60 protein-coding genes (1 of these 60 only partly in view) are annotated in these 53,676 nt (G+C 61.4%); 31 read left to right on the forward strand and 29 right to left on the reverse strand.

Annotated elements, in window-relative coordinates; all coding sequences use genetic code 11:
• Positions 1-107 precede the first annotated feature (107 nt).
• Together NA8A_RS20160 and NA8A_RS20165 are read right to left on the reverse strand one after the other, a co-directional pair.
• Positions 108-794 carry an HAD family hydrolase gene (locus tag NA8A_RS20160; RefSeq protein WP_009452241.1) on the reverse strand — a complete coding sequence of 229 codons (687 nt, stop codon included), beginning with the start codon at positions 792-794 and terminating at the stop codon, positions 108-110.
• Between the two features lie 97 nt (positions 795-891).
• Positions 892-1,542 carry a hypothetical protein gene (locus tag NA8A_RS20165; RefSeq protein WP_009452242.1) on the reverse strand — a complete coding sequence of 217 codons (651 nt, stop codon included), beginning with the start codon at positions 1,540-1,542 and terminating at the stop codon, positions 892-894.
• A gap of 193 nt (positions 1,543-1,735) precedes the next feature.
• On the opposite strand from NA8A_RS20165, the gene NA8A_RS20170 reads away from it, so the two are divergent.
• From NA8A_RS20170 to ptsP, 5 genes are all read left to right on the forward strand, one after another.
• Positions 1,736-2,173, forward strand: coding sequence for a transcriptional regulator GutM (locus tag NA8A_RS20170; protein ID WP_009452243.1), 438 nt, complete (start codon positions 1,736-1,738; stop codon positions 2,171-2,173).
• 79 nt (positions 2,174-2,252) lie between these two features.
• Complete coding sequence (srlA, locus tag NA8A_RS20175) at positions 2,253-2,993, forward strand: PTS glucitol/sorbitol transporter subunit IIC (protein ID WP_009452247.1); 741 nt, start codon at positions 2,253-2,255, stop codon at positions 2,991-2,993.
• A gap of 11 nt (positions 2,994-3,004) precedes the next feature.
• A complete protein-coding gene (gene srlE, locus NA8A_RS20180; RefSeq protein ID WP_009452248.1) occupies positions 3,005-4,018 on the forward strand; it encodes a PTS glucitol/sorbitol transporter subunit IIB in 1,014 nt (337 codons plus the stop codon).
• Positions 4,019-4,087: 69 nt separating this feature from the next.
• Entirely contained in the window at positions 4,088-4,468 is a 381-nt protein-coding gene (locus NA8A_RS20185) for a PTS glucitol/sorbitol transporter subunit IIA (protein ID WP_009452249.1), read from the forward strand.
• A 32-nt stretch (positions 4,469-4,500) separates the two neighbouring features.
• The gene (ptsP, locus tag NA8A_RS20190; protein WP_009452250.1) at positions 4,501-6,495 is read left to right on the forward strand and encodes a phosphoenolpyruvate--protein phosphotransferase; all 1,995 of its coding nucleotides are present in this window, start codon (positions 4,501-4,503) and stop codon (positions 6,493-6,495) included.
• Positions 6,496-6,515: 20 nt separating this feature from the next.
• Here ptsP and NA8A_RS20195 read toward each other — a convergent pair whose 3' ends face one another.
• The gene (locus tag NA8A_RS20195) at positions 6,516-7,256 is read right to left on the reverse strand and encodes a hypothetical protein (protein ID WP_009452251.1); all 741 of its coding nucleotides are present in this window, start codon (positions 7,254-7,256) and stop codon (positions 6,516-6,518) included.
• A gap of 129 nt (positions 7,257-7,385) precedes the next feature.
• Here NA8A_RS20195 and NA8A_RS20200 point away from each other — a divergent pair, with 129 nt between their 5' ends.
• The 3 genes from NA8A_RS20200 to amaB all read left to right on the forward strand — a co-directional run bounded on the left by NA8A_RS20200 (position 7,386) and on the right by amaB (position 11,217).
• Positions 7,386-8,408: a sugar-binding transcriptional regulator gene (locus NA8A_RS20200; protein WP_009452252.1), complete on the forward strand. Its 1,023-nt coding sequence runs from the start codon at positions 7,386-7,388 to the stop codon at positions 8,406-8,408.
• A 144-nt stretch (positions 8,409-8,552) separates the two neighbouring features.
• On the forward strand, positions 8,553-9,449 hold the full coding sequence (locus tag NA8A_RS20205; RefSeq protein WP_009452253.1) for a LysR family transcriptional regulator: 897 nt from the start codon (positions 8,553-8,555) through the stop codon (positions 9,447-9,449).
• 253 nt (positions 9,450-9,702) lie between these two features.
• Entirely contained in the window at positions 9,703-11,217 is a 1,515-nt protein-coding gene (gene amaB, locus NA8A_RS20210; RefSeq protein ID WP_009452254.1) for an L-piperidine-6-carboxylate dehydrogenase, read from the forward strand.
• Between the two features lie 140 nt (positions 11,218-11,357).
• Here the strand turns inward: amaB and NA8A_RS20215 are convergent, their stop codons facing one another.
• From NA8A_RS20215 to NA8A_RS20225, 3 genes are all read right to left on the reverse strand, one after another.
• Positions 11,358-11,621: a DUF2312 domain-containing protein gene (locus tag NA8A_RS20215; protein ID WP_009452255.1), complete on the reverse strand. Its 264-nt coding sequence runs from the start codon at positions 11,619-11,621 to the stop codon at positions 11,358-11,360.
• A gap of 147 nt (positions 11,622-11,768) precedes the next feature.
• Entirely contained in the window at positions 11,769-12,077 is a 309-nt protein-coding gene (locus NA8A_RS20220) for a DUF1244 domain-containing protein (protein ID WP_009452258.1), read from the reverse strand.
• 3 nt (positions 12,078-12,080) lie between these two features.
• Positions 12,081-12,887 (reverse strand): N-formylglutamate amidohydrolase, encoded by an 807-nt coding sequence (locus NA8A_RS20225; protein ID WP_009452259.1) that lies wholly within the window; start codon positions 12,885-12,887, stop codon positions 12,081-12,083.
• Between the two features lie 193 nt (positions 12,888-13,080).
• Here NA8A_RS20225 and NA8A_RS20230 point away from each other — a divergent pair, with 193 nt between their 5' ends.
• Positions 13,081-13,563 carry a DUF1036 domain-containing protein gene (locus NA8A_RS20230; RefSeq protein ID WP_040673234.1) on the forward strand — a complete coding sequence of 161 codons (483 nt, stop codon included), beginning with the start codon at positions 13,081-13,083 and terminating at the stop codon, positions 13,561-13,563.
• On the forward strand, positions 13,560-14,996 hold the full coding sequence (gene pyk, locus NA8A_RS20235) for a pyruvate kinase (protein WP_009452261.1): 1,437 nt from the start codon (positions 13,560-13,562) through the stop codon (positions 14,994-14,996). Before NA8A_RS20230 ends, pyk begins: the two co-directional genes overlap by 4 nt.
• Positions 14,997-15,064: 68 nt before the next feature.
• On the opposite strand, the gene NA8A_RS20240 is transcribed toward pyk, so the two are convergent.
• Together NA8A_RS20240 and ykgO are read right to left on the reverse strand one after the other, a co-directional pair.
• On the reverse strand, positions 15,065-15,658 hold the full coding sequence (locus tag NA8A_RS20240; protein WP_009452262.1) for a tetratricopeptide repeat protein: 594 nt from the start codon (positions 15,656-15,658) through the stop codon (positions 15,065-15,067).
• 70 nt (positions 15,659-15,728) lie between these two features.
• On the reverse strand, positions 15,729-15,854 hold the full coding sequence (gene ykgO / locus NA8A_RS20245) for a type B 50S ribosomal protein L36 (protein ID WP_009452263.1): 126 nt from the start codon (positions 15,852-15,854) through the stop codon (positions 15,729-15,731).
• 188 nt (positions 15,855-16,042) lie between these two features.
• On the opposite strand from ykgO, the gene NA8A_RS20250 reads away from it, so the two are divergent.
• Complete coding sequence (locus NA8A_RS20250; RefSeq protein WP_009452264.1) at positions 16,043-16,450, forward strand: lysozyme inhibitor LprI family protein; 408 nt, start codon at positions 16,043-16,045, stop codon at positions 16,448-16,450.
• On the opposite strand, the gene NA8A_RS20255 is transcribed toward NA8A_RS20250, so the two are convergent.
• The 3 genes from NA8A_RS20255 to NA8A_RS20265 all read right to left on the reverse strand — a co-directional run bounded on the left by NA8A_RS20255 (position 16,437) and on the right by NA8A_RS20265 (position 18,479).
• Positions 16,437-17,516, reverse strand: coding sequence for a 5-(carboxyamino)imidazole ribonucleotide synthase (locus NA8A_RS20255; protein ID WP_009452265.1), 1,080 nt, complete (start codon positions 17,514-17,516; stop codon positions 16,437-16,439). The two genes, NA8A_RS20250 and NA8A_RS20255, sit on opposite strands and share 14 nt — an antisense overlap.
• A 7-nt stretch (positions 17,517-17,523) precedes the next feature.
• The gene (gene purE / locus NA8A_RS20260) at positions 17,524-18,024 is read right to left on the reverse strand and encodes a 5-(carboxyamino)imidazole ribonucleotide mutase (RefSeq protein ID WP_009452266.1); all 501 of its coding nucleotides are present in this window, start codon (positions 18,022-18,024) and stop codon (positions 17,524-17,526) included.
• A 203-nt stretch (positions 18,025-18,227) separates the two neighbouring features.
• Positions 18,228-18,479, reverse strand: coding sequence for a YdcH family protein (locus NA8A_RS20265; RefSeq protein ID WP_009452267.1), 252 nt, complete (start codon positions 18,477-18,479; stop codon positions 18,228-18,230).
• 187 nt (positions 18,480-18,666) lie between these two features.
• On the opposite strand from NA8A_RS20265, the gene NA8A_RS20270 reads away from it, so the two are divergent.
• Positions 18,667-18,846, forward strand: a complete 180-nt coding sequence (locus NA8A_RS20270; RefSeq protein ID WP_009452268.1) for a YdcH family protein — start codon at positions 18,667-18,669, stop codon at positions 18,844-18,846.
• Between the two features lie 78 nt (positions 18,847-18,924).
• Here the strand turns inward: NA8A_RS20270 and NA8A_RS20275 are convergent, their stop codons facing one another.
• Together NA8A_RS20275 and NA8A_RS20280 are read right to left on the reverse strand one after the other, a co-directional pair.
• Positions 18,925-20,199, reverse strand: a complete 1,275-nt coding sequence (locus NA8A_RS20275) for an MFS transporter (protein ID WP_040673224.1) — start codon at positions 20,197-20,199, stop codon at positions 18,925-18,927.
• Positions 20,200-20,353: 154 nt separating this feature from the next.
• The gene (locus tag NA8A_RS20280; RefSeq protein WP_009452270.1) at positions 20,354-20,548 is read right to left on the reverse strand and encodes a DUF1192 domain-containing protein; all 195 of its coding nucleotides are present in this window, start codon (positions 20,546-20,548) and stop codon (positions 20,354-20,356) included.
• Positions 20,549-20,682: 134 nt separating this feature from the next.
• On the opposite strand from NA8A_RS20280, the gene NA8A_RS20285 reads away from it, so the two are divergent.
• Positions 20,683-21,690: an NAD(P)H-quinone oxidoreductase gene (locus NA8A_RS20285; RefSeq protein WP_240532829.1), complete on the forward strand. Its 1,008-nt coding sequence runs from the start codon at positions 20,683-20,685 to the stop codon at positions 21,688-21,690.
• Between the two features lie 108 nt (positions 21,691-21,798).
• On the opposite strand, the gene NA8A_RS20290 is transcribed toward NA8A_RS20285, so the two are convergent.
• Positions 21,799-23,997, reverse strand: a complete 2,199-nt coding sequence (locus NA8A_RS20290) for an esterase-like activity of phytase family protein (RefSeq protein ID WP_009452272.1) — start codon at positions 23,995-23,997, stop codon at positions 21,799-21,801.
• Positions 23,998-24,220: 223 nt separating this feature from the next.
• On the opposite strand from NA8A_RS20290, the gene NA8A_RS20295 reads away from it, so the two are divergent.
• Positions 24,221-24,925, forward strand: coding sequence for a DUF1013 domain-containing protein (locus NA8A_RS20295; protein WP_009452273.1), 705 nt, complete (start codon positions 24,221-24,223; stop codon positions 24,923-24,925).
• A gap of 122 nt (positions 24,926-25,047) precedes the next feature.
• On the opposite strand, the gene NA8A_RS20300 is transcribed toward NA8A_RS20295, so the two are convergent.
• On the reverse strand, positions 25,048-25,743 hold the full coding sequence (locus tag NA8A_RS20300) for a DUF4336 domain-containing protein (RefSeq protein WP_009452274.1): 696 nt from the start codon (positions 25,741-25,743) through the stop codon (positions 25,048-25,050).
• 51 nt (positions 25,744-25,794) lie between these two features.
• Between NA8A_RS20300 and NA8A_RS20305 the strand changes: the two genes are divergently transcribed.
• The gene (locus NA8A_RS20305; protein WP_074896707.1) at positions 25,795-26,373 is read left to right on the forward strand and encodes a TetR/AcrR family transcriptional regulator; all 579 of its coding nucleotides are present in this window, start codon (positions 25,795-25,797) and stop codon (positions 26,371-26,373) included.
• A gap of 35 nt (positions 26,374-26,408) precedes the next feature.
• On the opposite strand, the gene NA8A_RS20310 is transcribed toward NA8A_RS20305, so the two are convergent.
• From NA8A_RS20310 to NA8A_RS20330, 5 genes are all read right to left on the reverse strand, one after another.
• Positions 26,409-27,119, reverse strand: coding sequence for a helix-turn-helix transcriptional regulator (locus tag NA8A_RS20310; protein ID WP_009452276.1), 711 nt, complete (start codon positions 27,117-27,119; stop codon positions 26,409-26,411).
• A 12-nt stretch (positions 27,120-27,131) separates the two neighbouring features.
• The gene (locus NA8A_RS20315; protein ID WP_009452277.1) at positions 27,132-27,506 is read right to left on the reverse strand and encodes a VOC family protein; all 375 of its coding nucleotides are present in this window, start codon (positions 27,504-27,506) and stop codon (positions 27,132-27,134) included.
• A gap of 98 nt (positions 27,507-27,604) precedes the next feature.
• On the reverse strand, positions 27,605-28,192 hold the full coding sequence (locus NA8A_RS20320) for a DJ-1/PfpI family protein (protein WP_009452278.1): 588 nt from the start codon (positions 28,190-28,192) through the stop codon (positions 27,605-27,607).
• A gap of 32 nt (positions 28,193-28,224) precedes the next feature.
• Positions 28,225-29,019 (reverse strand): SDR family NAD(P)-dependent oxidoreductase, encoded by a 795-nt coding sequence (locus NA8A_RS20325; RefSeq protein WP_009452279.1) that lies wholly within the window; start codon positions 29,017-29,019, stop codon positions 28,225-28,227.
• Positions 29,020-29,140: 121 nt separating this feature from the next.
• Positions 29,141-31,042: a propionyl-CoA synthetase gene (locus tag NA8A_RS20330; protein WP_009452280.1), complete on the reverse strand. Its 1,902-nt coding sequence runs from the start codon at positions 31,040-31,042 to the stop codon at positions 29,141-29,143.
• A 158-nt stretch (positions 31,043-31,200) separates the two neighbouring features.
• Here NA8A_RS20330 and NA8A_RS25310 point away from each other — a divergent pair, with 158 nt between their 5' ends.
• On the forward strand, positions 31,201-31,359 hold the full coding sequence (locus NA8A_RS25310) for a hypothetical protein (protein ID WP_009452281.1): 159 nt from the start codon (positions 31,201-31,203) through the stop codon (positions 31,357-31,359).
• A 122-nt stretch (positions 31,360-31,481) separates the two neighbouring features.
• Here the strand turns inward: NA8A_RS25310 and NA8A_RS20335 are convergent, their stop codons facing one another.
• From NA8A_RS20335 to tkt, 5 genes are all read right to left on the reverse strand, one after another.
• Positions 31,482-32,504, reverse strand: coding sequence for a class I fructose-bisphosphate aldolase (locus NA8A_RS20335; RefSeq protein WP_009452282.1), 1,023 nt, complete (start codon positions 32,502-32,504; stop codon positions 31,482-31,484).
• Positions 32,505-32,659: 155 nt separating this feature from the next.
• Entirely contained in the window at positions 32,660-33,862 is a 1,203-nt protein-coding gene (locus NA8A_RS20340; RefSeq protein WP_009452283.1) for a phosphoglycerate kinase, read from the reverse strand.
• Between the two features lie 109 nt (positions 33,863-33,971).
• On the reverse strand, positions 33,972-35,780 hold the full coding sequence (locus NA8A_RS20345; protein ID WP_009452284.1) for a potassium/proton antiporter: 1,809 nt from the start codon (positions 35,778-35,780) through the stop codon (positions 33,972-33,974).
• 150 nt (positions 35,781-35,930) lie between these two features.
• Positions 35,931-36,941 (reverse strand): type I glyceraldehyde-3-phosphate dehydrogenase, encoded by a 1,011-nt coding sequence (gene gap, locus NA8A_RS20350; protein WP_009452285.1) that lies wholly within the window; start codon positions 36,939-36,941, stop codon positions 35,931-35,933.
• A 136-nt stretch (positions 36,942-37,077) separates the two neighbouring features.
• Positions 37,078-39,072: a transketolase gene (gene tkt / locus NA8A_RS20355; protein ID WP_009452286.1), complete on the reverse strand. Its 1,995-nt coding sequence runs from the start codon at positions 39,070-39,072 to the stop codon at positions 37,078-37,080.
• Between the two features lie 464 nt (positions 39,073-39,536).
• Between tkt and NA8A_RS20360 the strand changes: the two genes are divergently transcribed.
• The 5 genes from NA8A_RS20360 to NA8A_RS20380 are packed head-to-tail and all read left to right on the forward strand — an operon-like array spanning position 39,537 to position 41,853.
• Complete coding sequence (locus NA8A_RS20360; protein ID WP_009452287.1) at positions 39,537-39,809, forward strand: DUF4164 domain-containing protein; 273 nt, start codon at positions 39,537-39,539, stop codon at positions 39,807-39,809.
• Positions 39,810-39,818: 9 nt separating this feature from the next.
• A complete protein-coding gene (locus NA8A_RS20365) occupies positions 39,819-40,193 on the forward strand; it encodes a cell division protein ZapA (RefSeq protein ID WP_009452288.1) in 375 nt (124 codons plus the stop codon).
• Positions 40,194-40,241: 48 nt separating this feature from the next.
• Entirely contained in the window at positions 40,242-40,802 is a 561-nt protein-coding gene (gene rimM, locus NA8A_RS20370) for a ribosome maturation factor RimM (protein ID WP_009452289.1), read from the forward strand.
• Complete coding sequence (trmD, locus tag NA8A_RS20375) at positions 40,799-41,506, forward strand: tRNA (guanosine(37)-N1)-methyltransferase TrmD (protein ID WP_009452290.1); 708 nt, start codon at positions 40,799-40,801, stop codon at positions 41,504-41,506. Before rimM ends, trmD begins: the two co-directional genes overlap by 4 nt.
• Positions 41,503-41,853, forward strand: a complete 351-nt coding sequence (locus tag NA8A_RS20380; protein WP_009452291.1) for a DUF4260 domain-containing protein — start codon at positions 41,503-41,505, stop codon at positions 41,851-41,853. The genes trmD and NA8A_RS20380 overlap by 4 nt, the downstream gene beginning before the upstream one ends.
• A gap of 28 nt (positions 41,854-41,881) precedes the next feature.
• On the opposite strand, the gene NA8A_RS20385 is transcribed toward NA8A_RS20380, so the two are convergent.
• Complete coding sequence (locus NA8A_RS20385) at positions 41,882-43,315, reverse strand: aldehyde dehydrogenase family protein (protein WP_009452292.1); 1,434 nt, start codon at positions 43,313-43,315, stop codon at positions 41,882-41,884.
• A gap of 641 nt (positions 43,316-43,956) precedes the next feature.
• On the opposite strand from NA8A_RS20385, the gene rplS reads away from it, so the two are divergent.
• Both rplS and leuC read left to right on the forward strand, forming a co-directional pair.
• The gene (gene rplS / locus NA8A_RS20390; protein ID WP_040673238.1) at positions 43,957-44,481 is read left to right on the forward strand and encodes a 50S ribosomal protein L19; all 525 of its coding nucleotides are present in this window, start codon (positions 43,957-43,959) and stop codon (positions 44,479-44,481) included.
• A gap of 340 nt (positions 44,482-44,821) precedes the next feature.
• Positions 44,822-46,237, forward strand: coding sequence for a 3-isopropylmalate dehydratase large subunit (gene leuC / locus NA8A_RS20395; RefSeq protein WP_009452295.1), 1,416 nt, complete (start codon positions 44,822-44,824; stop codon positions 46,235-46,237).
• Between the two features lie 77 nt (positions 46,238-46,314).
• Here leuC and NA8A_RS20400 read toward each other — a convergent pair whose 3' ends face one another.
• Positions 46,315-46,929: a hypothetical protein gene (locus NA8A_RS20400; RefSeq protein WP_009452296.1), complete on the reverse strand. Its 615-nt coding sequence runs from the start codon at positions 46,927-46,929 to the stop codon at positions 46,315-46,317.
• Positions 46,930-47,010: 81 nt separating this feature from the next.
• On the opposite strand from NA8A_RS20400, the gene NA8A_RS20405 reads away from it, so the two are divergent.
• Complete coding sequence (locus tag NA8A_RS20405; RefSeq protein ID WP_009452297.1) at positions 47,011-47,556, forward strand: DUF2975 domain-containing protein; 546 nt, start codon at positions 47,011-47,013, stop codon at positions 47,554-47,556.
• 3 nt (positions 47,557-47,559) lie between these two features.
• Complete coding sequence (locus NA8A_RS20410) at positions 47,560-47,784, forward strand: helix-turn-helix domain-containing protein (RefSeq protein WP_009452298.1); 225 nt, start codon at positions 47,560-47,562, stop codon at positions 47,782-47,784.
• A gap of 129 nt (positions 47,785-47,913) precedes the next feature.
• Here the strand turns inward: NA8A_RS20410 and NA8A_RS20415 are convergent, their stop codons facing one another.
• Both NA8A_RS20415 and NA8A_RS20420 read right to left on the reverse strand, forming a co-directional pair.
• Positions 47,914-48,714, reverse strand: a complete 801-nt coding sequence (locus tag NA8A_RS20415) for a COG3904 family protein (RefSeq protein ID WP_009452299.1) — start codon at positions 48,712-48,714, stop codon at positions 47,914-47,916.
• Positions 48,715-48,725: 11 nt separating this feature from the next.
• Positions 48,726-49,076 (reverse strand): hypothetical protein, encoded by a 351-nt coding sequence (locus NA8A_RS20420; RefSeq protein WP_009452300.1) that lies wholly within the window; start codon positions 49,074-49,076, stop codon positions 48,726-48,728.
• Positions 49,077-49,213: 137 nt separating this feature from the next.
• Between NA8A_RS20420 and NA8A_RS20425 the strand changes: the two genes are divergently transcribed.
• The 6 genes from NA8A_RS20425 to NA8A_RS20450 form a co-directional block, all read left to right on the forward strand.
• Positions 49,214-49,702, forward strand: a complete 489-nt coding sequence (locus NA8A_RS20425; RefSeq protein WP_009452301.1) for a GNAT family N-acetyltransferase — start codon at positions 49,214-49,216, stop codon at positions 49,700-49,702.
• A 6-nt stretch (positions 49,703-49,708) separates the two neighbouring features.
• Complete coding sequence (locus NA8A_RS25315; RefSeq protein WP_009452302.1) at positions 49,709-50,083, forward strand: hypothetical protein; 375 nt, start codon at positions 49,709-49,711, stop codon at positions 50,081-50,083.
• A gap of 339 nt (positions 50,084-50,422) precedes the next feature.
• The gene (gene sdhC / locus NA8A_RS20435; protein WP_009452303.1) at positions 50,423-50,830 is read left to right on the forward strand and encodes a succinate dehydrogenase, cytochrome b556 subunit; all 408 of its coding nucleotides are present in this window, start codon (positions 50,423-50,425) and stop codon (positions 50,828-50,830) included.
• Positions 50,831-50,832: 2 nt separating this feature from the next.
• Complete coding sequence (gene sdhD / locus NA8A_RS20440) at positions 50,833-51,216, forward strand: succinate dehydrogenase, hydrophobic membrane anchor protein (RefSeq protein ID WP_009452304.1); 384 nt, start codon at positions 50,833-50,835, stop codon at positions 51,214-51,216.
• An 8-nt stretch (positions 51,217-51,224) separates the two neighbouring features.
• Positions 51,225-53,057 (forward strand): succinate dehydrogenase flavoprotein subunit, encoded by a 1,833-nt coding sequence (gene sdhA, locus NA8A_RS20445; RefSeq protein WP_009452305.1) that lies wholly within the window; start codon positions 51,225-51,227, stop codon positions 53,055-53,057.
• Between the two features lie 12 nt (positions 53,058-53,069).
• Positions 53,070-53,676 carry the 5' portion of a succinate dehydrogenase iron-sulfur subunit gene (locus tag NA8A_RS20450; protein WP_009452306.1) on the forward strand. It continues 176 nt past the right edge of the window, so 607 of the gene's 783 nt are visible here — the first part of the coding sequence; its start codon is at positions 53,070-53,072; its stop codon lies off the right edge, out of view.

The following is a 53,676-nucleotide window of genomic DNA, read 5'->3' on the forward strand; positions in this document are numbered from 1 at the left end:
TGGCCATGCTGGTGTAGGGGGCACCCTGTTACGTTGACCGCGTAACTTCGGCGCTGTCCGGATCATCACGGACAGCGCCTTTTTTAAGCGATTAACGGGCTGGTCTGTTAGCTCTGGGCCGGTGCTTGCGCGATAAAGCCGCGAGCCGCCAATTCCTCCTCGACCTCTGTCCAGCTCGCGCATGCAGCATGGGCTCCGGCCGCCTTCAGTTTCTCAGCGTGGCCGGGGAAGGAGTGGCTGCCACCGGTGAAGCCAATCGCGGTCATGCCAGCGGCCACGGCACCCTGAATGCCGAAAGGCGAATCCTCGATGACGACCGAGGATGCCGGTTCCGCACCAAGCTTTTCGGCGGCGAACAGGAAGATGTCGGGAGCCGGCTTGCCGCGCTTCACCATGGAGGTGGAGAAGACATTCTCGCTGAAGAAATCGGCAATGCCCGTTACGTCCAGGCTGAGCGCTATGCGCTCCATGGACGATGACGAGGCAACGCATCGCGCACCCTCAAGCGCTCTGAGGAACGGCAGGATACCGCGTGTCGGCTCAAGTTCCTCGGCGATCAGTTCGCGGGTTTCCAGCCAGATATCGTCGGTGGCGTGCTCGGGGAAGGCATGGCCGGTCAGTTCCGCGATCCGTACGATGATGTCGGCCTGTTTCATGCCGATGCATTGACCGACGATATCGGTCGTAATCGTCATGCCGTGCTTGCGGTAAACGCGCTCATAGGCGATTGCGGCCAGCGGTTCGCTGTCGACGAGGACGCCGTCGCAATCGAATATGATCAGGGGACGCTTCATGGGTTCTCCGGTCAGTGGACGTGGTTCATCGGATAATGACAATTCCGGGGCGATCCGTGGCGCGAAGGCGTCACTGCCCTTCGGTTTCAGGCTGGGGTCAGAGCTTGTCTTCAGGGAAGATCGACGGCGCCTCGATGGATTTGCGCCCCGCATCTATGGCCAGGCGCATGGCAAGCCGTCCCTCGACAAGATCGGGTGCGACCCAGTTGGGCTCGGCACCTAAAAAGCGATCCAGGAAAGCGACTGCGGAAGCGGGCATCTCGCGGGTGTTCTCCTTGTAGGACCACCAGGTGCGTAAATCGTCCGCGCAGCGGTCCAGTTCGGGAGCTGCGCCGAATTCCTGCTCGAATATGGCAGCAATGGCGCAGACGCAATAGTTTGTATAGAGAAACCCTTCCGGCCAGAAGCGGACGATTTCCGCATTGCCTTCGAAGCGATTTTCAACGCTGCTTCCGGGAGCGACCGATGCAGGTTTGTGGCGGATCATCTCCTTCAGGCAAAGGCCAGCGGCATAGATGATGAAGTCGGCGCGATCGACCTGCGCATAGGCTTTGCGGGCGTCGATCTGCTCGACCCAGTCGAGAAAGACCCCGGTCAGCCTCTCTTCGTCGATATCGAAGGAAATGCCGTAATGGTTTGAAACGGCCCGCGCATTGCCGCGGAACGTGGCCCTGAACCAGCGCAACTGCCGCAGCCGATGCCGCAGGTCCGGCATGACAGCCAGCTCGTTCTTGAAATCGAGGTCCACGGGCGCACTCCTCCGCTCCCAGCATAGCATGCATGTGGCTGCTTCCAATCAAATAAGCCGCTTTGGCGCATGCTCCATGAATATACAATTTGACATTTCAAAAGACAAATGTTCTTACTTTCCCTTCCCGAAGCGTTCCGGCACTGTCGACGCGTCGAATGTTTCGGGATGTGTGGTTGGGAGGAGTAGCCTGATGGCGTTGTGGCAATGGGGGCTGTTGCTGCTGGCTCTGGTTTGGGCCTTGCAATCCTTTGGCGTCTGGTTGCAGATGCGCCATTATTCGGATGTTTTTAAAGGTATTACGCAGAAATTCACCGATGGCTACGTGGGAACGGGCGCATTTCACGGCCGTTTTCTGAAGAAGGGCGCCATCGCCATTGTCGTTGTGGGGCCGGATTTGATTGTCCGGCGCATCCTGACGATGGCAGGACGTTCCGTCTTCGCCAAATTTTCCAGACACGAAGCGTTTGAGGGCATGAACCTCGACAAGCTGCGCGCGGAGCCCGCGATCTTTGGCGACAAGGAGCCGGGGCTGACTTCTGCGATCACGCAAGCCGTGGCGCAGATCGACCGTACGCGAGGGGGCGAGGAGCCTTCGCTTCGCGAATCGCTGGCCAATGCCGGCGCATGACATGAGCTAAGGGGCCAATCGGGCATGGAGGCCCGAAAGGACAATTAGGAGAGGGAGGACAATGTCAGTTATTTCACTTATGGCGCAACATGCCGACACGGCCATGCAGGGACTGCATATGGCCGGCGCGTTGGCAGGCGACGCCGCCTTGCACGGCAAGCTCGCCGTCAAGGATGCGGCGCATGATCTCGTCGTTCTCGCGCAGTCGAGCAGCGACATCTCGGTTGAGGAGTTCCGCGAGAAGCTGAACACCGTCACCCAGGAAGAGCAGCTTGGATGGCTTACGGCCATCGGCAAATATTTTATCGGCATCTTCCAGAAGGGCGGCGAAGTGTTCGCCGGCTTCGTCACCGGCATCATCCCGACGCTGGTGGTGCTGATGACCGCGTTCTACGCCATCACCGAACTGGTGGGCGAGCAGCGCGTTCATGGCCTTGCACAGAGTGCCGGCCGCATCGCGCTGACGCGCTACACGGTTCTGCCGGTGCTGGCCGTGTTCTTCCTGACCAACCCGATGGCCTACACCTTTGGCTCGTTCCTGGAAGAAAAGCACAAGCCTGCCTTCTATGATGCGGCCGTGTCCTACGTGCATCCGCCGCTTGGCCTGTTCCCGCACATCAACCCGGGCGAATATTTCGTGTGGGGCGGCATTCTGGTCGCGCTGCTCGAGCTTGAGCGCAACGGCACCGTGCCTTCCGGCTACCACATCACGGTGGCCATCTGGTACGCGCTGGTCGGCCTCGTCGTCATCCTTCTCAAGGGCATGCTGACGGAAAAGATCACCGCCATCATGGCGCGCCGTCAGGGCGTTGAGCTCTAGGGGAGGGGCACATGAAGACTTACAAGGCAGTCAAGATTTCGAAGGGCGCCAGCGGCTGGGGCGGCCCGCTGGTGATCGAACCCACCAACGAACGCAACAAGATCGTTTCCGTTACGGGCGGCGGCATCCATCCGGTTGCCCAGCGCATCGCCGAAATGACGGGCGGTGAAGCCGTGGACGGTTTCAAGAGCCCGCCTGTGGAAGGTGAGATGGCGGTTGTCGTCGTCGATTGCGGCGGTACGGCACGTTGCGGCGTCTATCCGCGCAAGCGCATTCCGACCGTGAACCTGACCCCGGTCGGGCAGGCGGGTCCGCTGGCGCAGTTCATCACCGAGGATATCTATGTCTCGGGCGTCAAGCCGGAGAATATCGAGATGGCCGATGGCAGCGCTGCGCCGACGGTTGCCGGTTCGGCCGCATCCGCAGCGAGCGCGGCTTCTTCCACCGAAAGCGCCGCGTCGGCGTCCGCCGCTCCGCAGTCCAGCGAAGGCGGACTGGTGGGCCTCATCAGTAGTGTGGGCCGCGTGATGGGCCGCGTGGTTGGCATCTTCTTCAATGCCGGCCGCCGTACTATCGACCAGGTCGTCCGTAACGTTCTGCCTTTCATGGCGTTCGTGACCATGCTCATCGGCCTGATCCTCTATACGGGTATCGGCGATGTGCTGGCGCAGCCCATGGGCCCGCTGGCCAACAACATTGTCGGCCTGCTCATCATCTCGGCCATCTGCGGCCTGCCGTTCCTTTCACCGGTGCTCGGGCCGGGTGCGGTCATTGCGCAGGTGATCGGTGTGGCGATCATCGGTCCGCAGATCGCAAACGGCACCATCTCTCCGGCAATGGCCTTGCCGGCGCTGTTTGCCTACAACACGCAGGTGGGCTGCGACTTCGTTCCGGTGGGCCTTGCCCTCGGCGAAGCGAAGCCGAAAACGATTGAAATCGGCGTCCCCGCGGTGCTTATCAGCCGCCAGATCATGGGCCCGGTCTCCGTCGCCATCGCCTGGGTGGTGAGCCTGCTGGTTCTTTGACGATAATCGGAGCGGCGGTGGATCAGCCACCGCCGCTCCACACGTAAAAAGGTGCATGGAGTTTTTTGAATGTCGGTGTTTCTCAAGACGCGCATAACCGCGGTTGGCCCTGAAGTAGAAGCGCTTGCCGAAGGCGGTGTCCTCATACTGTTTGCCGATGGCGCGCCGGAGGAACTGGCTGAGGTTTCCGTGCTGCACGCGGTTGAGGAAGGCCCGAGCGACGAAGCGCCGTTAACCGGAGCGGCCATCAATGTGGGCGCGGTCTCCGCCGAGATCACGGCCATCGGAGAAGCGGCCTGGAACAAGGTGCGCGAGATTGGCCACGTCGTCATCAATTTCAACGGTGCTGGCGAAGCGGAACGCCCCGGCGAAATCTGCGCTTCGCATGTGGAGCCGTCGGTCCTCGTCGGCGCGCTTGCGACCGGCGCGATCATCACCATCGGCGCCTGACGCCGCGTAGCAGACAACGACACGAGAACGCTATGGAACGCTCGACCATCGTCCGAGTGCATGACGGACTGCATGCCCGCCCCGCGACCCGCTTTGTGCGCCTTGCAAAAGGCTTTGAAAGCGAGGTGGAAATCGCCAAGGGCGGGAAATCCGTCAGCGCGAAGAGCTCGGTGAAGCTCATGCTGCTTGGCGTGAAGGAAAATGACGAGGTGACGATCCGCGCCGAAGGGGCGGACGCCATCGAAGCGGTCGAGGCGCTGATCGCCTATCTGGAAGACCCGAAATCCGGGCTTGAGGAAGAAGGCGCCGCACCTGCCGCTCCGGCCAAGGCCGAAGATGCGCCGCCGGCCGCACCGCAGCAGCCTGAGAAGACAGCCGCGCCGCTTGTCGATGCCGAAGGCGCGCTGCGTGGCGTGGCAGCCAGCGCCGGTGTTGGTCTGGGCCCTGTTTTCGCACATTTTCCACCGCAGATCGTGCCGCAGAACCGGACCGTCGCAAAGGAAGAGATCGGAGCGGAGAAAGCCCGTTTCGAGGATGCGGTAAAGCGGTTGCAGGCGAAGCTCGACCGCTCGCTTGCCTCCGACGAGATGCAGGCGAGCGATCGCGGCATCGTTGCGGCGTTGCGCGATATTGCAGCCGATGAAACGCTGCATGAGGAAACGGTCAAGGATATCGATGCGGGTCTGGATGCCGTTTCTGCCATCATTGCCGCATCCTCGAAGCTTGCCGATGAATTCCGCAATCTCGACGACGCCTATATGAGCGCGCGAGCGGAAGATCTGGAGGCCGTCGCGCGGCAGATATGCCTGACGCTCCTCGGTCATGAGGAAGCCAAGCTGGACGATATCGCCGATGGCGCCATTCTCGTTGCCGAGGATATCGGCGCCTGGGACCTGGCGCGTGCGCCGCTGAAACGTCTGGGCGGTGTGGTGTGCGGCCATGGCGGTGCGACATCGCATGTGGCGATCATCGCCCGGACCCATGGCATTCCCGCGGTACTCGGTCTCGGCGAGGCCGTTCATGAGCTGCGCGAGGCATCGGAAGCCGCCATCGACGGCAATGCCGGTGTGGTCTATGTCGATCCGGATGCCAAGACGCGCGAGCGTTTCGCCGAGATGATCGGCGCAGCCGACCGTGAACGCGAGGCATTGAAGGCCTATCGCGACGTCGTGCCCAGACGGGCCGACGGGACAGTCATTCATGTGGCTGCCAATCTTGGTTCGCTCGATGAGATCGAGGCGGCACAGGAAGCCGGGGCCATGGGTGTCGGCCTCTTCCGTACGGAACTCCTCTTCATGCGGCATATGCATCTTCCCTCCGAGGACATGCAGGCCGAGACCTATGCGACGCTCGCCAAGGCCTTTCCGGATCATCCGGTGATCGTGCGCACGCTCGATATCGGCGGCGACAAGCCGATTTCGGGGGTGGAGTTTCCCGAGGAGGAAAATCCCTTCCTGGGATGGCGGGGCATTCGCATGTGTCTCGACCGGCCGGATATCTTCAAGGTGCAGCTGAGGGCGCTGTTACGGGCGGCCGTTCATGGCAATCTTCGCGTCATGTTGCCGATGGTGTCCGACATCGAGGAGGTGCGGCGGACACGCGCGCTCATCGATGAATGCGCGGCGGAGCTCAAGTCGGAAGGCGCCGAGCATGGTCGTTTCCAGCTCGGCATCATGATCGAGACGCCGGCTGCGGTGTTCGGTGCGGCTGCACTTGCAAAGGAAGTGGCCTTCTTTTCTGTCGGCACCAACGACCTCACGCAATATGTCATGGCGGCCGACCGCCTCAACCCGGCGGTGGCGAACCTCAACGACGCGGCGCATCCGGCCGTGATGGCCGCTGTCGAGCAGGCTGCGCGGGCGGCCGTTGAAGCGGGTATCGAAATCGGCATGTGCGGTGAAGCCGCAGCGCGGAGCGATCTCATTCCTGAATTCGTCCGTATGGGGCTTACCGAGCTCAGCATGAGCCCGGTTTCCGTGCAGGCGACGAAGAAGCAGCTCATGGAGCTTTTCGACAAGAAGGGATAGCGGAGCGCTTTGCGCCAGCTTCAGGGCAGATGGGTCAACATGCTTTCGACGATCGCCGCAAGATCGGCGACAGACCGATCTGCCCGGAGGCTCTGAGCCATGCGTTCGGCACGAGCGGAAACCGCCAGCGCGGCGGTTTCCAGAAGTTCCTCCTCGGAAAGACCTTCATCCGGTCCAAGAAGCGCCGCGGCAATGAGCGCGGGGGCGAAGCAGCGCATGCAGATCGCTGCGCTGTCAGCGGTTGGCGGGGTTCCCTCCTCGGCGAGCGCCTGGCGGCAGATATCCTGAAGCAGTGTCGCGACAAGACTGGCAAGGCGCGCGCCGGAAGCGCTGCCGGCCGGACCGGCAAGGATGTGACCCTGCTTGCGCCTCAGAGTTTCGTGCGCCCGGGTGAAAAAGCTCTCCCGTATCGCTGGAATGTCTTCTGCGTCGATGCCCGCGGCGGCAGCTTTGGCCGCCTTGTACATATGCCTGCGGAAAACATGTTCGCCTGCGACAGGGTCGTGGGCGAAATAATTGGTGAGCGGCAGCAGGACGCGGCCATCGCCGCGGGCAGGAAGAACCCCGCGCGACACCGATTCAGCCATTGTGAGCGTGTCGTCGACCATGCTGACGGCCCGGCCGAGCAGTGTTTCGGCTTCCGAAAGGGCCCGGCCCGGCGGGACCTGGATGTCGTGACGATGCGCGCGCAGGAAGTCGCGCATGCCGCGAAGCGTATCTTTCAGGCGGACGGCCATGTCTTCGGAGGCATCTCTAAGCATAAGGTGTTATCCTCATTCGCGGGGTTTTCCGCCACGCGGCATTGACCGGATAGCCACATCATTGTTTTGGTCTCTCGGGAATTCAAGCGCGATGCTTGAATCCACCGGTTAAAGTTGCGGGAAGTCTATATGAGCAAGGCGAAAACTCTGAAACAGCCAGCCGGTACCAACAGTTCAGGAGAAATCGTCATTCCGGCGCCGAAGGGTGGCGTGATCAGCAGCAAGGCGGATCGCCTGCGGGTTCGGGCTGCCTGGATGTATTTCGTCGAGCAGAAGACCCAGAACGAGATTGCGGAAATCCTAAGGATCGGCAGGGTCAGCGTCGTGCGCATGCTGGCGGAAGCGCGCTCGCGCAACGAGGTGAAGATCAGCATCGAAGGCGATCTCGCCGAAATCACCTCCATCGAGCGGGCGCTCGAACAGCGCTTCGGGCTCGAGCGCGCGGTCGTCGCACCGCTTTCCGATCCGGAAGCCGACCCCATTCCAGCCATCAGTGCGGCGACCGGAACCTTCGTTTCCGATGTGATGGAAGCGGGTATGTCGGTCGGCGTGGGCTGGGGGCGCACATTGTTCGGATCCCTTCCCTATATTCGCGGCCGGCCGCTTGCAGATTTCAAGGTGATATCGCTTCTGGGCGGTATCGGCGTGGCGCGCCGTTTCAATCCCGCAGAATTTGCATGGCGTTTTGCGCGCGCGTTCCAGGGCGACGGTTATCTCATTCCGGCCCCGGCGGTGGTCGACAGCCTCGAAACCAAGACCGCCCTGATCGAGCGCTGCGGCCTTCATGAGGTGCTGGCGCTGGCCGATACGCTCGATGCGGTTCTGATTTCCGTCGGCAGCCTTGCGGCCGCAACCACGCTATATCGCGGTGGCTATCTTTCCGAGGCGGTGTGCAATGCGCTTGAAAGCCGGGGCGCGGTCGGTGATATCCTCTACCATTACTACGACCGGGATGGTGCCATCGTCGATCATCCCATCAATGACCGTGTCATGTCGGTCGATGTCGACCGTCTGCGCCGGGCGCGGATGCGCATTCTTGCCTCAGGTGGCCAGGACAAGATCGATGCGCTGATCGGCGCCATGCGGCTGGTGGAGCCGACGGTTTTCATTACAGACGAGGAAAGCGCCCGCTCCGTTCTGGCGCTTGCCTGACCTTCTTGTCGCCGCGCGCCCGGCGATCCCTGGCGCGCGGCCCATTTTCCAGCCTGTGTGTTTTTTCTTCCGACGCGTCTATAACGTGGCAAAAGCGTGCTCCGGCAGAATGGGTGGCGCATATCGGAGGGGCAGACGTCGGTCATGGTGGAGAACAGGTTCGCGCGGCGATTTCTCCCGTCTTTCGCTGTTTTGCGCAGTTTCGCTTCGGCTGCGCGGCACCAGAGCTTCACGCTTGCAGCGGAAGAGCTGAACCTCACGCAGAGCGCCGTCAGCCGGCATATCCGGGATATGGAGACGGCGCTGGGCTTCAGCCTGTTTCGCCGGGTGGGGCGCCGGGTCATGTTGACGCCGGCCGGCAAAAATCTTGCCGATGCGCTGGAAGACGATCTCGACCGGATCGTCCAGACACTCCATCGTGCCATTGCGGCGGGCATGTCCGATGCAATGCTCAATGTCGCCAGCCTGCCAACCTTCGCCAGCCGCTGGCTGGTGCCGCGGCTGCCCGATTTCGAACGCAAGCATCCCGGCATCGGTATCAATCTGACAACCCGGATCGATCCCTTCGACCTCGCCCATGAGCGTTTCGATGTTGCGATCCATTTCGGGCGTGAGAACTGGCCGGACGCCAAACTTACCAAGCTGTTTGACGAGGCCATGATTGCCGTTGCCTCGCCGCGTTTCGTGGAGGAGCACGCCATAGAGGGCGCGCAGACGCTCCTCGATGCACCGCTTCTGCATCTGCAAAACAGGCCGGGGGTCTGGGCCGATTGGATGCGGGAAGCGGGCGTGCAGGATGCGCAGGTTCTGCCGGGGAAGCAGTTCGACCAGTTCACCATGGTTATCGCGGGCGCAGTGGCAGGCCTTGGGGCGGGGCTTCTTCCGGCTTATCTGATCGAAGAGGAACTACGCACCGGAACGCTCGTACAGATCGGAACCACGCGCCATCAGACCGCAAACAGCTATTTTCTCGTGCAGCCGCTGGGCCTGGAAAATCCGTCTGCTGATGCTTTTGTCGCATGGCTTGGCCAGCAGGCCTGAGCTTGTTTAGTGGCAATCCGCGATGCTTCTGGAAAGTTGATGCGTATTGGTAATGAACTGAGCCGGAATTTCCGTTTCCCCTCAAAGCAGGGCGCGCTTACATTCCGGCCAAAAGATTGGGGGCTTGTGTCCGCAATCACCCATGGCGATCCGGGGCTTTGCTGCATCCGCATTCACGCGACATCGGACGGTTTCGTCTGTCTGCAAGGTGCCTGCGCCGGAAGCAAACATATCGCGAAGGAGCGAAGCATCCATGAGCATCAAGGCTGAAACCAGTGAAATCCTGACGCGCCTCGGCGTCGATGCGAAATCGTTTTCGGGCGGTGGCCTTGCGGTTCGCACGCCCGTCACCGGGGAAACGATCGCAGAGGTTCCTGCGATCTCCGCAACCGCCGCGGGAGCGGCAATAGACAAGGCGCATGAAGCCTTCAAGGCGTGGCGCGATGTTCCCGCACCGCGCCGTGGCGAGCTGGTGCGCCTTCTCGGCGAGGAACTGCGTGCGGCGAAGGACGACCTTGGACGCCTCGTTTCCATTGAGGTGGGAAAGATCCGCTCGGAAGGGCTCGGTGAAGTCCAGGAGATGATCGACATCTGCGACTTTGCCGTCGGCCTGTCGCGCCAGCTCTATGGCCTGACCATCGCGACCGAACGGCCTGGGCACCGCATGATGGAGACGTGGCATCCACTCGGCGTGGTGGGCGTGATCTCGGCGTTCAATTTCCCCGTGGCCGTCTGGTCATGGAATGCCGCGCTCGCCTTCGTCTGCGGTGACAGTGTGGTGTGGAAGCCGTCGGAGAAAACGCCGCTGACGGCGCTTGCCTGTCAGGCGATCTTTGCGCGAGCGGTCAAGCGCTTCGGTTCCGATGCGCCGGAAGGTCTGCTTGCGGTTCTGATCGGCGACCGGGATGTCGGCGAGGCTTTGGTGGATCACCCCAAGGTTCCGCTCGTTTCAGCCACCGGTTCGACCCGGATGGGACGCGAGGTGGGACCACGCCTTGCCAAGCGCTTCGCACGTGCCGTTCTGGAACTTGGCGGCAACAATGCGGGCATTGTGTGCCCTTCCGCCGATCTTGACATGGCGCTGCGCGCCATCGCCTTCGGCGCCATGGGAACGGCGGGTCAGCGCTGCACGACGCTGCGGCGTCTGTTCGTGCACGAATCCGTTTATGATGCGCTCTTGCCGCGCCTGCGCAAGGCTTATGAATCGGTCTCCGTGGGCAGCCCACTTACGAGCGAGGCACTGGTCGGTCCGTTGATCGACAAGGCTGCGTTCGATAATATGCAGAAAGCGCTCGATGCGGCGCGGTCGCTGGGCGGCAAGGTGACGGGCGGTGCACGTTTCGACAGCGGCAGCGCGGAAGCCTACTATGCCCATCCCGCGCTGGTCGAGATGCCGAAGCAGGATGGCGTTGTCCTGGAGGAAACCTTCGCGCCGATCCTCTATGTGATGAAATACACGGATTTCGATGCGGTTCTGGAAGAACACAATGCGGTGGGTGCGGGTCTTTCCTCCAGTATCTTCACCACGGACATGCGCGAGGCGGAGACCTTTCTCAGCGCACGCGGTTCCGACTGCGGCATCGCCAATGTGAATATCGGCACGTCAGGTGCGGAAATCGGCGGCGCATTCGGCGGCGAGAAGGAAACGGGCGGTGGTCGGGAGTCCGGTTCCGACGCGTGGAAGGCCTATATGCGCCGCGCCACCAACACGGTGAACTATTCCAAGGCTCTGCCTTTGGCGCAGGGTGTGTCTTTCGACATCGAGTAGACGCAGGATCCAACAAAAAAGGGCGGTCATTGACCGCCCTTTTTGTATAAGAGGCAGGTGCGCCTGAGAAAGACAGCGCTCCACCCAATATTTCGAGCTTTGCACGCATGTCAGGCGATCTCGCCTGACTATTCATGCGTTCATTCCATGCCGAGGGCGGCCTTGTAGAGGTCGATCATCGCCTCTTCTTCCTGACGCTCGGCCTGATCTTTCTTGCGCAGGCGAACGATGCTGCGCACGGCCTTGGTGTCGAAGCCGGTTGCCTTCATCTCGGCATAGACTTCCTTGATGTCCTCGGAAATCGTCTTCTTGTCCTCTTCGAGGCGCTCTACGCGCTCGATGAAAGCGCGAAGCTGGCCAGCGGCCACGGTCTGTGAGGTCTCTGTGGTGATGTCGTCGACCATGGAAAACTCCGGTTGATGGATTGGAAGCCCGCGACTCGGGGCAATGAAGCTTGGCAGGTTCGATGCCTCAGGCAGGGCCGGGGGTCAAGGGATTTGCGGCCGAACGGCGTGACTGCTGACGTCAGGAGGCAGGCCCGGCGCGATTCATCAGTGATCGCGGGGGCGATTGACTTCGAAGGCAGCCTTCTGGTCGGGCGTGGCTTCCTTCTGGTGCCTTGACCGCCATTCGTCATAGGGCATGCCATAAACGATTTCGCGCGACTCTTCCTTGCTTAGCTCCAGCCCCTTGGCCTCGGCTGCCTCGCGATACCAGTTGGACAGGCAGTTGCGGCAGAAGCCGGCGAGATTCATCAGGTCGATGTTCTGGACATCGGAGCGTTCGCGCAGATGCTCGAGCAGCCGCCGGAACGCCGCTGCCTCAAGATCGCGCTTCTGGTTTTCGTCAAGCTCGATCATGCTTCACTCCCTTGCAGGCGCATCGGTGCGCGAGCCGTAATGCTTTGTCTCATGCATATCGGGCCGGGTATTGAGCGCGTCAAGCATCGGGGCAAGACGCTCGGCCCAACTGTTCGCCCCGACCCGGTCGGCGATCAGATCCTGTCTGATCTCGATCAGCGTGTGGGCATAGCCGTTCATTGTTCCATGCCGGTGCATGGTGTCTCCGGGCAATGCGCCGTCATAGGGTTCGTTGTCGCCCACGGTCAGGGTGGGATCGCGGGACAGGGTGTCCAGCAGGAAACGCGTTGCGCGATCGTCGCGGTCCCAGAGCAGGCCCACATGCCAGGGGCGGTGCCGATCCTGCATGACGGGGGTGAAGGAGTGAACGGAGACGATCAGCGGCGCCGCTCCGCTGGCAGTGGCCGTTTCCTCGATCAATGCCGACACGGCGGCGTGATAAGGCCTGTAGTAAAGCTCAAGCCGCCGGTTTCGCTCTTCCTCGCCGAGTGGATAGTTGCCGCCGATGATCGTTCCGTCATAAAGCTGCCGGATGAGGGTCGGATCGTTTTCGCTGCGGTTCGGGTCGATCAGAAGGCGCGAGAAACCGCACAGAACGGCGGGCACCCCCGTCAGGTGGGCGAGCTGCCGCGTCACGTCCTCCACGCCGATGTCATAGGCGATGTGGCGGTCGAACTCGCGCTCTGGCAGGCCCAGCCGACCGTAGGTTTCGGGAAGGGCGCGCATGGCGTGATCGGCGATAAGGACCATGCCTTTCGCGCTGTCGCCGGGAATTCGTTCAAAGGCTGCTTTGTAGGAGAGTGCAGTCATGGGGCTCGGGTCTGGAGGCTGATGACGTGGCTAAGGGTCTGGTGAATGCGCGATAAACGTTTCCTTTCATGAAGCCTCCGCAATCGCAATGGCTGCGAGGAAACAATTGCATGGCGGCGTCTGGCGCGTTGACAGGCGCGCGCACATTGCCGAAAAGGTAGATATGCTCAGTTCGGGATCAAGGGTCTCTAATATGCTTCGACGGGCGTCACGCGCGAACTGCCGGGGGGCTTTTCTGCTTGCTGCTTGCGTCGGACTGCTAGGTATGCTGGCCGCTCCCACGCCGGCCTTCGCGGATTTTCGCGTCTGCAACTCCACCCAGAATCTGGTTGGCGTTGCCATAGGCTATCGCACCAGCAGTGGCTGGGTGAGCGAAGGTTGGTGGCAGATCGATAAATCGAGCTGCAAGACGCTGATCGAAGGGCCGCTCGAATCGCGTTATTATTATCTTTATGCGGAAGATGCGGCGCGTGGCGGGCGCTGGGAAGGGCCGACGCAGATGTGCATCGCCCTGACCGAGTTCAAGATCGCGGGCACCAACGATTGCTTTGCACGCGGTTTCCAGCGGGCTGGCTTCCAGGAATATGACACGAGGGAACAGGAAAACTGGATGGTGGATCTGACGGACGGCCCGCAAGACACCGGCGCTCTCACCGGAGCGGGTGGAACCCAATGAGGCGCAACCGCAAGGTCAAGATTCTCGCCACCCTGGGGCCTGCCTCTTCCGATGAAGCCATGATTCACCGCCTTGTGCAGGCGGGCGCGGATGTCTTCCGCATCAATATGAGCCATTCCAGCCACGATCTGATGCGCACATTGGTTGAGCGCATCCGCAAGGTGGAAAAGGAAGCGGGGCATCCGATCGGCATTCTTGCCGATCTGCAGGGGCCGAAACTGCGTGTCGGCACTTTTGCGGAGAAGAGTGTCGAGCTCGAAGTCGGGCAGAAGTTTACCCTCGACGACAATACCGCACCCGGCGACAAGACGCGGGTACACCTGCCTCATCCCGAAATTCTCAAATCGGTCGAGCCCGGTCACCGGCTTCTGATCGATGACGGGCGTTTGCAGCTCAAGGCGCTCAAGAACGACGGCAAGTCCATCCTCTGCGAAGTGGTCGCCGGCACGAAAATCTCCGACCGCAAGGGCGTCAGCCTGCCGGATACGGATCTGCCGATGGGCGCGCTGACGGAAAAGGACCGCAAGGACCTCGATGCCGTGCTCGCCGCAGACGTGGACTGGATCGCACTGTCGTTCATTCAGCGGCCGGAAGACCTGGCTGAAGTGCGCAAGGTTGCCCGTGGCCGCGCCTCGCTGCTGGCCAAGATCGAGAAGCCCCAGGCGGTGAAGCGGCTGGCCGAGATCATCGAACTGTCCGATGCGCTGATGGTGGCGCGCGGTGATCTGGGCGTGGAAATGCCGCTGGAAATGGTTCCTGGCATTCAGAAGCAGATCACGCGGGCATGCCGCCGCGCCGGCAAGCCGGTGGTGGTGGCCACGCAGATGCTCGAATCGATGATTGCTGCTCCGGTGCCGACGCGCGCCGAAGTTTCGGATGTCGCCACGGCGGTGTTCGAGGGAGCGGATGCGATCATGCTGTCCGCTGAATCGGCAGCCGGTGAATACCCCGTCGAGGCGGTTTCCACGATGGATTCCATCGCCCGGCAGGTGGAGCGCGACCCGACCTACAACGATATCATCAATGGTCAGCGCGGAGAGCCCGAGGCGACGGGCGCGGACGCCATCTCCATGGCGGCGCGCCAGATTGCCGAGACGCTGAACCTGTCTGCGATCATCTGCTACACCTCCTCCGGCACAACAGGCCTGCGGGCCGCGCGCGAACGACCCCGCGTTCCAGTCGTGGCGCTGTCTCCGGTGGTGGAGACCGCACGGCGGCTTTCGCTCGTGTGGGGCATGCACTGCGTCGTTACCGAGGATGCGAGCGATCTCGACGACATGGTCAATCGGGCCTGCCGGATCGCGTATCAGCAAAATCTCGCAAAGCCGGGCGATCGCGTGATCATCACGGCAGGCGTTCCCCTCGGGACGCCAGGCGCGACCAACATGCTGCGCATCGCCTATATCGGTTCCGATGGTCTTGGCGGTATCTGAAGCCGCTTTGGCGTTGGGTTGAAAGGTGTTTTTGGGTTCAGGTGATCTCACCTGAACAGCAACACGCTCTATATGCCCCGACCGTCCAGCTTGTCCGAGATTTCGGACATGGCCTTTTGCGCGCTGCGCAACATCGGGTAGACGTCCAGAATCTGCTCATAGACGGCAAGCGCCTGTTCGTTGCGGTTGGTGTCCTGGAAAATGCGGGCCATGCCCGCCAGAGCGCCGAAGTGACGGGGTTCCAGTTCCAAAACGCGTGAAATGTCGGCCATGGACCGCGCATAATCCTTGCGCATGAAATGCACCGTGGCGCGGCGATTCCAGCCCTCGGCATAATCGGGGTAAAGCAGAACAAGCTGGTCGAGGAAGTCGAGTGCGACGGAGAATTTCTCCGCCTTCACGGCATCGTTCGCCCAGCCCATCAAGAGAGCCGCGGTATCTCCGGCGGCGTTGGTCCAGGTCTCGCCGATGCGCAAGGCTATGCGCCGCGCAGCCTGTTCGTTGCGCTCGCGTTTCAAATCCATGAAGAGCTTGTCGAGGCGGGATGTGCCAGCTTGACCGGCGCTCGCAACCGCTTCGTCCTGTTGCGGACGATCCTCGGCCCACGCCAGAGGCGAGGCCGTCAGAAACGCGATGCTCAGGATTGCGAGGAATCGTACCATGCCGCGATCATACGCGCGGCAAGGCTTAGTGAAAACTGACTTTCGCGTGAATGCCGCCAGAGCGCGGCAATCAGCCCTGCCGTGCCTTGAAGCGCGGGTTGGACTTGTTGATGATGTAGATGCGGCCCTTGCGGCGGACCAGGCGGTTTTCCCGGTGGCGGGTCTTCAGCGCTTTCAGCGAGTTCTTGATCTTCATCGGTCTTGTCCATGGTTGGGCCAGATGGCCCGCAAACAACAAGGCGCGCAGAGATCGGCGCGCCAAAAGAGTTGCGAGGCTCTTAGACGAGGATGCTTGTCCGTGTCAACCATCTGGAGGGTTTCCGATTGCGTTTGAGGGCGTGGCTGATGTTCAATCGGGCGGGTGGAAGAGAATCGGAGACCGGAATGCTTTCAGGAAAACTCATTCATGCATTTCTCATTGCCTCGTCCTTCGCAATTGCCGCTCCGGCGATCGCGCAGGAGCCGGATTGCAAGGACCCGCAGACGCAATCGGACATGACGATCTGCGCGGGCAGGGACTATCAGGCAGCCGACAAGAACCTCAACGCGAGCTATTCCAAGGTCAGGGAGCGCCTTGCGGATGACGAGCCCGGGCGGAAGGCGCTTCTGGAAGCACAGCGCGCCTGGATCAAGTTCCGCGACGCGGAATGCGCTTTCTCGACCATGGGCACGGAGGGCGGTTCAATCCAGCCGATGCTCAAGGCCATGTGCCTGACCGAGCTGACGGAGCAGCGTACCCAGCAGCTGGATGCCCACGCGACTTGCGAGGAGGGTGACGTCACCTGCTCCTGACGCGGGTGAAGTGACCCATCTTTCGGCCGGGCCGGCTTTCGGCCTTGCCATAGAGGTGCAGCAGCAGATCGGGCTCGCGCAGAAGTTCGGGAGCTTGCAGCACCTCATCCCCAATCAGATTCTCCATGACACAGTCGGAATGCCGCCCCGTTGAACCGAGCGGCAGGCCGGCAACGGCGCGGATGTGCTGCTCGAACTGGGACACCGTACAGGCGGCTTCCGTCCAGTGACCTGAATTGTGTACGCGCGGCGCCATCTCATTGGCGAGGATGCGGCCGGAATCGAGAACGAAGAACTCAACGCCGATCACGCCGACATAGCCCAGCGCTGCAAGGATGTCATGGGCTGCCCGGCGCGCCGCATCGGCGGTTTCCGGTGCTATCTCGGCAGGCACCGACGAGCGATGAAGAATGCCGTCGCGGTGGACGTTTTCCACGGGGTCGTAAACGGCGACCGATCCATCCATGCCGCGCGCTGCGATCACCGATACCTCGCGAACGAAAGGCACGAGCCCCTCAAGGATCAGCGGGACATTCCCCATCGCTTCGAATGCACCGACGGCGCTTTCGGGCGTTGCGGAACGAAAGACGCGCTGACCTTTGCCGTCGTAGCCCATGCGGCGCGTTTTCAGCACGCCGTTGCCTGAAAAACGTTCCAGCCCGGCCGCCAGATCGGCATCGCTGTCCACAGAAACGAAGGGTGCTGTGGATATCCCGGCTGAATTGAGGAAAATCTTCTCCGTCAGGCGGTCCTGGGCGGCTTCCAGCGCATCCGGTGGAGGAAATACCGACACCCGTTCGGACAGGGTGCGGGTGATGCAGACCGGCACGTTCTCGAATTCGTAAGTGATCACGTCGCTGCAATCGGCGAGTTTTCGCAATGCAGCAGGATCATCATATTCAGCGTGGATGAAAATGTTGGCCACCTGCGCCGCAGGACTGTCCTTGGCGGGATCGAGGATGGCGATGCGGTAGCCGAGGCGGGCAGCGGCCATGGCGAGCATGCGGCCAAGCTGGCCTCCGCCGAGAATGCCGATGGTGGCGCCGGGAGAGAGGGGTTCGTTCATGGTTTTGTCAGTTGGGTTCGTCGACCGGATAGTCGGCGACCTTTGCCGTCTGGGCGGCGCGCCAGGCGTCGAGGCGGTCGGCGAGATCGTCATCGTGAAGAGCCAGAACCGCTGCAGCGAGCAGGGCCGCATTGACGGCGCCCGCGCGACCGATCGCCAGCGTTCCGACGGGAATGCCGGCGGGCATCTGAACGATGGACAGGAGCGAATCCTGACCGGACAGCGCCTTTGATTCAACGGGAACGCCAAAGACGGGAAGGGGGGTCATGGCGGCCGTCATGCCAGGCAGGTGGGCCGCTCCGCCGGCGCCGGCAATAATGACCTCGAAGCCTTCGTCCCGGGCGCTGCGCGCAAATTCGTACAACCGTTCCGGCGTACGGTGCGCAGAGACGATGCGTGCCTCGTATTCAATGCCGAGCGCGTCCAGCGTATCGGCTGCGTGGCGCATCGTCGTCCAGTCGGACTGGCTTCCCATGATGATTGCCACGGGGGCTGATCGTTCGGCCATGCAATCCCCTCGTTTCGACCGCTTCATCGCGTCCCGCAGGATTTTCCATTGGGGGATGAAACGGGCCGCCCGTTGTTTCCGTTGCGTTCATGCAACGCCGGGTGATTTCGCCTGACTGCAAAATCTTTAAGGGGCAGGCTGTAGTCAATACTGGTCGGAACCGCAAGCCCGGCAAGGCATACAGGCGAAAAGACAACAGCTATTCAGGCGATTATGTCCGGTATGATGCGGTCCTCAAGCTGCTGCATCTTGTCCTTGCAGGACAGCTTCTTCTTTTTCATGCGCTGGATGCGCAAGGGATCGCAGCCGGTCGCGATCATGGCCTGAATTGCGGCATCGAAATCCGCATGATCCTGTTTGAGGCGCGCCAATTCGAGACGAATGTCCGCCTGTTCCTGTTCCGATGTTACCACTGAGCGCTGATCCACGAGCGAGCAATTCTTGCGCAAAATCATAGTTTTGTGTGCACTGCCGAAATGAACGACAGCGCGCGGCTTATACCACATTTTGTCGCGACGGAAAATCCTACCAGCTTCTGTTCGACAAGCCACAATTGCGGTGGCACACTCTTTTCTGTGGCCGGTCTGCGTGGACAGGTGCCCGCGCCGGCACGATAACGAGGAAACGAAGGAGATCCAAATCATGTCTCTTGAATCCCATCTTGCCGAGTTGAAGCGCAAGCACGGAGAACTGGAGCGCGAACTTGACGACGCCAAGCTTCATCCGTCCGTCGACGAACTCGATCTTGCCGAACTCAAACGACGCAAGTTGGCCATCAAGGATGAGATTGAGAAGCTCGTAATGGGTCACACCCGCCATTAACGGATTTCCGCAGCCATTGAGGTTTAAGGCCCCCGCATCCCAGACCACGGATGCGGGGGCTTTCGTTTTCAGGGGCCGTTATTTCGCGCCTTCGAAATCGGCTCCATCCGTTTCTTCGTCCGTGTCGCTGCGCGGGTCGAGGACCGCGGCCTGCGGGGTGGCGGCGCGCTCGGACGGCAGCGTCTTGAAGGCTTCGCGTTCTTCTGCGGGTATGGGCGCGCGCCTGGAAATGCGCAGCAACGCATAGCCGGCAAGGGCCATATGGGCGAGGGCTGTGATGAGAAACAGGGTTTCGGGCTTGAACCATTCCATCATGAAACCGCCGAAGAGAGGCCCAAGCATGGTGCCGAACCCATAGAGCAGAAGCAGGCCGCTTGAGACCTTCACGAATTCCTCGGGGGATGCGTGGTCATTCGCGTGTGCGACGATGATTGAATAGAGCGTATAGGCGAAGGCCCCGTAGATGGCGGTCATCACGACAACGGTGGTTCCGTCACGCGGTGCGGTAAAGAGGATGATCAGCCCAATGAGCCCCGAGCCGAAGGCTGCACCGCTGATGACCAGACGGCGGTCGATACGATCCGAAAGGCGCCCGGCTGGTAATTGCAGGGAGGCGCCAGCGAGTACGGCGATGCTCATCATGGTGGCGATCTGCAGTGTGGAAATGCCGATCTCGCCGCCATAGACCGGACCGAGCGTGCCCCAGGCGCCATTGGCGATGCCGATCAGGACGCAACCGATCACGGCCACTGGCGAATTGCTGTAAAGCGCCTTGAGGTCAAGGGAGACTTCCGCGAGAGGCTGCGGAGTGACCGCTTTCGACACGGCTGTCGGAATGAGCGCCAGGCAGAACAGAATGCCTGCCGTCATGAAGAGCAAGGTGTTGGAGACATCGCCGAAAGCCACCGTCATCTGGCCCGCCGTCAGCGCGGCATAGGTGATGATCATGTAGACACCGAACACGGTGCCGCGGTTCTCGTTGGTGGATTTCTCGTTCAGCCAGCTCTCGATCACCATGAATGCGCCGGCCATGATGAAACCGGTGAAGGCGCGCAGCACGATCCAGGCAACCGATTCGATCCACATCCCTGTCAGAAGTGCGATGATCGCGCCGGAAGCGGCGAATGCGCCGAAGGCGCGCACGTGTCCCACGCGGCGCACCAGCCGCGGACCGAAGATACAGCCAGCGATGAAACCCGCCGCCCAGGCTGTACCGAGCGTGCCCAGGGCCGCCGTTGGAAAGCCTTCCATCTGACCACGCAACGGCAAAAGCAGACCATGCAATCCGGAGCCCGTCAGCAGGAAGGCCGTTCCCAGCAGGAGAGCGGTGATCGAGACGAGGGGTGACAGCATGAAAACCCGTTCCGCGTAAAAAGTGTTCGTTTCCGGCCCCGGCGATGCTGCCAAAGGCCTTCGCTCGATTTCGTGGCAGGAAAGAGGCTGTTGCCGTTTTGCCTGCGGCTTCCGGTCTTTGACCCACGCGGTTATCCGCGTTTTGACCACGCGGTTATCCGCGTTTAAACAACGCCTCGGCCGCGTTTCGGGTTGCACCCTTGCTGGCGACCTCCTGTTCCAGCCGGACGATCTCCTCCCGCAACTGGCCAATCCGCTTCTGCAGCTCGTCGACCGACAGGAGGGAAAGATCCTGCCCGATCTGATGGCCGACCGCGGGTTTGGTCTCGTTTTCGTCGAAAATACTCATGACGCTTCTCCCGTTGCCTCCCGCCTGCTTCGCGATGCATAACCGGGAGGTCCGTTTGGCTTCGTGCCGCGATCCACCCGACAGTCTGCTCCGCCCATGTTCTTGCGGATCAGCTGCAAATCAGCAGGGGCATCATGGAACAAAATGCGCTTCCCGAGAAGATGACGGCCGTGGCGATCAGCGAACCCGGCGGTCCCATGGTCCTGAAACCGGAACAGAGAGCGGTTCCGAGACCGGGGCCGGGGGAAATCCTCCTGCGTGTGCGGGCGGCGGGCATCAATCGTCCCGATGTCCTGCAGCGCAAGGGAGCCTATCCGCCGCCGCCGGATGCTTCCGACCTGCCGGGTCTCGAAGCTGCGGGTGAAGTCGCGGCGATCGGCGAAGGCGTGAAGCGCTGGCAGGTTGGAGACCGTGTGACGGCGTTGACGCCGGGTGGCGGCTACGCCGAATTCTGTGTTGTGCATGAAACCAATGCCCTGCCGGTACCGCACGGTTTCACGTTCACGGAAGCAGCCGCGGTGCCTGAAACCTATTTCACCGTCTGGCACAATGTGTTCCAGCGCGGTGGGCTTCGCGAGGGGGAAACACTGCTCGTGCATGGCGGGTCGTCGGGTATCGGCACGACGGCGATACAGCTTGCCGCCGCCCTCGGGTCGAAGGTGATCGCGACGGCGGGATCGGCCGAAAAATGCGCCGCCTGCGCCGCGCTGGGCGCAGTACGCGCCATCAATTATCGGGAGGAGGATTTCGTTGCCGCCGTGAAGGAGGAGACGGACGGCCGAGGGGCCGATGTCATCCTTGACATGATCGGCGGCGATTATGTGGACCGTAATTATTCGGCGGCAGCGATGGACGGCCGCATCGTGCAGATCGCGTTTCTCAACGGAGCGAAGGCGACGGCGGATTTCTCCAAGCTGATGATGAAACGGCTCACGCATACGGGATCCACGTTGCGGCCGCGCTCGGTTGCTTTCAAGGCGCGGATCGCAACTGACCTCGAAGCTCATGTCTGGCCGCTTTTCGCCGCCCGCAAGATCGCACCCGTTATGGACATGATCTACCCGTTGCATGAAGCCTGGCGGGCGCATGAGCGTATGGAAGAAGGGGCGCATATCGGAAAGATCGTGCTCGACGTTTCCTGAAGCGGCTCATCGTTTTATGGGAGCGCATAACATCGTCGCCACACGCCTCTCAAACGGGAAACCCCGGCCTTGCGGCCGGGGCTTGCTGCCTTGGGAGGCTGAGGCGGGTCAGTTCACGGCGTCGAGCTTGCCGAGATTGACGAAGATCGTCTCACCGGAAGAATCGTCCACACCATCATTGTCGGTGACGAAATAGGCGGTGCCGTCAGCGTCGATGGTGAAGCCTTCGATCTTGTCGACCACATAGCCGTTGGTGGCGGTCTTCATGTCGCCGATCAGGTCGCGCACCAGCGTCTTCTCGACGGCGGGCAGTTCCGAGCCGAGAGCGACTGGCTTGAAGCCTTCAAGCGAGACGGTATAGAGCTTCTTGATCTTCGCTGCGGTGCCGATCTGGTTGTCGCGCTCGATGATGTAGAGCTTGCCGTTGTGGGCGGTTATCTCCGAAAGGCCGACCCAGCCCTTTTCTGCGGCGTCGAGCGGATAGCGCACGGCGGACCACTCCTTGGAGGCGGGCTTGTAGGCGACCAGCTTCACCTGACCCTTGGGATCGTCCTTCCATTCGCGCTGAATGGCCATAACGAGCATCTGGTCGTCGCCTTCGCCAACGGTCGTGATGCCTTCCATGCCGAAGCGTACCTGATTGGCGCGGAGTTCCAGCGGGAAGCCGATCTCCTTGCGAATGCGACCTTCAGCGTCCACCTGATAGAGCGCGTGGGGCGTAAGCTTGTTGCTGTCGCCTTCCGAAGCGAGCCAGAACCCACCCTTGCCATCGGCCACGATGCCTTCGAGGTCGAGCTTCTGCGCAGCCGCACCGTCCCGTGTGATAGCGATCTTGCGGGTGATGCTGGCGGGCTTCTTCGTGGCGTCGATGGCGAAGATCGCCGGAGCGTTGCGGTAGAAGGAATCGGAAACCGCATAGAGCATGCCGGGCTTCTCAGGGTCGGCGGCGAGACCGGACAGGGCGCCCCAGCCAATGGGCGCGCCGCTTTCGTCATTTACCGACGCGATGGTCGGATAGGCAGCCGGGCCGTCGCTCAGTTCGTAGAGCATGACGTGGGAACGTGCGCCGCCATCTTCCACCAGATCGGTTTCGTTGGCCGTGACGAGCAGGTTGCGCTCAGGAATGGCGACGAGACCCTCGGGGCCGATTCCGGAGGGGAGCACCTGTACGAATTCGGGAACGGCTCCGGTGTCGCGATAGACAACGATCATCGAAGCGCGCTCCAGCGCAACGAAGATATATTGCTGGTCGCGGAACTTCGCGACTTCGAGACCCTCGGGCTCTGTGCCCTTGGCATCGGAACGCTTGTCGGGATAGTGGCCTGCGGTAGCGGCGCGGTATTCGAGATCGGTGCCGGAATCGAACAAAACCTCCCCCGATTTCGAGAAGATGCTGAAGCTGCGCGAGCCGCCCTCGTAGTCGCCTTCATTGGCAATGACGAGGCGGTTGTCGTCGAGCCATTTCACGGCGTCGGGCTCACGCTTCAAGTCGGTGGCAGCCTGATCGAATGCAATGGCGCCATTGTCGAGGGTATCGATGCCCTTCTGGCTGACGGTGCCTGCGGAGAAGTGGCTGATCACTTCGCCGGTCTGTGCCGAAACGATGGCAATATGGTTGTTTTCCTGCAGGGTGACGGCAATCTCGCCGGCATCGTTGAAGTCGACGAATTCGGGCTCGGGATCTTCCGGAGCGATTTCGGCAAGACCGGTGAGGGAGACCGTCTTCATGCTCGCGCAATCGGGCGTGCCGTCATTGAGCGTGAAAATCTTCAGGTCGCCTGCCGGCATCTGCGGGAGAGCACCGTCACTCAGGTCCTCGTCGCGTTCGTTCTCGATGGCGACGGCAAGAAAGCGCTGGTCGGCGCTGACCGCAACCGAATCGGGCTGTCCGCCCAGGTCGCAGGATTTCTCCGTCGTGCGTGCGGCCATATCGATAATGGCCAGATTGCCCGAGGGGTTCGTGTAGCTTTCGGAGGTGTTTACAGCAGCGATGGCCTTCATGCCGACAACGCCGACAGATGTGGGTTCCCCATCCAGCGAAAGGGCGCCGCCGGCCTTGGGGGCCTTGGGATCGGAGATGTCGACGATGCCGACGCCGCCGAGCGGGCTGTCCGAATAAATCAATGTTTTGCCATCGGCGCTGCGGGCGATGATCTCGGAGGATGTTTCCGTTGCCGGATCGGCATCGGCTGGCAGGTTTCCAGCTACCGGAAAGGCGGCAATCCTCTTGAATGTCATTTCGGCGTAAGCCGGTGCGGCTGCCGTGGTGCCAAGCAGCAGGCTCAGAATTAATGTGCGGCTTTTCATGATCGAAGCTTCCTCAAGACCCAGAGGGCGGCACAATCGTCAGCCTCGATTTCAAACAGATGACGTAACCATAACAATTCCATGACACTTCTCGCGGAGTTGTTACGTGCATTTTGTTGCGCTGGCCGCGCGTTTCAGTTTATAAGGGGCCATATTCCCAACATCGGTGGTAATGACCACCGCCCGCGCCAGGGACGCGGGCGAAGGAAGAGGATTCTTGTCTATGGCCAATACGCTTCTCATGCCAAAGGCCACCGCCGTGTGGCTGGTCGACAACACGGCGCTGACGTTCGATCAGATCGCCGAGTTCTGCAAACTGCATCCGCTCGAGGTTAGCGCCATCGCCGATGGCGATGCCGCGCAGGGCATCAAGGGCATGGACCCGGTCATGACCGGCCAGCTCACGCGCGAGGAGATCGCGACCGCGGAGCGTGATCCGAACCACAAGCTGAAGCTTTCGGAGCCGAAGGTGCGGGTGCCGGAAACCAAGCGCAAGGGGCCGCGCTATACGCCGCTCTCCAAGCGTCAGGACCGCCCGAACGCCATTCTGTGGCTGGTGCGCAACCATCCCGAACTGAAGGATGCCCAGATTTCTCGTCTCGTGGGCACGACCAAGTCGACCATCGAGCAGATTCGCGAGCGCACGCACTGGAATTCGGCCAATCTCGTGCCGATGGATCCGGTGACGCTCGGGCTGTGCTCGCAGATCGATCTCGATCTCGAAGTGCAGCGCGCGGCGCGTTATGCACCGCCTGCCGCGCCTGCTGGCGATACGCTGCTGCCAGCTTCGCAGACCGAAGGTCTGTCGGTGGAGAATGCGCAGGGCGACGACCACGGTCACGAGGAAAAGGAACTCGACGCCGAGGCCGTCTTTGCCAAGCTTTCCTCGCTCAAGTCCCGTTCCGAGGACGAGGAAGACGAGGAGTAAGTCTTCCTTATTTCCAGCGGTTTTGGAGCGCCGTGTATCGTTTCGGATGCACGGCGCTCTTTCTTTTTTGGGTTTCCGCATCCAAGCTGGCGTGCGGTGAACTCGCCTGACTGCAAAACGTTCTAGTCTCTGATGAGCCAGCTGAAAGCGCGTTTCAGAAACGCTTTTCCATTGCCGGTTACCGGCGGGCCATGGGCAATCAGGACATTTTCAGTCGGCCAGGCCAGTATGGCCTGCAGGGCTTGGCGGGCAGCCACCCGGTCCGTGAAAGCCATCCGGAATTTTCGCGGGACGGTCGGTTCGGGCGCGGTCATCAGGTCAAGCCGGGCGATGAGCGCGCGCCACCCTTTGAACCATCCTCGCGGAAACTGTTGCAGCAAGTCCGTGAAGATCGCCGTCCGGCTGGCGCGATGGAACAGAACGGCCTCGGTGGTAATCCGGTTTCCGGGAACCAACACGATATCGAGGTCTTCCGCCCATTCGGGGATGGGGTTTTTGCCGAGTTCGCCCGTGACGGAACGTTCAGACCATGTCTCGCGCAGGCCGGGTGCAACAAAAACGAAGGCTTGCGGGCAGGCGTGCCGCCAATCGCCGAGAAAGCTGTCATGCAGGCTGTTTGGCGCGACCAGATAGCGAATTTGCCCTAGACTTTCGACAGCCGAATGCAGGTCGTTCGAATATGCGACGGGAGACCAGAGCATGAGGTCTCCGCCGGTTAGGCGCATGACCGTCATCCGGGTCGGGTAGTGAAATCCGGCCGCCGCGGTCACGATGGGGCCATCAGAAATCCAGATGTTCGGGCCGAATTCTTCCAGCATTGCCAAGCCTTCCAAGTTTACATATGTGCAAAATTGCACTATTGTATAAAAATGACAAGCCTGAGACGCACCTCCCGCTCGCGAGAGCAGATTCTTGCTGCTGCCGATGCCGCTTTCCGAGAGTTCGGAATTGGGGGAACCTCAATGGAAGAGATTGCGTACCGCGCGGGGCTGACGCGGCGGACCGTCTACAATCTCTTCGGTTCGAAGGAGGAAATCGCCCTCAGCCTGATTGCGCGTGCCGAAGCGGACGATGCCAGATATCGCGCGCTGATGACATCGAATGAGGATGCCGTGGCGCTCATGGAATTGGTGTTGATCGACAGCGCGCGCTGGTGCCTCGCCAATCCCGCATTGGCATTCCTTGCGCTTGCTCCGGCCGTGAGGCCGTCGGTCGAGCTGCCTCGGGACCGTCCATCATTCCAGGGGCTCGTGCGGGACATTCTGAAACTCGGCCAGGTGCAAGCGCGGATCCGGCCGGACGAAACGGCCGAATTCATGACGCTCATCCTGCTGGGCGTCTATGGACAAGCCATGCTGAACGCTCTCCCGAAAGGGGTGATCGAAGAGAGCGAAATCCGCCGAATCATACGCCTGGTGCTTGAAGGCATCGGCGTTGCAAGACCCTGATTGCCTGACAAGAGCATGGCCGTGAGAGCGTGTGCTCAGCTCGCGCAGGCGCGGCCTGCCATGGCTTCGTGCATCTCCATGCGGCGGTAGAAATCGGCAAGCTGCTTCCCGCGCTCGGGGCGGAAAGTGCGTCCGGCAAGCGAGGTTGCGGCGATCCGGTCTATGCGGAATGTGCGGAAATCGCCGCGCAACTCGCACCAGGCGACAAGCGTCCAGACCTTTCCCCAGAACCACAGGCCAAGGGGGCGCACGTCCCGCTCGGAACCGCGGCCTGCCTCGTCATTATAGTCGAGACGCAAAACCTCGCGCTTCTCCACCGCGCGCTCGAGCGCATCGATGGTTTGCCGGTCCGTGTCGCTCACCACCCAGCGAGGTGTGTGAATCTCCGTCCGGTCGATGCGGTCGCGCTCCTGTTCGGGAAGCACCGTGCCGATTTTCACGAGTGCCTCTTCGGCAGCCCTCGCCATTGCAGCGCCACCGAAGGCGCGCACCATGCGCGCGCCTGCGACAAGCGATACGATCTCGTCACGCGTGAACATGAGCGGGGGGAGTTCGAACCCCTCCCGCATGAGATAGCCTACGCCAGCCTCCCCGTCGATCGGCACGCCGGTCGACTGGAGGTCGGCGATATCGCGATAGATCGTGCGCTCGGAAACCTCCAGGCGCTCGCTGAGAAGGCGCGCGGTGACAAGTCGGCCGCCGCGAAGATGCTGTACGATCTGAAATAGTCGGTCAGCACGGCGCATGCGTTATTCTCCTCACGCAAATATTCCGAAGCTGTTTCCGTCGGGGTCGAGACAATACACGAAACGGCCAGCAGGGATAGTGATTATGGGGGAGACCAGTTTTCCGCCATTGGCGGTAACCCGTTCCATGGCGTCTTCAAGGGGGGCAGGAACGGCAAGATGAATGGTCGGGCCGGTGCCTTCCGGGGCTGGTTTTCCAGGGTAAAGGTGCCCGCTCACGGCTTCTTTCGGATTGCGCGTCGCGAAGACCGCCATGGGATTGGGGCCATCCTCGCGCAGGTCTGTTTCGTTCATGAGAACGGCGCCGTAGAACGCACGGGCGCGGGCCATGTCGGTAACGGGAATTTCGGCCCAGACGACGGCATTGAGGGGCAGGGTGTCGGTCATCGATAGCTCTCCAATTGTGTGAGATGCACAATTGCACAGTACTCCTGACAGCCTTCTGTCAGGAGTACTGGCGGGAGCTTCGTCAATGTGTGAACCGCTCAGTCCGGCTGGAATTCGCGGGCGAGCATCGCCTTGAAATCGACGAGCATTGCCGCTTTTTCGGGCAAAAGAGCTTCCAGAAAACGGATGGCGAAAGTGGCAGGCGCGGTTCCCGCCGCACTGACGATCCGGTTGTCGGCGACGGCAAAGGGCACATCCCGGTAGTGTTCCTGGCCTGGATAATCGGGCAGCTTTCGTTCGATCCAGTCCTTGCCATTGCTGGTATGGGAGCGTCCGGCGAAAAGTCCGGCGCGGGCCAGCGCGAGCGTTCCTGCGCAGATGCCGCCGACAATCCCGCCACGCGCTTCCACGGCCTTTAGAAGTTCTGAAGCATCCGGTGTGTCGGGTGCAGTCCAGCCATCGGAACCGATGACGGCCACGGCGTCGAGGTCGTCATTTTCGTTGGCGGCGATGCCGCGTTCGCCTGTGCGTTTGAAACCGGCGATGGAAGTCACCGTCCCCGCATCCGGCGTTAACGCGATCACATCGACACCGAACCACTCCACCGCGGAGGCGGCCAGCAGTCCATATTCCCAATCGGCGTAGTTCTCGATGAAAACGAGGCCGATTTTCTTGCGGTCACCCATGGTTTCCCGATCCTTTGCGATGCGAGGTGACTTCAGCCGAGGTCGGACTTCACGTCCACGGTGTAGTTGAGCGGCAGCCGGCCACCATCGGCGTAGATGGTCTGGCCGGTGATGTAGCTGGAATCATCATCGGCAAGGAACGTGGCGATGGATGCGATTTCATCCGGCTCACCGACGCGGCCGAGCGGTGTGCGCGACAGGACGCGGTTTCGCGCGGCGGCATCGGCATTCACGCTGGCCAGCATGTCGGTCATGATGGAGCCTGGGCCGATGGCGTTCACCCGGATGCCATAGGGAGCCAGCGCCAGGGCCATGACCCGGGTAAGCTGGCTGACCCCACCCTTCGACACGGTGTAGGCGAGCTGGTCGGGAATGGCGAGCACGGCGTTGATGGAAGACATGTTGATGATGGCGCCGGGCGCGCCGCCCTTCTCCACCTTCTCCACCATGAAACGGGCTACCGCCTGGCCTGCCAGGAACGTGCCCTTCAGGTTGATATCGAGCACGCGCGTAAACTCTTCCTCGCGCAGCTCGAGGAAGTTCGCCTTGTGAACCACGCCCGCATTGTTGACGAGAATGTCCACGTCGCCGAAGGCGTCGATGGTTTCGGCAAGCAGGTTGTGGATGTCGAGGCGCTTGCTGATATCGGCCTTGATGAAGCGCGCATCGCCGAGCTTCTGCAAGTCGGCAATGGCGGTCTTGCCTTTCTCTCCGTCGATATCCCCGATCACGACCTTGACGCCATGACGCAGAAAACGCTCGGCAATGGCATAGCCGATGCCGCCGGCGCCCCCCGTCACGATTGCCGTCTTGCCGTCGAGTGCCATGTCATTTTCCTCTTCGCGAAATTTGCTGGACCCTGCGACGGACGGGCGGGAAGGTCAAGCGCGTGAAGAGGCTGCCAGTGCCTGCGGCGATGCCGGATGGGTGTCCGGCATCGCGGAAACCTCAGCTTGAGGGCTTGTTCAGCGCCTCGGCGATTTCTTCCAGAATGACCGGGTCGTCGATCGTCGCCGGCATCACCCACTCTTCATGGTCGGCAATCTTCTGCATGGTGGCGCGCAGAATCTTGCCCGAACGCGTCTTGGGCAACCGTTTTACAGGCACCACCTTCTTGAAGGCGGCGACGGGCCCGATACGATCCCGGACCATGGCGATCAGCTCTTTCTCGACGGCGCCCATATCGGCCTGAGCCTTGCCGTGCAGCACCACGAAGCCGCAGGGGACCTGTCCTTTGAGAGCATCGGCAATACCGATGACCGCGCATTCGGCGACGGCGGGATGTTCCGCCACCACTTCTTCCATGCCGCCGGTCGACAGGCGATGACCGGCGACATTGATGATGTCGTCGGTGCGCGCCATGATGAAGAGATAGCCATCCTCGTCCAGGATGCCGGCATCGGCGGTCTTGTAGTAACCTGGAAATTCACTGAGATAGGCTTCGCGAAACCGCTCGTCGTCGTTCCACAATGTCGGCAGTGCGCCGGGCGGCAATGGCAGTTTCACAACCACATTGCCAAGCTTGCCGGTTTCCACCGGATGCCCGGCATCGTCCAGAACCTGCACGTCGTATCCCGGCATGGGCAGGCCGGGCGAGCCGTATTTCACCGGAAGCATGCCGAGGCCGACGGGATCCTGGCTGATCGGCGCCCCGGTCTCCGTCTGCCACCAGTGATCGATCACCGGTACGCCCAGTGTTCTTTCTGCCCACTTCACCGTGTCTGGGTCGGCGCGTTCGCCGGCAAGGAAGAGAGTGCGGAAACGGCTCATGTCGTAACCGGCCAGCAGTTCCGCATCGGGATCGGCGGTGCGGATCGCGCGGAAGGCTGTCGGGGCGGTGAAGAGCGCTACGACGCCGTGTTCGGCAATGACTCGCCAAAAGACGCCCGCGTCCGGTGTGCCAACGGGTTTTCCCTCGAAGAGGATTGTCGTGCAGCCGTGCAGGAGGGGGGCATAGACGATGTAGGAGTGGCCGACCACCCAGCCCACATCGGACGCTGCCCAGAAGGTTTCTCCCGGCTTTACGCCATACTCGTTGAACATGGACCATTTGAGCCGGACCATATGGCCGCCATTATCGCGCACCACGCCCTTGGGCCGGCCGGTGGTGCCGGATGTGTAGAGAACATAGAGCGGATCGGTGGCAAGAACCGGTACGCATGGTACGTCGCGGCCAGCCGCGCGGGCGCTACCCACCAGCGCCTCATAGTCGTGGTCCCTGCCTTCCACGAGGTCGCAGGTCTGCTCCTCGCGTTGCAGGACAAGACAACTCTGCGGTTTAACCTTTGACAGGCGGATCGCTTCGTCGAGCAAGGGCTTGTAGGAAACGATACGGCCGGGTTCCAGGCCGCAGGACGCCGAAACGATGGCTTTGGGGGCAGCATCATCGATGCGCGCTGCCAGCTCACGGGCGGCGAAGCCTCCGAATACGACGGAATGGACGGCCCCTATGCGCGCGCAGGCCAGCATCGCGAAAACGGCTTCCGGCACCATCGGCATATAGATGATGACGCGGTCACCCTTTTCTACGCCGAGGTCCTGCAGGACTGCGGCGAGCGCGGAAACCTCGTCCTTCAATGCGCTGTAGGTGAAGCTCTTCTGCTTTCCACCGATGGGGCTGTCGTAGATGAGAGCCGTCTGTTCGCCGCGTCCGGCGGCCACATGCCGGTCGAGCGCGTTGAAGCAGGTGTTGCAGGTGGCGCCTGTGAACCAGTGTCCATAAGCCCCGGCATCGGGATCGAACACTTTCTCCCAAGGGGTGAACCAGTCGATTTCACGGGCGGCATCCGCCCAGAATGCTTCGGGATCCTGTTTCCAGGACTGATAGACTTCATGATAGCGTGACGCCATCCCGCTCCTCCCTGCCGGACAATGCCTATTCTCACAGGAATTCATATCGGATTCCCGGCAAGAGCGTAAATCAGACTTGCGGCGGAGGGGAGGCGCCTTTGACAGCCTTCGTCGGGACGGGCACAAGGGAAGTAACGAATCTTCCTTTTGGTCCATCCATGAGCAAAATCCTGCTGCTTCTGATCCTGGCGATGATGATCGTGCATCTCATCAAGCCGCTCGGGCTGCCGGGATTGAAGCGGCGCAGCGATTTCTGGAAGCTGGCGCTCATTGCGCTGGCGGCCGTCTCGCTGACGATCCTGCTGCGGGGGGAATAAAACGGCACCTGCCCTTCCCGCCTTCCGCTTGCGGGGAGAAGTAAGGGATGACGGTTCCGGGGCCGCAAAAAAGCCCGCCGATGCCTGTCGGCGGGCTTTTTTTCATTCGTGCTTTGCGCGGTTCAGGCGGCTTCGAGCGCCTGCTTCCATTCGCCGGTGGCGGCAAGGCTGTTCATCCTTGCGCGGTGCGTGAAGGCGCGCTGGCCGGCGGCCACATTCTCCTTCTTGCCACCCCATGCCTTGAGAGCCGCAGCCTGCAGGGCGCGGCCATAGGAGAAGGTGAGCGCCCAAGGCATGTCGTAGTTGGCGTTCATGATGGAAAGATGCGCGGTCGCTTCTTCGTCCGACTGGCCGCCGGACAGGAAAGCGATGCCGGGCACGGCGGCCGGAACAGTCGCCTTGAGGCAACGCACGGTCTTCTCGGCGACTTCCTCGCGGCTTGCCTTGCGGGCGTTCTTGCCGTCGATGATCATGTTCGGCTTGAGCACCATGCCTTCAAGCGAGACGCGTGCGTCGTAGAGTTCGTCGAAGACAGACTTCAGCACCCATTCGGTGACTTCATAGCAGCGGTCGATGGAATGATCGCCCGGCTTGCCGTCCATGAGCACTTCCGGCTCGACGATCGGCACGATGCCGGCTTCCTGGCAAAGTGCTGCGTAGCGGGCCAATGCCTGAGCGTTCTGCTTGACGGCGCCCCAGTTCGGCAGGTCGTTGGAGATGGATATCACGCCGCGCCACTTCGCAAAGCGGGCGCCAAGGCCGTGATACTCGGCAAGGCGGTCGCGCAGGCCGTCAAGGCCCTCGGTGATCGTCTCGCCTTCGAAGCCCGGCAGCGGCTTGGCGCCGGCATCGACCTTGATGCCCGGCACTGCGCCGGCGGCGCGGATGACTTCGGCCAGCGGCGTGCCATCAGCGGCCTTCTGGCGCAAGGTTTCGTCGAACAGGATGACGCCGGAGATGCAGTTCTTCATCGCATCGTCGGCGCGGAACAGCATTTCCCGGTAATCGCGGCGATTTTCCTCGGTCGACTCGAGGCCGATCGTGTCGAAGCGCTTCTTGATCGTGCCGGAGCTTTCGTCCGCTGCCAGAATGCCCTTGCCTGGGCTCACCATGGCGGCTGCAATATCCTCGAGGCGTTCGCTCATTTCAGGTCTCCTGTCTGTTCCATCGTGCAGCGCATAGCAGATGCCGCCGGCAAACGGAATGCGGATGGACAGGCCCTAATCGATTGAAATACCTACCTGTTCACACTTTGCTTAACGCGCTGTCGCAATGGGCTTAACGCGTTGTCGCAATGGGCTCAGCCTGCCGTCGCAAGAGCCTCGACACCCGGAAGCGCCTTGCCTTCCATCCATTCGAGAAATGCACCGCCCGCCGTCGATACATAGGTGAAGGCATCGGCGACGCCCGCATGGTTGAGCGCGGCAACCGTGTCTCCGCCACCGGCCACCGAAACCAGAAGACCCTCGCTGGTGCGCTGGGCCGCATGGCGGGCGGCGGCAACCGTTGCCGCATCGAATGGCGCGATCTCGAAGGCACCGAGCGGACCGTTCCATACAACAGTGTCGGCGCGATCCAGCCATTCCTCGATCTTCTCGACGCTCAATGGGCCGACATCGAGGATCATGGCGTCGGCCGGCACGTTCTCTATGCCGACCACCTCGTTTTCCGCCCCTGCCTTGAATTCGCGCGCCACGACGGCATCCACGGGCAGGATCAGGGCACAGCTGCTTTCCGCAGCTTCGATCATGATCTGCTTTGCCGTGGCAGCAAGGTCATGCTCGCATAGGGATTTGCCGACCTCGGTGCCGCGTGCGGCGAGGAAGGTGTTCGCCATGCCGCCGCCGATCACAAGGGCATCGACCTTTTTCACGAGGTTCATGAGCAGGTCGATCTTGGTGGAAACCTTGGCTCCGCCGACGATGGCGAGCACGGGCCGCGCCGGATCGCCAAGACCCTTTTCCAGCGCTTCCAGCTCCGCCTGCATGGTGCGTCCGGCGTAGGAGGGCAGCAGATGCGCCAATCCCTCGGTGGAGGCATGCGCGCGATGGGCGGCGGAAAAGGCGTCGTTCACATAGATATCGCCGTTTTCGGCAAGCGCTTTGGCGAATGCCGGATCATTCTTCTCCTCGCCTGCGTGAAAGCGAGTGTTCTCGAGGAGCAGAATGTCGCCATTGGCCATCTCGGCTATGGCTTCCGCAGCTGGTGCGCCAATGCAGTCCTTGGCGAAATGGATACGGCGGTCGAGCGTTGTTTCCACGGCATAGGCGATGGGCTGGAGGGAGGCAGCGGGATCGGGCTTGCCCTTGGGGCGGCCGAAATGAGCGAGAAGGATGACCTTGGCGCCCTTGTCGGACAGCTCCGCCAGCGTCGGTGCGATGCGCTCTATGCGCGTCGTGTCTGAGACATGGCCATCCTGCACCGGTACATTGAGGTCGACACGCACGAGAACGCGTTTGCCGACAATATCGGTCAGGTCATCAAGGGTCTTGAAGTTCGGCATGTCCCGCTACTGCCTCCTTTGGAAATTCGTCGGCGACCATACATGCCCCCGCGCGGTTCGCAAGACGCCGGTGGGGAAGTGCCTGCGAAAAGTGGTGTTGCCGTCTGTGTCAGCTTGCCGGCTTGTTCTTCAGGCGACCGATCAGGCGGCGCAGCATTTCGAGCGGGCTCATGAAGACGGGCACCCGAACGGCGGCGGCAGGTGGATCCAGGGAAAGCCCGATAGCGCTTATCTTGCCGCTCTCGTCGACGTCGCGAACGATAAGCTCGATGGGGCCGAGCTGTGTGCGGTCGCCATATTCGGCGCGGCCGCCGAGCTTTTCCCTCACGAGTTCGGCGATGGTCATCTTCTGTTCGTCCTCGTTCAAGCCAAGCGCATAGGCTGCCTCGATGTCGGAGGCGGGGCGTTCGGGATCGACCGCGAAGGCGCCAAAGAATTCCGCGTCTTCCGGATCCATCTCGACAGGGCTTGCGAACAGCCTGTCGAGCAGGCGGGGATAGCGATCGGGCACGAAGATATAGACGTGGTCGCCGGCGGCCAGGCGTCCGGCATATTGATAGGTCATGGAGCGGCCATCGCGCACCACGAGCGAGGGCTTTGCCCAGCGGGGGATGCGCTGGCCCCGTTCGACGGGACTTCCCGCCACAACGCGGTAGGCGAGCAGCTCGTGGCGGGCGGAGCCTGGAAGCTCCAGCTCGACCTTGTTCAGCGGTCCCATGCGCGGCGGCACGGTGAGCGCCAGCCGGCGCGCCAGCGGGCCGATGCTCCAGCCCTGCACGATGAGGGACACCAGCACCATGATGAAGACAATGTTGAACAGGGCGCGGCCGTTTTCCAACCCGTCGATAAGCGGCATGATGGCGAGCAGAATAGACACCGCGCCACGCAGGCCGACCCATGAGATGAAGGCTGTTTCCGCGTGGGTGAAACGGAACGGCAAAAGGCATAGCATCACGGCGAGCGGGCGGGCGATGAAGATCAGGAAGAAGCCGATCAGCAGTGCCGGCACGATGATCGACGGAAACTGCGAAGGTGTCGCGAACAGGCCGAGCACCAGGAACATGATGATCTGGGCAAGCCAGGTCACGCCGTCCTGGAAGCGCTTCAACATGGCTGTCGAGCGCAGCCGCGCATTACCGGCCATGAGGCCGGCCACATACACGGCAAGAAAGCCCGAGCCGCCCATCGTGCCCGTCAGGGCGAAGACGAGCAGGGAAAGCGCCAGCACGAAGATCGGAAGCAGGCCTTGTTCCAGCTTAAGGCGCATCACCAGCCGCACGATGGCATAGCCGCCCAGAACGCCAACGATGAGGCCAATGCTCATCTGCTGGAGAAAGCCGAAGACGATATCGATTGCCAGCGCATTCGGCTTGACGATGTCACCGCTGCCGATCAGCGTCACCATGGCGACGGTGAGGAAGATGGCGATGGGATCGTTCGAGCTCGATTCGACTTCCAGTGTGGAGCGCACCCGCTCCCGCACAGAAATGTTGCCGACACGCAGAAGGAAGAAAACGGCTGCCGCGTCTGTCGAGGCGACGGTTGCGCCAAGGAGGAAAGATTCGAGCCAGGAGAAATCCGTCACGTAGAAGGTTGCGACGCCGACGAGCCCGGCTGTCAGGACCACGCCCAGCGTTGCAAGGACGAGAGCCGGGGCTGCCGCCTGCTTGAAGGTGCTTAACGTCGTGCCGAACCCTGAATCGAACAGGATGATCGCAAGGGCCAGAGACCCGATGAAATAGGCCAGCGCAGCGTTGTTGAAGTCCAGCCCCAAACCGTCGGTACCGGCTCCCAGACCGATGCCGAGGAAGACGAGGAGGAGGGGAGCGCCAAAGCGAAAAGCGATAAGGCTGGAGAACGCAGCGAACAGCACCAGGGCAGTGCCTACAAGTATGATGAGGTATATTCCCTGGTCCATTCGCCTCTCGGTTGTGTTCGCGCCGCAAGTTGCTGTTCTTCTTTATAAAAGATGCGGCGGAATTGAGATTCAAGTGCGACGGGCAAAAAAAGAACCCGGCCAGAAGGCCGGGTGCTGATAAATCTCGCTTTCAAGCAATCTGTAGGGCGATCAACCGATGGTCTTGCCGAACGCCACGGCGGTATCCGACATGCGGTTGGAGAAACCCCACTCGTTGTCGTACCAGGACATGACTCGGACCAGATCGCCTTCGATCACCTTCGTCTGATCGAGCGCGAAGGTCGAAGAGGCGGGGTTGTGGTTCAAGTCGATCGAGACCAGCGGTTCGTTCGTGTAGGCGAGGATGCCCTTGAGGGGACCGTCTGCGGCGGCAACGAGCGCATTGTTGACTTCCTCGACGGTGACCTTCCGCTTCGGCACGAACTTGAAATCGATGACCGAGACATTCGGGGTCGGCACGCGGATGGAGACGCCATCGAGCTTGCCATTGAGTTCCGGCAGGACAAGGCCGACGGCCTTGGCAGCACCCGTGGAGGTCGGGATCATCGACATCGCTGCTGCACGGGCGCGGTAGAGGTCCTTGTGCATGGTGTCGAGCGTCGGCTGGTCACCCGTATAGGCGTGAACCGTGGTCATGAAGCCCTTCTCGATGCCGAAGCTGTCGTTCAGGATCTTGGCGACCGGGGCCAGGCAGTTGGTGGTGCAGGAGGCATTCGAGACGATCAGGTGCTCTTTGGAGAGCTTGTCGTGGTTGACACCGTAGACCACCGTGAGGTCGGCGCCGGTTGCCGGGGCGGAGACGAGCACGCGCTTGGCGCCAGCCTGCAGATGCAGGGAGGCCTTCTCCTTGGACGTGAAGATGCCGGTGCATTCCATCACGATGTCGACGCCCAGGTCTCCCCAGGGCAGCTTTGAGGGATCGCGCTCCGCGAAGACCTTGAACGAGTCGGTGCCGATGTTGATCGTGTCGCCCTCGACCGTCACCTGCGAGGGGAAACGGCCATGAACGCTGTCATAGCGCAGCAGATGGGCGTTGGTTTCGACCGGGCCAAGGTCGTTGATGGCGACGACATCGATATCCTTGCGGCCCGATTCATAGATGGCGCGGACCACATTGCGGCCGATGCGGCCAAATCCGTTGATGGCGATTTTGACGGTCATGAACTTCCTCCGGCGGGTGAGTGCCCGTGCGCGCACGGGAAAAGACGCCGCTTCATAGCGGCGTCAGCTCCAATAATCCAGATATTGGGGCCAGCATTTACTGGTCCAATTTCGTAGGGCGCTTGCGCCGACAGGCTCAACCGAGCATTGCCAGGCGCTTCTGGGCGGCAGCGGCAGCGGCTTCCGCCGTAATACCGAAATGCTTGTAGAGCACCGGCGCCGGCGCGCTTGCACCGAAGCCCGTCATACCGATGAACACGCCCTCGGAGCCGATGATCGCATCCCAACCCTGGCGAATGCCGGCCTCGATGGCGACATTGACTTTTGCCTTTCCGATCACGGCCTTGCGGTAATCGGCGGTCTGTTCCTCGAACAGTTCGAAGCAGGGCACGGAAACGACGCGAGCCGGGTGTCCGGCGGCATCGAGCAACGCCTTGGCTGCCATGGCGATCTCGACCTCGGAGCCGGTGGCGAAGAGGGCAACTTCCGCCTCGTCCTCGGAACCTGCGAGCTCGTAGGCGCCGCGGGCGCAGAGATTGTCTTCCTCATGCTCGAGACGCTGCGGTGCGAGATTTTGCCGCGACAGGGCGAGCGTGGAAGGTGTCTTCTCCGCCTTGAGTGCGGCCTGCCAGCATTCGGCGGCCTCGACCGCATCGGCGGGACGGAAGACGTAATGATTGGGAATGGCGCGCAGGGCTGCAAGATGTTCGACCGGCTGGTGGGTCGGACCGTCTTCGCCGAGGCCGATGGAATCGTGCGTCATGACGAAGATGGATCGAATCTGCATCAGCGAGGCAAGCCGCATGGCAGGGCGGGCATAGTCCGAGAAGGTCAGGAAGGTGCCGCCATAGGGAATTATGCCACCGTGCAGCGCCATGCCGTTCATGGCAGCGGCCATGCCGTGTTCGCGAATACCGTAGTGGATGTAGCGGCCCGAGAAATCCTCCGGGGTGATTGGCTTGGTCTGGCTGGTCTTGGTGTTGTTCGAGCCGGTCAGGTCGGCGGAACCGCCGATGGTCTCCGTCACGATGGCGTTGATTGCCTCGAGCGCCATCTCGGAAGACTTGCGTGTTGCGACCTTCGGGGGCTCGGCGACAAGGGTCTGCTTGTATTCGGCGACCACGGCGTCGAAGCTTTCGGGAAGCGCGCCGCGCATGCGGCGTTCGAACTCGCCGCGGGTTTCCGCATCAGCGGCGGTCAGCCGCTCTTCCCATGCCTTGCGCTCCTTGGCGGAGCGGAGACCAGCGAGACGCCAGTCGTCGAGAATGTCGGAGGGAATGACGAAGGGATCGGCATTCCAGCCGAGCGCCTTGCGGGCGCCGGCAATCTCTTCCTTGCCAAGCGGGGAGCCATGCACCTTGGCTGATCCGGATTTGGTCGGCGCACCGAAGCCGATGGTGGTGCGGAAGGCGATCATGGTCGGGCGGTCGGACGCGCGCGCTGCCTCGATTGCCTTGGCAATGGCTTCGGGGTCGTGGCCGTCGCAGCGCATGGTGTTCCAGCCCGATGCGGCGAAACGCTCGCACTGGTCGGTGGAATCGGAGAGCGAGATCGGACCGTCGATGGAAATCTGGTTGTCGTCGAAGAGGACGATAAGCTTGTTCAGCTTCAGGTGGCCGGCAAGAGCGAGCGCTTCCTGGCTGATACCTTCCATGAGGCAGCCGTCGCCGGCCAGCACGTAGGTGTAATGATCCACGAGGTCATCGCCGAAGCGGGCATTGAGGATGCGCTCTGCGATTGCCATGCCGACGGAGTTCGCGATGCCCTGTCCGAGCGGCCCGGTCGTCGTCTCGATGCCGGCTGCGTGGCCGAATTCGGGGTGACCGGCCGTGCGCGAACCGAGCTGGCGGAAGTTCCTGATCTCGTCGATCGTGATGTCTTCGTAGCCGAGGAGATAGAGCAGCGAATAGATGAGCATCGAGCCATGGCCGGCCGAAAGCACGAAGCGGTCACGGTCGGGCCAGCTCGGCTTCTTGGGGTCATGGGTCATGAAGCGGGTGAAGAGCACCGTGGCGATGTCGGCCGCGCCCATGGGCAGGCCGGGGTGTCCGGAATTGGCGTGCTCCACGGCATCCATGGAAAGAAAACGGATCGCATTTGCCATCCGGTCGTGTTTTTCGCGTGAGATCATGATTGCTCGCTGGTCCGCTGCAGGCGTTTGTCCATGAGCCGGCGCACCCTTCACCGGCCCCTCGAAAAGGCAGGCGACACATACCAGTTGCGGCCTTGAAGTCAACAAAGAGGGGGGTAAAGGCACCAGCCCATACGCCGAATTGCGGGCCGGATGCAGCAGCGTGCGATACACGGAGTGTTGCAGGAACGTTTTACCAATTTGGGGGATTGGTGCTCGCCCTTTGTTGACGGGCGGTTCACACGCCGCCTAATCTTTTGGCCGTAACGTGTTTGTATGACCTGCGATTCGTGCGCGCGGCTTTGCCTTGTATACCTTTCGGCATCACGGCGAAAATGCGTGAAACCAGCGTGGCCCTTGTAAGGGTAAGCGGATTGCCTGTGTCATACCGGTTCTGGAGTGCTTTTTTCGCATGAGGCGCATAAAAGCGGAAATCCGGGGCCGTAGGACTGGGGTTGGCGGCCATGGGTGGTGAAACCACGCTCAAGGAGGTGCTCGGGCGTCTGGAAAAGGCGCTGGCCTCGCTCGAGGATGCGGTGGACGCACGCCTTGAGCATGAGCAGGACTATGCCGACGCCGATGCGGAAGTGCAGCGGATGAATGCCGATCGCGCCAGGCTGGCGCAGGAAATCGACAAATCCGAGGCGCGGGCCGAACGGCTCGAGGAAGTGAACCGCGAAGTCTCGCGGCGTTTGGTCACGGCCATGGAGACCATCCGGGCCGTTCTGGATCGATAAGGCGTTGCGATGGCTCAGGTCACGGTCACCATTGATGGCAAATCCTACCGCATGGCCTGCGATGAAGGGCAGGAAGAGCATCTTATCGATCTCGCACAGCGCTTCGACCGCTATGTGATGCATCTCAAGGGTTCGTTCGGCGAAATCGGCGATCACCGCCTGGCAGTGATGGCCGGCATCATGGTGATGGACGAGCTTGCCGAGTTGCAGAAGCGCGTGCGCGGCATGGAGAGCGAGATCGCGACCCTGCGCAAGACGCGGGACGAGGCGCTGATGCAGGCCGACCGGAACGATTCCGCCCTGACCGGTGTGCTCGGCAATCTTGCAGATCGCATGGAGCTTCTCTCCGACAAGCTTGCGGGGAAGCCCCCGAGCGAGGCATAAGCCAGCCTTTCCGATCAGAAATGATCCGCCGAGAGGCTGTAGAGGCATATGAACAAACCAAAGAAGAACGAGGCGCTGGTCCAGCTCGCCGTCATCGGAGCCGCACAGGGCTTGCGCGGGGAGGTCCGCGTCAAGACCTTCACGGGCGATCCGCTGGCGCTTGGCGACTACGGTCCGCTCCTCGCCGCTGACGGGCGCAGCTTTACCGTTCTGGACGTGCGTCCCGTCAAGAATGTTGTCGTGGCGCGCTTCGCGGAGGTGAAGGATCGCTCCGCTGCCGAAGCGCTGAGCGGTACGGAGCTTTTCGTCGCGCGCGCGGCTTTGCCTGCAGATCTCGACGAAGAGGAATATTATCACGCCGATCTCATCGGCCTATCGGTTGCGGACGAGACCGGCGCGAAGATCGGCAGGGTCAAGGCGCTGCATAATTTCGGAGCCGGCGACATTCTGGAAATCACGTTTGCCGCCGGCGGAACGGTCATGGTGCCTTTCAGCCGGGCGGCGGTTCCGCAGGTCGATCTTGCAACCGGCGTCGTTCATCTGGACAGCGCGGCAGCCGGGCTTGCCGGCGGGGACGAGGATGAAGGGCTGGAGGGAGAGGCGCCGTGAGTTTTCACGCGACCATACTCACCCTTTATCCCGAGATGTTTCCCGGCATGCTCGATTTCTCCCTGGCCGGCAAGGCGCGGGAGGCCGGGCGCTGGTCACTGGATACGGTGCAAGTGCGCGATTTCGCGAGTGACAAGCACCGGACCGTCGATGACACGCCCGCCGGAGGCGGGGCGGGGATGGTCATGCGTGCCGATATTCTTTCGCAGGCGCTCGATGCGGTCGCTCCGCCGGAGGACCCGCGCCCCAGGCTTCTGATGAGCCCCCGCGGCCGGCCGTTGACCCAGAAACGGGTGCGCGCATTGGCCGACGGACCGGGAGCCGTGATTCTTTGCGGTCGTTTCGAGGGAGTCGACCAGCGTCTGATAGAGGCGCGGGCGCTGGAAGAGGTTTCCATCGGCGACTACATCCTTTCAGGCGGCGAGCCGGCAGCGCTGGTGCTGCTCGATGCGGTGATCCGCCTTCTGCCCGGCGTGATGGGCAATCAGCATTCGGGCACCGAGGAAAGCTTCGAAGGAGGACTGCTGGAGCATCCGCAATATACCCGCCCGCAGCTTTTCGAGGAGCGGGCCATCCCCGAGGTGCTTCTGTCTGGCAATCATGCGCGGATTGCCGCCTGGCGACGAGCGGAGGCCGAGAAGCTTACGCGTGAGCGGCGGCCCGATCTCTGGGCGGCCTATGCGATCGAGAAGAACGGGAAATGACAAGGCTCTTGCGCGTCGAGGGTGGATTCCTGGCCCTGGCTGCATTGGCCGCTTATCAGCTTTCAGACGGGAGCTGGTGGTTGTTTCTTGCCCTGATCTTGGTCCCGGATATTTCGATGCTTGGCTATATCGGGGGGCCGCGCGTCGGTGCCTGGTCCTATAATTGCGTGCACAGCTGGGTTGCTCCGGTGATTATCTATCTGGCTGGATATTTTCTGGAGGTGCAGCTTGTCGAGCAAGTGGCCTTGATCCTTGCAGCCCATATCGGCATCGACCGGGCGCTGGGCTACGGGTTGAAGCGTGCAAGCAGTTTCAAGGACACGCATCTTGGGCGCATCGGCGCGTGATGCATCTTCGAGTTTCGGGGCGGGACATCTAGATTGCGGTATAGGCGGTCTTGACCCTGGTATAAAATTCGGCGGCGTTGCGGCTCTGCTCGCGCGGGCCGACACTCGATTCCCTGCGTGCTCCGAAGGATGCATGAAAATCCGCTCCGGCGGTCGGCAGATTGACCATGACCATTGCTGCTTCCGCATTGCGGCGGAAATGGTTGGCATGGCTGATGTCGGTCGTGCAGATGCCGGCAGAGATGTTGAATGTGTTTTCGTTGGCTATCGCGAGGGCTTCCTCATAATCGCGCACACGGATGACGGCTGCAACCGGCCCGAATATCTCCTTGCGGGCGATGCGCATGGAGTTGCTGCATTCCGTGAAGAGGGCTGGCTGCAAGTAGAAGCCCGGTGTCTCGCGCGACACGCGGTTCCCGCCGCAGACGAGGTTCGCGCCGTCCTCCTGCCCTATGGCGATGTAGCGCTCACTCTGGTTGAGCTGCATTTCGTCGACGACTGGCCCGATCTTCGTTGCCTCATCGAGCGCATGCCCGACCTGCAGTGTTTCCAGCCGTTCCGCCATCGCCGTGACGAAGCGGTCGTGAATGTTCTCGGTCACGATCAGGCGGGACGATGCGGTGCCGCATTGGCCGGCGGAGAAGAAGGCGCTTTCGATGGCGCAGCCAACGGCTGCGTCCAGATCTGCATCATCGAGAATTACGAGAGGGTTCTTTGCTCCTACGGCAAGCTTGTATTTGCGGCCATGACGTACGCTGGCCGCCGCGACGCGTTCAGCAATGGATTCGGAGCCCGCAAATGTCAGGGCATGGATGTCGGGATGGTCTATCATCGCCTGGCCGACCACCATTCCCTCGCCGATGATGAGGTTGAGGACGCCGTGCGGCAGGCCAGCCCGGTGCAGTATGTCCACAAGCGTCCAGGCCGAACCGGGCGTCAGTTCGGCGGGTTTGAAGACAACCGTGTTTCCGTAGCAAAGTGCGGGGGCAATTTTCCAGGCGGGTATGACCAAGGGGAAGCTCCAGGGTGTTATGACACCAATGACGCCAACCGGTTCGCGCGTCACCTGAATCACCACACCGGGCCGGGGAGAGGGTAGAACCTCGCCGGCGAGCCGCATCGCCTCCCCGGCATAATAGTCGAATATCTGCGCCGTCCGCACAGTCTCCGCATTTGCCTCGGCAAGGGTTTTTCCCTGCTCGCGCGAAAGAAGGCGGGCGATCTCCTCCTTCCGGGCAATTATCTCGCTGGCTGCTTGGCTCAGGATGCCATGACGCTCCACAAAGCTCGAATGGGACCATAAGGGAAAGGCCCGTAACGCCGCCTCGCTGGCTGCCTGAGCCTGGGCGACGGTGGCGCGCGTGAACTCGCTCACGATATCGCCTGTATCGGAGGGATTGATGTTCGGGATGAGATTGTCCCCGACCCATTCGCCGTCGATCAGGTTCATATGAATTGTCATTCTATTCGCCTTTCAGGGATCGTGGCATACGGTCGGAGCTCATCGTTCTGGGGAACCTTTCTTGAAGGGCGGGGTCAAAGCGCTCTTCTGCGGGGCGTCTTTGTTGGAAAGAAAGATATTGAGGCGCTTGATGGTGTTATCGTCGAACGGCGCAAGAAGAATAACGGAACCGCCGGACAGATCATTGAATGACAAGACTTTTCCCCTTGGAACCGTGACCGGATTTGTTTGAGCGCATCTCATGTGATGGCGGAAGCAGATGCGGGGCCAGGGCGGCCTGCAATTCTGCTTCATTCACGCGTATTCCCAATTTAGCACAGTTGCCCTTGGAATATGACGTATCATGAATACAATTATTACGCGATTAAATCCGATAGTACCTTCTATAGATTGTTATGGAGCGTGTATATTAGTCGGATGGCCTAGGCATGGGTGGAGGTCAAAGACTGTTGATTCGTGCACGGTTCTCGTGTATGTGCCCCGCACGCAAACGGCTAGCGCCGGAAATTTAATCAAAGAACGCGTGAATTCGCTCCTGCTTCTCCCCGCTTCTGTTTTGAGGGAGGGCACTCAGAAGGCGGTCTGGAACTGCCCTCGGGATGAGCGCTCTGACGGTTCGAGAAGAACAAGAGGATACCGAGATGGATATCATCCGTCAGCTCGAAGCCGAACAGGCCGAAAAAATCGCTGCCCAGCGCAAGCTTCCCGAATTCCAGCCCGGCGACACGCTGCGCGTTCTCGTGCGCGTCACCGAGGGTACGCGTACCCGCGTCCAGGCCTATGAAGGCGTGTGCATCGCGCGCTCCGGCTCGGGCTTCCAGGAGAACTTCACGGTTCGCAAGATTTCCTACGGTGAAGGCGTCGAGCGCGTGTTCCCGGTCTACTCCCCGCTCGTCGAGGGCGTCGAGGTGGTTCGCCGTGGCCGTGTGCGCCGCGCCAAGCTCTACTATCTGCGCGATCGCCGCGGCAAGTCGGCTCGTATCACCGAGAACACGGGTGCCCGCGCCCGCCGCCTGAACGATGCCGAGCGCCAGGCGCTGGCCGAGGAGAAGGCTCGCGTCGAGGCCGAGAAGATCGCAGCAGCCCAGGCGCTCGCTGCGGAAAAGGCAGCCGAGGAAGCAGCCAAGGCTCAGGAAGCCGCCGCTGCAGAGGGCAACGCCGAATAGGCTGCTTTTCATTGAGTTTCGAAAGAGCGCGCTTCGGCGCGCTTTTTTGTTTTAGAGGCGCGGAAGCGGCCCTGCCGGGGCGGCAAGATATGCCGTCCGCGTCGTCATGGGGCGATTGCCCAGCCTGTGAAAGGCTGGTAATAGGCAGGCCATGGAAGACCTTTTCGGAAATCCGACCTACAAGGGTTTTGTGCTGCAGGACGTCAAGCGCTTGCCGGCACGCTTTTTCTCGTGGGTTTCCGGCTCGCTTTTAAGCCGACTTCCTTAGGCGGACCACGCCACCCGGTGCCACGAGGGTTGCCGGCAAGCCTTCCATCACGTTCCGCTAGGGATGACCAAAATGACCAAATCACGCACGCTCTACGACAAGATTTTCGATGACCATCTGGTCGATCAGCAGGATGACGGCACGTGCCTCCTGTATATCGACCGTCACCTCGTGCATGAGGTGACCAGCCCGCAGGCCTTCGAGGGGCTGCGCATGGCAAGCCGCGCCGTGCGCCACCCGGAGAAGACGCTGGCTGTGGTGGATCATAATGTTCCGACCTCGCCCGACCGCAAGTTCGGCATCAAGAACGAGGAAAGCCGCATCCAGGTCGATGCGCTCGCCAGGAACGCCGCCGATTTCGGGATCGAGTACTACGACGCCAATGACGAACGTCAGGGCATCGTGCACATCGTGGGACCTGAGCAGGGTTTCACGCTGCCGGGTATGACCATTGTGTGCGGCGACAGCCACACCTCGACCCACGGCGCCTTTGGCGCGCTGGCACACGGTATCGGCACCTCCGAGGTCGAGCATGTTCTGGCCACGCAGACGCTGATCCAGCGCCGTGCCAAGAACATGCTGATCCAGGTGGACGGCAAGCTGCCGGACGGCGTGACGGCAAAGGACATCATTCTCGCCATCATCGGCGAGATCGGTACTGCCGGCGGTACCGGCCATGTGATGGAATATGCGGGCGAAGCGATCCGTGCGCTTTCCATGGAAGGCCGCATGACCGTCTGCAACATGTCGATTGAAGGCGGCGCGCGCGCCGGCCTGATCGCGCCGGACGAAACTACCTATGCCTATATCCAGGACCGTCCGCGCGCCCCCAAGGGCAAGGCGTGGGATCTGGCCCGCGCCTACTGGGATACGCTGAACACGGAAGAGGGGGCGGAATTCGACCGTATCGTGCGGCTCGATGCGGCCAATCTGCCGCCCATCGTGACCTGGGGCTCCTCTCCCGAGGACGTTGTGTCGATCACCGGCGTTGTTCCGAATCCGGACGATATCGCTGACGAGACCAAGCGTATCTCCAAGAAGCGTGCGCTCGAATATATGGGCCTCAATGCCGGTACGAAGATCACCGACATTGCCATTGACCGCGTCTTCATCGGCTCTTGCACCAATGGCCGCATCGAGGATCTGCGCGCAGCCGCCAAGGTTGCCGAGGGCAAAAAGGTAAATGACCGGGTCAATGCCATGATCGTGCCGGGTTCGGGCCTCGTGAAGGCGCAGGCCGAGGCCGAAGGGCTCGACAAGATCTTCAAGGCTGCCGGCTTCGACTGGCGTGAGCCGGGTTGCTCCATGTGTCTTGCCATGAACGACGACCGGCTGAGGCCGGGCGAGCGCTGCGCTTCCACCTCGAATCGCAATTTCGAGGGCCGTCAGGGCTTTAAGGGCCGCACGCATCTCGTCTCGCCGGCCATGGCTGCCGCTGCCGCCATCACCGGCCATTTCGTGGATATCCGCGAGTGGCCGCAGGGCTGATCCAGCAGTGTTGCAGCCCGGTGCATGCCGGGCTGTAACGTTTGTTCGGGCGCCAAGCGACTGCATGACAAAATGCTTCAGCGTGGACGGACCTCTTTGCAGGCCGGAATCTCCTGAGCTGAAAGCGCGGCTTTGCCGAAAACCTCCGACAATGGTATTTCTCCGCTCAACGGGAAGAAGTCTCCGTTCGCCACGGTGCGCATATAGTTTCGCACCGTAGGCTTTGCGGATGACAGGGGGCCGGTCCTGCACAATCCGCTGACGGATATGGACAATGTGCCCTTGCCCTTCGTGGTGTTTTGCGCGCGCGCAGTGCGTGCTTTCTCCTGAACAATTCTGAAACGTGATTGATCCTGCGGCGCAATCGCCGCCGCCAGAACATGATCGTGGGGACCGAGTTCCTTTGCGAGATTTCCAGGCGCAGCAGCGCCATCCACGGACAGAATGAAGCGTTCGTCGAAGGTCTGTTTCGGATTTTCACTTTCCAGGGCGACGCGCAGTTCGACGTCACCCGTCTGCACGCGCAGGTTCCGGTCGGTTTTCACGGCCACGCCGATAGCGTCTGGCTCCGCATTGAATGGGTCGAAGCGGGAGAGCTCGTAAAGCGCTCGTGGATTGGCGGTCATGCAGGCGCACAGGGCCAGCGGCGAGAGGAGGGTGAGCAGGCGTTTGGAAAAAAAGGGGCGTGGCATTGAATCTCTCTTGCAATCTAAACGGTATTGGATAATTAATTATCGTAATACAGTAATTTTTAGATGCAACAGGAGAATCTTATGGCCGATATGGAGCGCTTGCGCCGCTTGAGCCGCCTCATGCAAAACATCGTGCTCGTCTTCACGGGCGTTCTTTTTGTCGCCGCCTGCTGGGTGATACTCGGCTCGTTTTCGGACAAGGCGGGCTTTGAAGGGGTGTTGCGCCAGAGCCTTTCCATCGACGGGCCGATTGCGCTTACCTCATCTTCAATCGGTGTAACGGTGGTGTTGATGCTGGTGCAGCTCGGACTGTTCGTCGCCGCGCTTTATTGTGTCTGGCGCATGTTCGGGGCATTTGCCGCCGAAGAGCCTCTTTCGGGAGATTCAGCACTTTGGATGCGCCGCACCGGTCTTTCCTTCGTGGCGGTTGCCGGGGGGAGTATCGTGTTGCAGACGGTCATTATCCTCGTCCTGACGCTGGGCAATCCGCCCGGGCAGAAGATGCTCGCCGTGGGTGTCGGTAGCTCGGAGCTGCTGGCGCTGCTGATTGCCTCGATCATGTATATGACGAGCCGCCTGATCACCGTGGCGGCTGAAGTGCGCGCAGACCAGAAGGGTTTCATCTAAGCCATGGCTATTGTCGTCAATCTCGATGTCATGCTGGCCCGGCGTAAGATGCGTTCGAAGGAACTGGCGGAGCAGATCGGAATCACCGAGCAGAATGTTTCCCTGCTCAAGTCCGGCAAGGTGCGGGGCGTCCGCTTCGAAACGCTGGAAAAGATCTGCCAGGTTCTGGGCTGCCAGCCGGGCGATATTCTCGAATACAGGGCGGATGAGGGCGGTGAAGCCTCCTGAGGGCCCCTGAATCCGCTTGAAGTCGAAAGCTGCGAGCGCCTCGCCATTCTATGGTAACGGCAAGTCGCTCGATCTTATTCTCTTCTTGTAATTATGCGGGCGTCAGGTGAACCGCCCGCCTGCGAACATTTAGAGACGGGTCGTCAGCCTGTAGGCCTGCAACTCCTCGCCCGTGAGGCGGTAGAGGCGCTGCGGTGGCGTGTCGAGCGCGTGCAGCCACAGGGCCGGATCGACGCCCATGGTCGAGAGATGGCGGGAGATGCGCGCGGTCACAAGCTGGGCGTCGGCCATGGCCTGCGCCGGGGTCTCCTGCGCATGCGTCGCGTAAAACTGATGGATGCTGACGGAGGCGCCAACTTCCACCGTTCGCTTCACACCGCCGGCCAGAACCAGGGGACAGGACGAGGCGCAAGTGCCGCCGGCTTTAACCCGCGTCGCAAGGCCACGGTCGCGGATGAGCCGGGCCATGGCCATTGCATCGCCCAGAGAGCCTCCGGGAGAATCGAGCACAATCGTGCCGATCGTGCGGCCTCGGGTTTCGAGTTCGTCGCGGAATCTGCCTGCCGCGCCCTGCTCGATCGTGCCGGAGACAATCAACTTCCCGCCCTGCTCGAGAGACAGTTTCATTGCATGGCCTGAACCCGGTACAAGCCGAAGCGGGCGGGATGCGGTCGAAGGACGGCACAGTTCTGCCGGCTTCTCCACTGGGATTTCCGCCACGGGCCGGGTCGGCTCCGAAGGCCAGAGACCACCGCGACGGTCGACAAGATCGCGCAGTGACATACCAAGCACGACGGTTGCGCCGATCAGCGCGCCGACGAGGGCGGCTTCGATCAAGGTTGCGTCGCCTCTCCAGCGGAAGCGCTGCCTATTGTCGCGCCTTGCCGGGCTGTCTGTTTGTCCGGCCTGCGTGTCCTCGATGGTCTGCATCGGGTGCCCGGTCAGCGGCAGGGAGCGGTCAAGACCGGCAGAACGCCGTCCGGCAGGCCGTACATATAGCTGCGTCCCTTGATGAGAACGCCCTCGCTGCACGGGCGCCCGCGACGCACGTAGAGCTCGCCATTGCGGCGCTCCAGATAGGCGACGCGCGGGCTTTCTACGCCAAGACCTGCATAGTCTTGCGCCATATAGCCGCGCCCGACAAGGATGCGCTTGTAACCGGTGCGACTGTGGATCACCAGGTTTCCATAGGCGTCCGCATAGACGCGTTCACCCGTAAGCCCGCCGGCTGCAGCCGGCACGGCCATTGCTGCGGCAAGCGCCGCCGCCACGATCAGAGATTTCAAAGGCATCGCGCCATCGCTCCTTTACAATCCTCGTGGCCTCCTCGATTTCTCTAAATTAAGACTTTCTTAACCTTTGTCACGCGGAGCATGATGCCCGAACATGTCGATTGACAGACATGGTTAATATCGAGGATGGGTGACGCATGGGCGAGAATCATCAGATCGACATTCAACCGCTGCGTCTCAAAGATGCGCATCTTCTGGCGCCGCTTCTGGCCGCATACACCCAGTCGCTTAAGCGCGGTGCGCCGCGAAGGCCGGACGAATATTACGCCGAGACCCTGTTACAGGATCGCGCGGCGGAGATCGTCGGTGCGCGGCTCGATGGCGAGCTTGTCGGCTTCGCCGTTTATTATGACCTGCCGGATCCCGTTTCGGGCATGCGGTATGGGCTTGTCGACCATCTCTATGTGCACCACGCGCATCGCCGCAAGGGTATCGGCAAGGCGCTCGTGGATGTGATCGCCGATCAGGCGGAAGAGCGCGGCTGGACAAGGCTCGCCTTCAATGCACCGCGCCAACCCGAAGACGGCCGCAAATTATATGAAACCGTGGCTGCTCCTGCAGACTGGACGAGCCACGTCATCCGTTTCGAGCAGGGCGCCGGAGAAGCGCACGACAAGGAGCGGTAGTCCGATATGTCGGTTCCAGGCGTGCGCAGGCAAAACCGCTCGATCGGCTTGAAGCCGGGGGCGGTGCTGGCGCTCGCGGCGGTGCTGTTCACTTCGGCATGCACGACAGAAGGCGGACAGCCTCCGGGGCAGGAAAAGACAGGTGCTGCAGCCTTCTCGGGCCCGGTCACCTATCGCTGCGAAGAGGAAATGGAGATGACGCTCGAGCGGCGAGGATCGCTGTTGAGTGTTCATAGTCCGCGCGGCATTGATCTGGATCTGCCGCCAGCCCCGCCGGGGCAGACCGAACGTTTCGGCGAGGCGCTGTACGCAGTGGTTCTGGACGGGCGCGATGCTCTCTGGATGGTCAGCGGAAAAGAGCCGATCACCTGTACACGGTAGAGCAGGGCGCATTCCTTCGGGGAATCAGTCAGGCATCCGGCTGCGCGTCGCTCCAGGTAATGCCACGAACGCCGGGGTGCTTGATCGACATGTCGTTTTTCATGCGAAAACAGGAAGAAGGACAGTTGCGCAAAGTTCAAAGGTCTTCAATCGTTTGAAGTACCAAAGGCCTATATGCATAGTTCTCATGTAGGGGGTAAATATAGGTCCCGGAACGCTTTTGCGGCTTTGACGCACCGCAAAAAGCGCATTAGAAAGCCACAGCCGGAAGGCGCGGGCAGGGTATAGTGTCGTGATCGCGGCACCCGCGTCGCACGCCGGTTTCGAATTGGGGTAGCCATGAGCAAAACCACGAGCATCCACGCCAGGCCGCTTTCGCCACACCTGCAGATTTATCGCCTGATCCCGACCATGTTGATGTCGATCATCCACCGCATCACCGGTGGGGCGCTTTATTTCGGCATTGTGCTTTTCGTCGTCTGGGTGGCCGCCGCCGCCGCTTCCAAGGAAGCTTTCGATCTCGTCAATGCCGTTTACGGGTCGTGGTTCGGCCGACTTGTGCTGTTCGGCTTCACCTGGGCGCTGCTGCACCACATGATTGGCGGCCTGCGCCATCTTGTCTGGGATACCGGCAGGGCGCTTGAGAAGGCTACGTCAACTAAAATGGCCAAGGCCTCGATCGTCATTTCCGTCATCCTCACGGTTCTCGTCTGGATCGCCGGCTACGCCGTTCGCGGAGGGTTCTGATCATGAGCGACATGCGCACACCGCTGAAACGCGCCCGCGGCATGGGAGCGGCCAAGGAAGGCACCGGGCATTTCTGGCATCAGCGCCTGACGGCGCTTGCCAACATTCCGCTGGTGATCTTCTTCGTGGGTTTCGTGATTACCTATAACGGAGCCTCCTACGAGGAAATCCGCGGCGTTCTGGCCAATCCGGTCATCACCGTCATCATGATGCTGGCGCTGTTGTCGATCCTCTATCACATGAAGCTCGGCATGCAGATGATCATCGAGGATTACGCCGAGAAGGAAGGCATGAAGGTTCTTCTGCTGCTCCTCAACATTTCATTCGTTTTCATTCTGGGCGTCGTTTCCTTCTTCGCCCTCGTCAAGATCGCCTTCGGAGGCTGAACCCGGTTATGGCACAGGCAAACGAAAAGAAGGCGGCAGACGCCTATACCTATGTCGACCACAAGTTTGATGTCGTTGTCGTCGGTGCCGGTGGTGCCGGTTTGCGCGCAACGCTCGGCATGGCCGAACAGGGCCTGAAGACGGCCTGCATCACCAAGGTCTTTCCTACCCGTTCCCATACGGTGGCGGCGCAGGGCGGCATTGCCGCCTCGTTGAAGAACATGGGTCCGGACCATTGGCAGTGGCATCTCTACGACACGGTTAAGGGCTCGGACTGGCTCGGTGACGTGGACGCGATGGAATATCTCGCGCGTGAGGCGCCGGCCGCTGTCTACGAGCTCGAGCATTATGGCGTGCCCTTCTCGCGCACCGAGGAAGGCAAGATCTACCAGCGGCCCTTCGGCGGCCACATGCAGAATTTCGGCGACGGCCCACCCGTGCAGCGCACATGCGCCGCGGCAGACCGTACCGGCCATGCCATCCTGCACACGCTCTACGGCCAGTCGGTGAAGAACCACGCACAGTTCTTCATTGAGTATTTCGCCCTCGATCTGATCATGACCGACGGTGTTTGCACCGGTGTTGTGGCGTGGAACCTCGAGGACGGCACCATCCATCGCTTCGCCGCCAAGATGGTGGTGCTGGCGACGGGCGGCTATGGCCGGGCCTATTTCTCCTGCACCTCCGCACATACCTGCACGGGCGATGGCAACGGCATGGTTGCCCGCGCTGGCCTGCCGCTGCAGGACATGGAGTTCGTGCAGTTCCACCCGACCGGCATCTATGGTGCCGGCTGCCTCATCACCGAGGGTGTGCGCGGCGAAGGCGGTTATCTGGTCAATGCCGAGGGCGAGCGCTTCATGGAGCGCTATGCGCCGTCGGCGAAGGACCTTGCCTCGCGTGACGTGGTTTCGCGCTGCATGACCGTGGAAATTCGCGAAGGCCGCGGCGTCGGCAAGAACAAGGACCACATCTTCCTGCATCTCGACCACCTGGACCCGGCGGTCATTCACGAGCGCCTGCCCGGTATCGCCGAATCGGCGAAGATCTTCGCCGGCGTCGACGTGACGCGAGAGCCGATCCCGGTGCTGCCGACCGTGCACTACAATATGGGCGGCATTCCCACCAACTACTGGGGCGAAGTGCTGAACCCGACAAAGGAAAGTCCGGATGCGGTTGCTCCCGGCCTGATGGCTGTGGGCGAGGCGGCCTGCGCTTCCGTGCATGGCGCCAACCGTCTTGGTTCCAACTCGCTCATCGATCTGGTTGTGTTCGGCCGCGCTGCGGCCATCCGCGCTGGCGAGGTGGTGGATCGCGAAGCGCCGGTGCCGGCGATCAACGAGGCGGCCTGCGAGAAGATCATGGAACGCTTCGATCGCTTGCGTTATGCCAACGGTTCCACGCCGACGGCAGCACTGCGCGAGAAGATGCAGCGTGCCATGCAGGAAGATGCCGCGGTGTTCCGCACCCAGGAGTCGCTGGAGCAGGGCTGCAAGCGCATTTCCGAGGTCTGGAACGAGCTGCCGGATATCAAGGTCACGGACCGTTCGTTGATCTGGAACTCGGATCTGATGGAGACGCTGGAGTTGGAAAATCTGATGACCAACGCCATCACGACCGTCTACTCGGCCGAAGCACGCAAGGAGAGCCGCGGTGCGCACGCCCGCGAGGACTTTACCGAGCGCGACGACAAGAAATGGCGTGTCCACACGCTCTCGCATGTGAACGACAAGGGCAAGGTGAAGCTCACCTACCGTCCGGTGCACACCGAGCCGATGCTGAAGCCCGAGGACGGCGGCATCGATCCCGCAAAGATCGCGCCCAAGGCGCGGGTTTACTGAGGCGAGGACGTCATGGTTCAACTTACCCTTCCCAAGAACTCCAAAGTCAAGCAGGGCAAGGTCTGGCCGAAGCCCGAGGGCGCCAAGAACCTGCGTGAGTACAAGATCTACCGCTGGTCGCCGGACGATGGCGAGAATCCCCGCGTCGACACCTATTATGTCGACATGGACGATTGCGGGCCGATGGTGCTCGACGGGCTGATCTACATCAAGAACAAGATCGATCCGACGCTGACCTTCCGCCGCTCCTGCCGTGAGGGCATTTGCGGTTCCTGTGCGATGAATATCGACGGGACCAATACGCTCGCCTGCACCAAGGGCATGGACGAGGTTACGCAGGATACGGTGAAGATCTATCCACTGCCGCACATGCCGGTGGTGAAGGATCTGGTGCCGGACCTGTCGGTTCCGTACGCGCAGCTTTCCTCCATTGAGCCCTGGCTGCAGACCGTAACGCCGGAACCGGCCACCGAGTGGAAGCAAAGCCATGAGGACCGGGTCAAGCTCGACGGCCTCTACGAGTGCATCCTGTGTTTCTGTTGCCAGACTTCCTGTCCGAGCTACTGGTGGAACGGTGAACGCTATCTCGGCCCTGCCGTGTTGCTTCAGGCCTATCGTT

This window comes from Nitratireductor indicus C115, from assembly GCF_000300515.1.
Taxonomy (GTDB): Bacteria; Pseudomonadota; Alphaproteobacteria; order Rhizobiales; family Rhizobiaceae; genus Nitratireductor; species Nitratireductor indicus.

What these genes read in the sequence shown, in the direction of transcription:
- NA8A_RS20310 (WP_009452276.1), bottom strand. Translation starts at nt 27,119, where the DNA reads ATGCGCCGTGCTGACCGACTATTTCAGATCGTACAGCATCTTCGCGGC.
- NA8A_RS20265 (WP_009452267.1), bottom strand. Translation starts at nt 18,479, where the DNA reads ATGATTTTGCGCAAGAATTGCTCGCTCGTGGATCAGCGCTCAGTGGTA.
- NA8A_RS20335 (WP_009452282.1), bottom strand. Translation starts at nt 32,504, where the DNA reads ATGAGCGAACGCCTCGAGGATATTGCAGCCGCCATGGTGAGCCCAGGC.
- sdhC (WP_009452303.1), top strand. Translation starts at nt 50,423, where the DNA reads ATGAGCAAAACCACGAGCATCCACGCCAGGCCGCTTTCGCCACACCTG.
- ptsP (WP_009452250.1), top strand. Translation starts at nt 4,501, where the DNA reads ATGGAACGCTCGACCATCGTCCGAGTGCATGACGGACTGCATGCCCGC.
- rplS (WP_040673238.1), top strand. Translation starts at nt 43,957, where the DNA reads ATGGATATCATCCGTCAGCTCGAAGCCGAACAGGCCGAAAAAATCGCT.
- tkt (WP_009452286.1), bottom strand. Translation starts at nt 39,072, where the DNA reads ATGATCTCACGCGAAAAACACGACCGGATGGCAAATGCGATCCGTTTT.
- NA8A_RS20360 (WP_009452287.1), top strand. Translation starts at nt 39,537, where the DNA reads ATGGGTGGTGAAACCACGCTCAAGGAGGTGCTCGGGCGTCTGGAAAAG.
- NA8A_RS20380 (WP_009452291.1), top strand. Translation starts at nt 41,503, where the DNA reads ATGACAAGGCTCTTGCGCGTCGAGGGTGGATTCCTGGCCCTGGCTGCA.
- NA8A_RS20280 (WP_009452270.1), bottom strand. Translation starts at nt 20,548, where the DNA reads ATGAGTATTTTCGACGAAAACGAGACCAAACCCGCGGTCGGCCATCAG.
- NA8A_RS20170 (WP_009452243.1), top strand. Translation starts at nt 1,736, where the DNA reads ATGGCGTTGTGGCAATGGGGGCTGTTGCTGCTGGCTCTGGTTTGGGCC.
- NA8A_RS25310 (WP_009452281.1), top strand. Translation starts at nt 31,201, where the DNA reads ATGAGCAAAATCCTGCTGCTTCTGATCCTGGCGATGATGATCGTGCAT.
- NA8A_RS20415 (WP_009452299.1), bottom strand. Translation starts at nt 48,714, where the DNA reads ATGCAGACCATCGAGGACACGCAGGCCGGACAAACAGACAGCCCGGCA.
- NA8A_RS20275 (WP_040673224.1), bottom strand. Translation starts at nt 20,199, where the DNA reads ATGCTGTCACCCCTCGTCTCGATCACCGCTCTCCTGCTGGGAACGGCC.
- sdhA (WP_009452305.1), top strand. Translation starts at nt 51,225, where the DNA reads ATGGCACAGGCAAACGAAAAGAAGGCGGCAGACGCCTATACCTATGTC.
- NA8A_RS20410 (WP_009452298.1), top strand. Translation starts at nt 47,560, where the DNA reads ATGGCTATTGTCGTCAATCTCGATGTCATGCTGGCCCGGCGTAAGATG.
- NA8A_RS20230 (WP_040673234.1), top strand. Translation starts at nt 13,081, where the DNA reads ATGCTTCGACGGGCGTCACGCGCGAACTGCCGGGGGGCTTTTCTGCTT.
- NA8A_RS20185 (WP_009452249.1), top strand. Translation starts at nt 4,088, where the DNA reads ATGTCGGTGTTTCTCAAGACGCGCATAACCGCGGTTGGCCCTGAAGTA.
- NA8A_RS20325 (WP_009452279.1), bottom strand. Translation starts at nt 29,019, where the DNA reads ATGGCACTCGACGGCAAGACGGCAATCGTGACGGGGGGCGCCGGCGGC.
- purE (WP_009452266.1), bottom strand. Translation starts at nt 18,024, where the DNA reads ATGGCCGAACGATCAGCCCCCGTGGCAATCATCATGGGAAGCCAGTCC.
- gap (WP_009452285.1), bottom strand. Translation starts at nt 36,941, where the DNA reads ATGACCGTCAAAATCGCCATCAACGGATTTGGCCGCATCGGCCGCAAT.
- NA8A_RS20320 (WP_009452278.1), bottom strand. Translation starts at nt 28,192, where the DNA reads ATGGGTGACCGCAAGAAAATCGGCCTCGTTTTCATCGAGAACTACGCC.
- NA8A_RS20400 (WP_009452296.1), bottom strand. Translation starts at nt 46,929, where the DNA reads ATGCCACGCCCCTTTTTTTCCAAACGCCTGCTCACCCTCCTCTCGCCG.
- NA8A_RS25315 (WP_009452302.1), top strand. Translation starts at nt 49,709, where the DNA reads ATGTCGGTTCCAGGCGTGCGCAGGCAAAACCGCTCGATCGGCTTGAAG.
- NA8A_RS20220 (WP_009452258.1), bottom strand. Translation starts at nt 12,077, where the DNA reads ATGATCGAGCTTGACGAAAACCAGAAGCGCGATCTTGAGGCAGCGGCG.
- NA8A_RS20195 (WP_009452251.1), bottom strand. Translation starts at nt 7,256, where the DNA reads ATGCTTAGAGATGCCTCCGAAGACATGGCCGTCCGCCTGAAAGATACG.
- NA8A_RS20315 (WP_009452277.1), bottom strand. Translation starts at nt 27,506, where the DNA reads ATGACCGACACCCTGCCCCTCAATGCCGTCGTCTGGGCCGAAATTCCC.
- ykgO (WP_009452263.1), bottom strand. Translation starts at nt 15,854, where the DNA reads ATGAAGATCAAGAACTCGCTGAAAGCGCTGAAGACCCGCCACCGGGAA.
- srlA (WP_009452247.1), top strand. Translation starts at nt 2,253, where the DNA reads ATGGCGCAACATGCCGACACGGCCATGCAGGGACTGCATATGGCCGGC.
- NA8A_RS20420 (WP_009452300.1), bottom strand. Translation starts at nt 49,076, where the DNA reads ATGCCTTTGAAATCTCTGATCGTGGCGGCGGCGCTTGCCGCAGCAATG.
- NA8A_RS20200 (WP_009452252.1), top strand. Translation starts at nt 7,386, where the DNA reads ATGAGCAAGGCGAAAACTCTGAAACAGCCAGCCGGTACCAACAGTTCA.
- sdhD (WP_009452304.1), top strand. Translation starts at nt 50,833, where the DNA reads ATGAGCGACATGCGCACACCGCTGAAACGCGCCCGCGGCATGGGAGCG.
- NA8A_RS20240 (WP_009452262.1), bottom strand. Translation starts at nt 15,658, where the DNA reads ATGGTACGATTCCTCGCAATCCTGAGCATCGCGTTTCTGACGGCCTCG.
- pyk (WP_009452261.1), top strand. Translation starts at nt 13,560, where the DNA reads ATGAGGCGCAACCGCAAGGTCAAGATTCTCGCCACCCTGGGGCCTGCC.
- leuC (WP_009452295.1), top strand. Translation starts at nt 44,822, where the DNA reads ATGACCAAATCACGCACGCTCTACGACAAGATTTTCGATGACCATCTG.
- NA8A_RS20330 (WP_009452280.1), bottom strand. Translation starts at nt 31,042, where the DNA reads ATGGCGTCACGCTATCATGAAGTCTATCAGTCCTGGAAACAGGATCCC.
- NA8A_RS20345 (WP_009452284.1), bottom strand. Translation starts at nt 35,780, where the DNA reads ATGGACCAGGGAATATACCTCATCATACTTGTAGGCACTGCCCTGGTG.
- NA8A_RS20365 (WP_009452288.1), top strand. Translation starts at nt 39,819, where the DNA reads ATGGCTCAGGTCACGGTCACCATTGATGGCAAATCCTACCGCATGGCC.
- NA8A_RS20340 (WP_009452283.1), bottom strand. Translation starts at nt 33,862, where the DNA reads ATGCCGAACTTCAAGACCCTTGATGACCTGACCGATATTGTCGGCAAA.
- NA8A_RS20425 (WP_009452301.1), top strand. Translation starts at nt 49,214, where the DNA reads ATGGGCGAGAATCATCAGATCGACATTCAACCGCTGCGTCTCAAAGAT.
- NA8A_RS20270 (WP_009452268.1), top strand. Translation starts at nt 18,667, where the DNA reads ATGTCTCTTGAATCCCATCTTGCCGAGTTGAAGCGCAAGCACGGAGAA.
- NA8A_RS20250 (WP_009452264.1), top strand. Translation starts at nt 16,043, where the DNA reads ATGCTTTCAGGAAAACTCATTCATGCATTTCTCATTGCCTCGTCCTTC.
- NA8A_RS20255 (WP_009452265.1), bottom strand. Translation starts at nt 17,516, where the DNA reads ATGAACGAACCCCTCTCTCCCGGCGCCACCATCGGCATTCTCGGCGGA.
- NA8A_RS20405 (WP_009452297.1), top strand. Translation starts at nt 47,011, where the DNA reads ATGGCCGATATGGAGCGCTTGCGCCGCTTGAGCCGCCTCATGCAAAAC.
- NA8A_RS20205 (WP_009452253.1), top strand. Translation starts at nt 8,553, where the DNA reads ATGGTGGAGAACAGGTTCGCGCGGCGATTTCTCCCGTCTTTCGCTGTT.
- srlE (WP_009452248.1), top strand. Translation starts at nt 3,005, where the DNA reads ATGAAGACTTACAAGGCAGTCAAGATTTCGAAGGGCGCCAGCGGCTGG.
- NA8A_RS20290 (WP_009452272.1), bottom strand. Translation starts at nt 23,997, where the DNA reads ATGAAAAGCCGCACATTAATTCTGAGCCTGCTGCTTGGCACCACGGCA.
- NA8A_RS20215 (WP_009452255.1), bottom strand. Translation starts at nt 11,621, where the DNA reads ATGGTCGACGACATCACCACAGAGACCTCACAGACCGTGGCCGCTGGC.
- NA8A_RS20300 (WP_009452274.1), bottom strand. Translation starts at nt 25,743, where the DNA reads ATGCTGGAAGAATTCGGCCCGAACATCTGGATTTCTGATGGCCCCATC.
- NA8A_RS20305 (WP_074896707.1), top strand. Translation starts at nt 25,795, where the DNA reads ATGACAAGCCTGAGACGCACCTCCCGCTCGCGAGAGCAGATTCTTGCT.
- NA8A_RS20160 (WP_009452241.1), bottom strand. Translation starts at nt 794, where the DNA reads ATGAAGCGTCCCCTGATCATATTCGATTGCGACGGCGTCCTCGTCGAC.
- NA8A_RS20295 (WP_009452273.1), top strand. Translation starts at nt 24,221, where the DNA reads ATGGCCAATACGCTTCTCATGCCAAAGGCCACCGCCGTGTGGCTGGTC.
- rimM (WP_009452289.1), top strand. Translation starts at nt 40,242, where the DNA reads ATGAACAAACCAAAGAAGAACGAGGCGCTGGTCCAGCTCGCCGTCATC.
- NA8A_RS20285 (WP_240532829.1), top strand. Translation starts at nt 20,683, where the DNA reads ATGGAACAAAATGCGCTTCCCGAGAAGATGACGGCCGTGGCGATCAGC.
- NA8A_RS20385 (WP_009452292.1), bottom strand. Translation starts at nt 43,315, where the DNA reads ATGACAATTCATATGAACCTGATCGACGGCGAATGGGTCGGGGACAAT.
- amaB (WP_009452254.1), top strand. Translation starts at nt 9,703, where the DNA reads ATGAGCATCAAGGCTGAAACCAGTGAAATCCTGACGCGCCTCGGCGTC.
- NA8A_RS20225 (WP_009452259.1), bottom strand. Translation starts at nt 12,887, where the DNA reads ATGACTGCACTCTCCTACAAAGCAGCCTTTGAACGAATTCCCGGCGAC.